General features: G+C 45.3%; 41 protein-coding genes and 1 pseudogene. 33 read left to right on the forward strand and 9 right to left on the reverse strand.

The window, feature by feature from the left end; translation table 11 throughout:
- Positions 1-298 precede the first annotated feature (298 nt).
- The 4 genes from HRU42_RS11555 to HRU42_RS11570 all read right to left on the reverse strand — a co-directional run bounded on the left by HRU42_RS11555 (position 299) and on the right by HRU42_RS11570 (position 3,558).
- The gene (locus HRU42_RS11555) at positions 299-1,717 is read right to left on the reverse strand and encodes an AmpG family muropeptide MFS transporter (protein ID WP_295031281.1); all 1,419 of its coding nucleotides are present in this window, start codon (positions 1,715-1,717) and stop codon (positions 299-301) included.
- Positions 1,718-1,855: 138 nt separating this feature from the next.
- Positions 1,856-2,182, reverse strand: coding sequence for a hypothetical protein (locus HRU42_RS11560; RefSeq protein WP_295031283.1), 327 nt, complete (start codon positions 2,180-2,182; stop codon positions 1,856-1,858).
- A gap of 162 nt (positions 2,183-2,344) precedes the next feature.
- A complete protein-coding gene (locus HRU42_RS11565; protein ID WP_295031285.1) occupies positions 2,345-2,941 on the reverse strand; it encodes a peptidylprolyl isomerase in 597 nt (198 codons plus the stop codon).
- Positions 2,942-2,991: 50 nt separating this feature from the next.
- Complete coding sequence (locus HRU42_RS11570) at positions 2,992-3,558, reverse strand: YajG family lipoprotein (protein ID WP_295031287.1); 567 nt, start codon at positions 3,556-3,558, stop codon at positions 2,992-2,994.
- 185 nt (positions 3,559-3,743) lie between these two features.
- Between HRU42_RS11570 and HRU42_RS11575 the strand changes: the two genes are divergently transcribed.
- The 3 genes from HRU42_RS11575 (at position 3,744) to HRU42_RS11585 (ending at position 6,625) form a co-directional block, all read left to right on the forward strand.
- A complete protein-coding gene (locus tag HRU42_RS11575; RefSeq protein ID WP_295031289.1) occupies positions 3,744-4,820 on the forward strand; it encodes a DUF2804 domain-containing protein in 1,077 nt (358 codons plus the stop codon).
- 155 nt (positions 4,821-4,975) lie between these two features.
- Positions 4,976-5,821 (forward strand): sterol desaturase family protein, encoded by an 846-nt coding sequence (locus HRU42_RS11580; RefSeq protein WP_295031291.1) that lies wholly within the window; start codon positions 4,976-4,978, stop codon positions 5,819-5,821.
- A gap of 426 nt (positions 5,822-6,247) precedes the next feature.
- Positions 6,248-6,625: a response regulator gene (locus HRU42_RS11585; protein ID WP_295031293.1), complete on the forward strand. Its 378-nt coding sequence runs from the start codon at positions 6,248-6,250 to the stop codon at positions 6,623-6,625.
- Positions 6,626-6,910: 285 nt separating this feature from the next.
- Here the strand turns inward: HRU42_RS11585 and HRU42_RS11590 are convergent, their stop codons facing one another.
- Positions 6,911-7,609: a DUF1028 domain-containing protein gene (locus HRU42_RS11590; RefSeq protein WP_295031295.1), complete on the reverse strand. Its 699-nt coding sequence runs from the start codon at positions 7,607-7,609 to the stop codon at positions 6,911-6,913.
- A gap of 509 nt (positions 7,610-8,118) precedes the next feature.
- On the opposite strand from HRU42_RS11590, the gene HRU42_RS11595 reads away from it, so the two are divergent.
- Positions 8,119-8,316 carry a hypothetical protein gene (locus tag HRU42_RS11595; RefSeq protein WP_295031297.1) on the forward strand — a complete coding sequence of 66 codons (198 nt, stop codon included), beginning with the start codon at positions 8,119-8,121 and terminating at the stop codon, positions 8,314-8,316.
- A complete protein-coding gene (locus HRU42_RS11600; protein ID WP_295031299.1) occupies positions 8,292-8,681 on the forward strand; it encodes an outer membrane beta-barrel protein in 390 nt (129 codons plus the stop codon). Before HRU42_RS11595 ends, HRU42_RS11600 begins: the two co-directional genes overlap by 25 nt.
- A 65-nt stretch (positions 8,682-8,746) precedes the next feature.
- Here HRU42_RS11600 and HRU42_RS11605 read toward each other — a convergent pair whose 3' ends face one another.
- Together HRU42_RS11605 and HRU42_RS11610 are read right to left on the reverse strand one after the other, a co-directional pair.
- Positions 8,747-9,829, reverse strand: a complete 1,083-nt coding sequence (locus HRU42_RS11605; protein WP_295031301.1) for a phosphagen kinase — start codon at positions 9,827-9,829, stop codon at positions 8,747-8,749.
- Positions 9,830-10,048: 219 nt separating this feature from the next.
- Positions 10,049-11,911, reverse strand: coding sequence for a monovalent cation:proton antiporter-2 (CPA2) family protein (locus tag HRU42_RS11610; protein ID WP_295031302.1), 1,863 nt, complete (start codon positions 11,909-11,911; stop codon positions 10,049-10,051).
- 1,665 nt (positions 11,912-13,576) lie between these two features.
- On the opposite strand from HRU42_RS11610, the gene HRU42_RS11615 reads away from it, so the two are divergent.
- The 3 genes and pseudogenes from HRU42_RS11615 to rho all read left to right on the forward strand — a co-directional run bounded on the left by HRU42_RS11615 (position 13,577) and on the right by rho (position 18,169).
- A complete protein-coding gene (locus HRU42_RS11615; RefSeq protein WP_295031304.1) occupies positions 13,577-16,060 on the forward strand; it encodes an Ig-like domain-containing protein in 2,484 nt (827 codons plus the stop codon).
- 370 nt (positions 16,061-16,430) lie between these two features.
- Positions 16,431-16,825 (forward strand): annotated as a pseudogene (locus HRU42_RS11620) (transposase); the annotation flags it as partial.
- Positions 16,826-17,224: 399 nt separating this feature from the next.
- Positions 17,225-18,169, forward strand: a complete 945-nt coding sequence (gene rho / locus HRU42_RS11625) for a transcription termination factor Rho (RefSeq protein WP_295031306.1) — start codon at positions 17,225-17,227, stop codon at positions 18,167-18,169.
- 590 nt (positions 18,170-18,759) lie between these two features.
- Here the strand turns inward: rho and HRU42_RS11630 are convergent.
- Positions 18,760-20,037 carry a methyltransferase gene (locus HRU42_RS11630; RefSeq protein ID WP_295031308.1) on the reverse strand — a complete coding sequence of 426 codons (1,278 nt, stop codon included), beginning with the start codon at positions 20,035-20,037 and terminating at the stop codon, positions 18,760-18,762.
- Between the two features lie 157 nt (positions 20,038-20,194).
- On the opposite strand from HRU42_RS11630, the gene HRU42_RS11635 reads away from it, so the two are divergent.
- The 21 genes from HRU42_RS11635 (at position 20,195) to HRU42_RS11735 (ending at position 40,427) form a co-directional block, all read left to right on the forward strand.
- Positions 20,195-20,845 (forward strand): alpha-ketoglutarate-dependent dioxygenase AlkB, encoded by a 651-nt coding sequence (locus tag HRU42_RS11635; protein ID WP_295031309.1) that lies wholly within the window; start codon positions 20,195-20,197, stop codon positions 20,843-20,845.
- 486 nt (positions 20,846-21,331) lie between these two features.
- Complete coding sequence (locus HRU42_RS11640) at positions 21,332-22,066, forward strand: hypothetical protein (protein WP_295031311.1); 735 nt, start codon at positions 21,332-21,334, stop codon at positions 22,064-22,066.
- 234 nt (positions 22,067-22,300) lie between these two features.
- Entirely contained in the window at positions 22,301-22,600 is a 300-nt protein-coding gene (locus tag HRU42_RS11645; protein WP_295031312.1) for a BolA family transcriptional regulator, read from the forward strand.
- 211 nt (positions 22,601-22,811) lie between these two features.
- Positions 22,812-22,934 carry a hypothetical protein gene (locus HRU42_RS11650; protein ID WP_295031313.1) on the forward strand — a complete coding sequence of 41 codons (123 nt, stop codon included), beginning with the start codon at positions 22,812-22,814 and terminating at the stop codon, positions 22,932-22,934.
- Between the two features lie 451 nt (positions 22,935-23,385).
- On the forward strand, positions 23,386-23,895 hold the full coding sequence (gene luxS / locus HRU42_RS11655; RefSeq protein WP_295031315.1) for an S-ribosylhomocysteine lyase: 510 nt from the start codon (positions 23,386-23,388) through the stop codon (positions 23,893-23,895).
- Between the two features lie 471 nt (positions 23,896-24,366).
- Entirely contained in the window at positions 24,367-25,701 is a 1,335-nt protein-coding gene (locus HRU42_RS11660) for a Na(+)-translocating NADH-quinone reductase subunit A (RefSeq protein WP_295031316.1), read from the forward strand.
- Positions 25,701-26,900 (forward strand): NADH:ubiquinone reductase (Na(+)-transporting) subunit B, encoded by a 1,200-nt coding sequence (locus tag HRU42_RS11665; protein WP_295031318.1) that lies wholly within the window; start codon positions 25,701-25,703, stop codon positions 26,898-26,900. Before HRU42_RS11660 ends, HRU42_RS11665 begins: the two co-directional genes overlap by 1 nt.
- The gene (locus HRU42_RS11670; protein WP_295031320.1) at positions 26,893-27,687 is read left to right on the forward strand and encodes a Na(+)-translocating NADH-quinone reductase subunit C; all 795 of its coding nucleotides are present in this window, start codon (positions 26,893-26,895) and stop codon (positions 27,685-27,687) included. The genes HRU42_RS11665 and HRU42_RS11670 overlap by 8 nt, the downstream gene beginning before the upstream one ends.
- Positions 27,687-28,319, forward strand: a complete 633-nt coding sequence (locus tag HRU42_RS11675) for an NADH:ubiquinone reductase (Na(+)-transporting) subunit D (protein ID WP_144045339.1) — start codon at positions 27,687-27,689, stop codon at positions 28,317-28,319. The genes HRU42_RS11670 and HRU42_RS11675 overlap by 1 nt, the downstream gene beginning before the upstream one ends.
- Positions 28,320-28,324: 5 nt before the next feature.
- The gene (gene nqrE / locus HRU42_RS11680) at positions 28,325-28,933 is read left to right on the forward strand and encodes an NADH:ubiquinone reductase (Na(+)-transporting) subunit E (protein ID WP_295031322.1); all 609 of its coding nucleotides are present in this window, start codon (positions 28,325-28,327) and stop codon (positions 28,931-28,933) included.
- A 45-nt stretch (positions 28,934-28,978) separates the two neighbouring features.
- Positions 28,979-30,226: an NADH:ubiquinone reductase (Na(+)-transporting) subunit F gene (gene nqrF, locus HRU42_RS11685; RefSeq protein WP_295031324.1), complete on the forward strand. Its 1,248-nt coding sequence runs from the start codon at positions 28,979-28,981 to the stop codon at positions 30,224-30,226.
- A 134-nt stretch (positions 30,227-30,360) separates the two neighbouring features.
- Positions 30,361-31,377: an FAD:protein FMN transferase gene (locus HRU42_RS11690; RefSeq protein WP_295031326.1), complete on the forward strand. Its 1,017-nt coding sequence runs from the start codon at positions 30,361-30,363 to the stop codon at positions 31,375-31,377.
- A 124-nt stretch (positions 31,378-31,501) separates the two neighbouring features.
- Positions 31,502-31,726 carry a (Na+)-NQR maturation NqrM gene (gene nqrM / locus HRU42_RS11695; protein ID WP_295031328.1) on the forward strand — a complete coding sequence of 75 codons (225 nt, stop codon included), beginning with the start codon at positions 31,502-31,504 and terminating at the stop codon, positions 31,724-31,726.
- 235 nt (positions 31,727-31,961) lie between these two features.
- Entirely contained in the window at positions 31,962-32,432 is a 471-nt protein-coding gene (gene bfr / locus HRU42_RS11700) for a bacterioferritin (RefSeq protein ID WP_295031331.1), read from the forward strand.
- Between the two features lie 11 nt (positions 32,433-32,443).
- Complete coding sequence (gene bfr, locus HRU42_RS11705; RefSeq protein WP_295031333.1) at positions 32,444-32,911, forward strand: bacterioferritin; 468 nt, start codon at positions 32,444-32,446, stop codon at positions 32,909-32,911.
- A 153-nt stretch (positions 32,912-33,064) separates the two neighbouring features.
- Positions 33,065-33,271 carry a hypothetical protein gene (locus tag HRU42_RS11710; protein WP_295031334.1) on the forward strand — a complete coding sequence of 69 codons (207 nt, stop codon included), beginning with the start codon at positions 33,065-33,067 and terminating at the stop codon, positions 33,269-33,271.
- A 184-nt stretch (positions 33,272-33,455) separates the two neighbouring features.
- Positions 33,456-35,456 (forward strand): methyl-accepting chemotaxis protein, encoded by a 2,001-nt coding sequence (locus tag HRU42_RS11715; protein ID WP_295031336.1) that lies wholly within the window; start codon positions 33,456-33,458, stop codon positions 35,454-35,456.
- Between the two features lie 326 nt (positions 35,457-35,782).
- On the forward strand, positions 35,783-36,913 hold the full coding sequence (locus HRU42_RS11720; RefSeq protein WP_295031338.1) for an S-(hydroxymethyl)glutathione dehydrogenase/class III alcohol dehydrogenase: 1,131 nt from the start codon (positions 35,783-35,785) through the stop codon (positions 36,911-36,913).
- 143 nt (positions 36,914-37,056) lie between these two features.
- Positions 37,057-37,914, forward strand: a complete 858-nt coding sequence (fghA, locus tag HRU42_RS11725; RefSeq protein ID WP_295031340.1) for an S-formylglutathione hydrolase — start codon at positions 37,057-37,059, stop codon at positions 37,912-37,914.
- A gap of 314 nt (positions 37,915-38,228) precedes the next feature.
- Entirely contained in the window at positions 38,229-39,314 is a 1,086-nt protein-coding gene (gene dinB / locus HRU42_RS11730; protein ID WP_295031342.1) for a DNA polymerase IV, read from the forward strand.
- 132 nt (positions 39,315-39,446) lie between these two features.
- A complete protein-coding gene (locus tag HRU42_RS11735; RefSeq protein ID WP_295031344.1) occupies positions 39,447-40,427 on the forward strand; it encodes a transposase in 981 nt (326 codons plus the stop codon).
- A 395-nt stretch (positions 40,428-40,822) separates the two neighbouring features.
- On the opposite strand, the gene HRU42_RS11740 is transcribed toward HRU42_RS11735, so the two are convergent.
- A complete protein-coding gene (locus HRU42_RS11740; protein ID WP_295031346.1) occupies positions 40,823-42,283 on the reverse strand; it encodes an aminoacyl-histidine dipeptidase in 1,461 nt (486 codons plus the stop codon).
- A 301-nt stretch (positions 42,284-42,584) separates the two neighbouring features.
- Between HRU42_RS11740 and HRU42_RS11745 the strand changes: the two genes are divergently transcribed.
- The 4 genes from HRU42_RS11745 to HRU42_RS11760 all read left to right on the forward strand — a co-directional run bounded on the left by HRU42_RS11745 (position 42,585) and on the right by HRU42_RS11760 (position 49,025).
- Positions 42,585-44,132 carry a leucyl aminopeptidase family protein gene (locus HRU42_RS11745; RefSeq protein WP_295031348.1) on the forward strand — a complete coding sequence of 516 codons (1,548 nt, stop codon included), beginning with the start codon at positions 42,585-42,587 and terminating at the stop codon, positions 44,130-44,132.
- Positions 44,133-45,095: 963 nt separating this feature from the next.
- Positions 45,096-46,385, forward strand: a complete 1,290-nt coding sequence (locus HRU42_RS11750; protein WP_295031350.1) for an NCS2 family permease — start codon at positions 45,096-45,098, stop codon at positions 46,383-46,385.
- Between the two features lie 190 nt (positions 46,386-46,575).
- Complete coding sequence (gene proB / locus HRU42_RS11755; protein WP_295031353.1) at positions 46,576-47,694, forward strand: glutamate 5-kinase; 1,119 nt, start codon at positions 46,576-46,578, stop codon at positions 47,692-47,694.
- A gap of 56 nt (positions 47,695-47,750) precedes the next feature.
- Positions 47,751-49,025 carry a glutamate-5-semialdehyde dehydrogenase gene (locus HRU42_RS11760; protein ID WP_295031351.1) on the forward strand — a complete coding sequence of 425 codons (1,275 nt, stop codon included), beginning with the start codon at positions 47,751-47,753 and terminating at the stop codon, positions 49,023-49,025.
- Positions 49,026-49,550: the final 525 nt, after the last annotated feature.

Here is a 49,550-nt window from a genome sequence, read left to right on the forward strand (position 1 = left end):
TATCTAGCGCTCGATAGACCAGTAAACCCCGCACCGACTAGCGTGATGTTCAGGCCATAAAGAACCGCACTTTAAGCGTCTTTTTTTATGAAAGTGAAGTGCCAACAGCAACAGCAGCAAAGGCTATGGCTATGGATTCGTGATCGACGTTTCATTTGATGTGGCTGCCTAATCTAGCGCTCGATAGACCAGTAAACCCCGCACCGACTAGCGTGATGTTCAGGCCATAAAGAACCGCACTTTAAGCGTCTTTTTGTTTTTATGAGAATAAAATTCCAAGTGCCTTTTACTGTAAGAGCTAAATTTCAGTCTTTGATATTTCACGGGGCGAGCCTGTATGTTCATCTTCGTTATGGCGGGTGCGCTTATCGACAATATACACGAGCACTAGCACAGGAAAGCCGATAAGGCTGGCGGCGATGAAGAAGTTCACATAACCGAAGCTATCGACATAGACTCCGGAGAATCCGGCGATGAACTTAGGGAAAAGTAACATGATGGATGAGAGCAGGGCGTATTGAGTCGCGCTGTATCCCGTGCTCGTTAAACTGGATAGATAGGCTATGAAGGCGGCTGTGGCAATGCCGGCACTGAAATTATCGATGGAAATTGCCAAGGTTAAAAATGGCACGTTATAGCCTATGACTGCTTGCCAGGCGAAGAGTAAGTTAGTCACAGCCACCAACAAGGCGCCGATGAAGAGTATCTTCATGGTGCCATATCTGGCGATCAATAAACCGCCAAACCCAGCACCGACTAGAGTCATGATCAGGCCATAAACTTTACTGATTGTCGCTATCTCTGTCTTAGTGAAGCCCATATCGACATAGAATACATTGGCCATGATCCCCATGACGATATCTGAGATGCGATAACAAGATATCAGCAATAAGATCAGTATGGCGTTGCGCCCATAGCGCTTGAAAAAATCCATAAATGGCAACACGCTGGCAGTGTATAGCCAAGATAAGGTATTGGCGATGACCTTAGGGTAGCGCTGCTTCAACTCTTGCATGATGCGCTGTTCTTGCTCGTTGGCCTGCTTAACCTCGACGTCTGGCTCCTTACAAAATAGTGTGGTCAAAATGCCGACGGACATCAGGCCTGCCATGATCATATAAGCCATCTGCCAGGACAATAGATTGTATTCATCGTTACCCGGGGTGACCCAAGCTGCAATGGTCAATGCGCCCGCGGTGGCAATGATCATCGCACTGCGATAGCCCACTTGATATGCCGCCGCGAGCGCGGCCTGCATCTTCTCTGGTGCAGACTCTATTCTAAAGGCATCGATGACGATATCTTGGGTGGCAGAAGCAAAGGCGACCATGAGGGCAAACAGTGCCAGCCTCTGAAGATCCTTGACGGGATCGCTGAAAGACATGCCTAAAATGGCTCCCACCAAGAGTATCTGAGCGAATAGCATCCAGCCTCGTCTGCGACCAAGTAGCCTGGTGAAGATGGGCAGAGAGAGTCTGTCTACCAAGGGGGACCAGGCCCACTTGAAGCCGTAGGCTAGGGCAATCCAGCTGAAATATCCGATGGCAGTTCTGTCTATGCCCGATTCTCTTAACCAGAATGAGAGTGTCGAAAACACCAACATCAAGGGAAGACCGGCGGAAAAACCGAGTAAAAGCAGGACTAAGACACGTTTGTGGCAGTAAATCGAGAAAGCGTCTTTGACTTGCTCAAGCTTGGAAGAGACTGAAGGTGACATAGGCCGACTTAAGAGATACTAATCGACCTAGCTTAATACCAAATAGTTCAAATGACTAGCTTAAGTCGGCACAAAAAAGCCCAAACGCTCAGGCTTAGGCTTAGGTTTGTTCTGCTCTTAGAATAAAGATAAAGAGCGTTAGGAGCTAGGTCTGATACCAATGCAGTTATTTGGCACTTGGCCACCAAGATTAAGATAATCACAACATTCATCAATTTGCTTACGCAGGTATTGATTGCCGCGGATCACCCAATCGGGCCATTTGTCAAAGGCATGTACTAGATGCCAGAACACTCTCTCCATATCTGACTGCGCGTCACCCTGATGATTGAACTGTTGCCATTCTTCTAGGGTGTCCCATAGATATAACTGGACCTCATGAAAATCGAGCTGATCACTCAGAAACGCTTTTCCATATTGGGCCAGTTGGGGCGCTTTATTATCGATGAACTCATTTGGGGTCATCAAATCGCCTCCTTATTACAACTTAATCAGTATAGGACTAAAAATTAAACCTAGAACAATATTGGTGAAAAATATTGAACATTTTTGAATTTTATACATGTTTGGCTATATTTTTTAGTTACTTATTTCGATAATAATTTAAGTGGAATATCAATTTACGCACTATTTTCGAGGTAACAGCGTCGCTTTCTTTAACATGATGTCTTCTACAGGAAAGTCAGGCCAGTCTAGCTTATTGTTGTGTTCTGTCGCTACGGCAGCCATTGCAGCAAGCACCTCTTCACCTTGGGTGACTTCACCAAAGACGGCATATCCCCAACGTCTCGATGACGGGTCTAGGCGCTCATTATCTGCTACATTGAAATAGAATTGGCTGGTGGCCGAGTGTGGGTCATTTTCCCTTGCCATGGCGATAGTGCCGAAGCTGTTCGATAAGCCATTACCCGATTCGTTAACGATCGGGGCATCATAGGGCTTCTCTTCTTGCTTAAGGTCGAGTCCACCACCTTGAACCACAAAGTCATTGATGACACGATGGAACAGGGTGTTGTTGTAATGACCCTTAACCACATAAGTGAGAAAGTTATCCACTGTGATAGGGGCTCGGGTTCTGTCCAGCTCTATCACAATTTTTCCCATACTAGTATCGAGTTCAACTTGAGGGTAAAGAGTGTTGGGTTGAATATCTATGGCCGAGGCCATTGAGCTTAGACTCATGCTCAAGCCGAGCATCAATAATGTGCATATTCTACGAAACATAGGGCTTCCCTGTTTAATTCCAAATTATTCTGGAACTGGCTTAGCGCCGATTATTGTTGGATAAATTGATTGAGCTCAGGGTCGTTGAGAATCTCGCCGCTGAGTTGGCCGAGTAATTTATTCATCTCAAGCTCTAAAGTGGCAAAATCTGCATTGAAGGGACCCGATAATGTGCCCCGAGCCGAGTAACGCTTGGTCAACTCCTGGCTGCTATTTTTGACGATAACATTAATGATGATATTGCTCTTGGCCTCGAAACCGAAGGTTGATTCAGTCACATCGGTGAGCAGCTGTTCTAACTGTATCTGCATATGCTTGACTGAGCTTGGATCTATTTGATAACCCGCTTGGGTAAATCCAGTACGAAAGACACTGTCAATCTGCTTTCTGGGAGCCTCTGAGGGACTGACTAATTTGGCCGCATCGTCACCATTGTTAAATCTCACTATGTAATTGGCCGAGCGAGTATCTATTGTCTCGATGGCAAGTGTCTGATGAGAATTAGTTTGTTTTTGGACCTCAGGCACTTGTGGATTCAAGGCGATATGACTCGGAGTTTGGTTGGCACAGGCCGAGAGTAAAACTGATGCGCTGAACAATAGAATGAGACGTTTCATGTGCTGATTTTCTTATTTGAGTAATATCAAAAACTAGGTGGTGCCAGCATACCAGAAATGGTATTGGTTTCCACAGCTAGTCTGCTTAGTGAGTTTGTTAAACCTAAATGAATCTAAGATTTGACTTTAATCTCGAATCCCATCAGGTTAGAGTAAATGTTCAAATTCTATACAGGATGTGTTTAATGGGATTAGCGCAGACTAGCTCCGCTTGGCAAGCTAATAAAATATCGACAATGGCAGCACCGAAGGAACTCATGGATGGTCAAGGTAAGCCTATTTTTGGTTATTTTGATGGGCCAGTAGCAGACTTAACGCTAGACAAGTTCGCCTATTTCAATGAGATGGATAAGCCGGTTTCATCCTTGAAGAAGCACTTTCATTTCAAACAGTTTCAATTTGTTAGCCTGGTGACTCCCAGATACATCATAGGTGTCGCCATTGCCGATATTCGCTATGTCGGCAGTGCATTTTGCTACCTCTATGACATAGGCAAGAATAAAATAACGGCAACATCTTGGCTCAAACCACCGGGAGTGGGCTATCAGATGGAGCCTTCTCCTCTGTCGGGCAGCGCTAAGATAAGCAGCAAAAAGGGCAACATTGAGTTTAACTTGCGCGAGGGGGTGTGGCATCTGGCTATCTCAACTGAGTCTATCGAGGCCGAACTCGAACTCGAATCACCTCCCTTGAGTCTGCCCATCTCACTCTGTACCCCGACGGGATACAGCGGTTGGACCTATACCCAGAAACATAATGGCTTAAAACCCAAGGGAAGCTTGAGCATTCACGACGAGCCTCAACCACTCAACCAGGCATTGGCGGGATACGATTTTTCTGCCGGATATATGCGTCGTGACACGAGCTGGCGTTGGGCGAGCATCAATGCTCATACACAAGATGGGGTGATAGGCTTGAACCTCGCCGCCGGTGTGAATGAGACTGGCGGCAGTGAAAATGTGTTTTGGGTCAATGGCGAGCGGCACTTGCTGGGGCCGGTACATTTCGAGTTTAGCCGAGATGCTGGCAGTGCAGAATCTAAGCCTGCCGCGAGTTGGCGCATCTATTCCGATAATGGCCAAATAGAACTGAGTTTTCAGCCCCAAAATTGCCGCTCAGAGAAACTAAACCTCTGGCTGTTAAAGAGTAACTTTAGGCAGTATGTAGGCCACTATTCTGGCCAGATAATAGATAACTTAGGCAACAAGCATACCTTGCACAATGTAATGGGCCTCACCGAAGACCATTTTGCCCGCTGGTAGAACCGAGTTTAGCTTAGGCATCACTGAGTGCACTCGCACTCGGATGCTGAGAGCCTGACTGAATTCATTGCTATTATTCATAAACCGCTAGAAGAGTCAGTATTAACAATCAGTTTTAGAGAAAATAACAATAAAAATTACAGCAAGGAAGTCTGATGGAATTTAGTACACTGATCGCTCACCCCGAGATGCTACTTATCGTGCTGGCACCTATCTTTTTTATCTGCATCTTGCTGGAGTGGTATCTGGGCGACAGGCGCAAGAAATTACCCCATAGCGCCCGTTATCATCTTCCCGAGGTCTTGTGTAATTTCGGTCTGGCCGGAATGCATCAAGGGGCGGATATTTTAACGGGCCTGCTAATCGCTAAACTCTATCTGATGTTTTTTGGTTGGCGCTTGTTCGATATCGAGATGAATGCCATTAACTTTGTGTTGCTCATGATAGCCCAAGATTTTTGTTATTACTGGTTCCATCGTGGCAGTCACAGAATACGTTGGATGTGGGCTGCCCATGTTGCCCATCACAGTTCGGAAAGTATGAATTTTAGCACCGCATTCAGACAATCTCTGATGTACCCATTAGCGGGAATGTGGCTATTCTGGTTGCCGCTGGTGGTGGTCGGCTTCGATCCAAATTGGGTGGTATTCGTGGTCTTGCTCAACTTGGGATTACAGTTTTTCGTTCATACCCAGGCAGTCAAAACCTTAGGTCCAATCGAGTGGATATTCAATACGCCGTCACATCATAGAGTGCATCACGGTCGTAATCCTCAATATATAGATAAGAACTATGCTGGCGTGTTGATCATCTGGGATCGTATGTTTGGTACCTATGTCAAAGAGGAGGAGACTGTGGAGTATGGCATCACTAAGCCCATTAACAGCTTTAATCCGCTCGTTGTTACTTTCAGTGAATGGAGGTCTATGTTCAGCGAAGCGTTTTCACCGGGACTAACGCTAAAGCAAAGGGCAAGGTTACTTTTCTCTCCACCAGACTAAGGTTACGCTTTTTATAAAGCGCTTACGGAAAACGGTACGCTGCGCTCACGGGGAAGAGATTGGCAAGACGAATGTTAGACCCTTTGTTAATTTATTTGACCACGACATAAATGCCCCCGTTGCACTATACTTTGCAGAGTGAGAAAGGTGATATATGAAGGTTTATTAATTACTAATAGAAGTAATAAATATGAATATTAAATATTTTAAAACAATGGTATTAGACACTGTTGAAGTGATCGGGACCTTCATAGTGGAGCGTAGGGAGCCAATAGAGCGTCGGAAGCATCAAAGTTTGGTGCTGACTTACTATACAAGACGGTTTATAGAACGAAGAAAAAGTACACTCGATTTTCAAGTCTAGACTGACTGCCAAAGAAAGGATGCAAATAGATGACGTCAGCTCTGCTGTCAAAGGGAGTTTAAATGGAAAAAATTCACGTACTCATTGTAGATGACGATCCTGTTTGTTCAGGATTATTGCTCGCTATCTTAGCAGATGACTATCATGTTACGACGGTAAATTCAGCTGTTGGGGTACTAGCCTTGTCAAAATCACTCCTACCGAATATTATCTTCCTCGATGTGATGATGTCCGGGGTAAATGGTTATAAAGTTTTAAAATCTATTAAAAATAATGTTTTCACATTAAATATACCGGTAATAGTTATAACGACACTAACCGGAGTGTCGGATAAAAAATTATTCAAACAGTTAGGGGCTGATGGATATCTATGTAAACCCATAACACTTAGGTCAGTTTCAGGCATAATGAACGAATATAAACTGTGGCCTCCGCTGTGATTTATTATTAGATATTCTGAATGTTAAATTTAAATCTTTTAAATCCATATTAGGTAGCAAGTGCTAGACGAGGCTTGTATAACATTTAACGTCCATATTTCATGCTGTAATATGGCCTGGGGATAGCTGCTAGCCAGTAATAGAAGATAGAGCCGAACATGAGCTGCTGGCTCTATTAATGCAATCAAAACATTGTTGTTGGTCATTACTAGCTATCGCTAAAATCTAGATGCAATGCTAATTCTGTCTTGATTGTATTCCCCGCATGGGTAATAAAAAACGCGCTTACCAGGAGCTAGCAACACCGATTAATCCATCAATCGCATCAACAGTATCACTCTGTGAATTATAGTAGACACTCTCATTACCAACTTTAATAAAAGCAGAATGTGAGGTTACGCCATGCTGAGTACATCTCTTATCACCCAGACCACTATTCTTAACACTCACTAAAGTCGCCAATAGTTTACTTTTAAGATCACCATCAGCCTGTGTAAAAGCCGATTCCATCCTTGCCACTACCCCATCTTCAAGTTCATTTCCTGCTATAACATAATTCACACCAGCAGAACTGCCGACTTGTTCTGAAATTGCTGAACCTGAGTATGCTTCACCAACAGAATATCCAGGTGATGATATTGTCAATACTAGGTTTTGCCTCATGTGCGGAGTATGATCTTGGTCATTGAGAATTAAATGTTCGATGATTTCACCTGGATTTTTCCCTTCAGTGATTAAACCTGCTGCCGCTAACAAATTAGAGTTAGGGAACGGGACCTCAGCCTGAGTAATAACAACCCCTTTTCCAGCTACTATTTCAGTGAGGAAAAATGTGGGGTCCATATAATCGGGTAAGCTCACACAGCTAGCAAGTGCCGAACCTAATTGTCCCGTGCTGGGGTCATAAGCAATAATAGAAAATGTTGCCTGACTTTGTAATGACACCATGGATAAAGCAAGCAATATAGATTTAATCTTCTTCAAGTTAAACATCCTTATTTTAATTATAAAAGAACCTGTGCTCATTTATTACGACGCAAGGTATCACAATAACTTAACCTATGTTGATTTATCTGCATAAACTTTAATTGTCGTTTATATAAATGGTCATGCTAAATCTAGCTGTAACATCTGAAGCTTGAGTGTTACAAATAAATAATCATTGTGTCAATTGTGTGTATTAATATTTCTTTATTAATAAGTGTTAAACCTGGTATCAGTTATTCTGCTGGCTAAAAATCACGTGTCAAAGTTGATTTAATAAATGCAAGGGTTAATTTCAATGTTGATGCTGGTTATTTACATCTTCATAAATTGTATGATTGTATGATGTGTTATTTTCATATGGATTCGTTAGTCATAGGTACGATTTTGGCATGCCTAGCATGGTGAGATGCATGTTTTACGTTATTTATTTATTTATTCATTGATTCATTGATTTAGCTCGCGTCATTTTATGTGGGGGCATGGCTATTTTTAGGGTAAGGATTTGTATGAAATTATTATCGGTACTGATTGCATCCATGTTGAGTTTTGGGGCTGTGGCTGGCGAGTATAAACATATTGTTGGTGGCAATATTGGCATGGTAGCCAATAATTTCAAGCCGGCGATGGTAATAAATTCGCTGGCGGTGATGGCGGTGGAATTGATGCTTATTATCGATATATGCTTAATGATAAATTTGGGCTAGAAGGCAGTGTTTTTAGTGGTAGTGGTGGTATTATAAGTGCCTTGACTGGCATGTTCACTACGGTCGATAATATCAGTTACAAAGGTGTGCGAGCGGCAATATATGGCCAATACTTACTGTCTGAAAGTAATAGCCTGTACGCCAAGTTAGGTGCCAGTGCCAAACAGCTTAACTATGATGTTTCAGGTGTTTTCGGGAGTGGCACTACTGAGAGTATTGAAACAGACGGAACCGATTTCTATGGTGTGCTAGGCTGGGGAATACGTTTTCAATCCGGGCTAGGCCTTAACCTGGAATACCAGTATGTGCCAATCCAAGAGGTCATAGTGCAAAATTTCAGTATCGGGTTTAGCTACCCATTCTAATTTAGCCTTCCAATGAAGATTATTGATATTTTCTATGTGTGGCTGGTTGATGCATTGGTGTAAGTTTAAGTTGTTGAAGGTCTGCCTCTGTCATGCTCAACCTCACTTGTTGCTAATTGCTCGAGTACTTTTTCTTGCGCAATTAATGCAACCACACCATCATATAAATCTTGGACACATTCTACCTCGGTGACACCTAAACGACGACGATTACTGATGTCATATACATGTCCTTCACTGGCGGAATGTTCACCATGAATACCACGTATTTGTAAGTTAAATGCTTGGGTAATGGTGCTAAATGCTGCCATGTCTTGGCCTAAACAAGGTAATTTAATATGCACACTCGCACGCATTGCGGTACCAAGATTAGTTGGACAGCTGCTGATATAGCCGAGATGTGGTGTGAACGCAAAGTTTAAATGTTGCTCAAGTTCTGCAAGTGCCCGCGTCAAACGCGTAAACACCTGTGTGATGTTGCCACCCGCCTGCATCGAAATAATACGTAAATGATCTTCTTCATTTACCCAGACTAAAAAAGTCTTATCATGATTATGATAAATACCACGACCAGCAGGCCAGTCTCGATTTAATCCCGCCGCTTCAAAAAAACGATCGCCTGCTTTGAATAAGAAGTGGTCATCGATGAGTTGCGCCTTAATCTCGTCACTCATGGCTGATAACGCAAAATAATGACCCGATAACGAACCTGAGACCTTGGTTAATGCCGCAACAGTTTGTGCTTCTACGTCATCACGTTGAGATTGCGTGATTGCTGGCCCTAATGGCATTTCAGCCAGATTACGTCCTACCCGAATGCGTGTCGATACAATGTACTTATTACTTGGATCTGGGTCATTAATATCAATATCTTCAGGGTTTAGGTTGGTTATATGTACGCTATTTTCATCAAATCCATGGTACTGGCTAATGATTGGATCGAATAAAGGCGCAAAGCACTGGTATGACTCGGTATCACAAGCATAGACACCGATATCGCTGTCAGGGTTCACTAATCCGGAGTTAACTAGGTCAAGGAGTGTGAAGCCGTTTGTCGTTACTACATCTTGCAGTTGAGTGAACAAGGCTGGCGTTAGATTACGTGCCATGAGTGATTGATGTTGTTCTGTAAAATCTGGATATTTCATAACGCCCTGCTCAATAACGGTGTAATACTGATAGCTACAAACTATAGCTAAACTAGACTTAATACTACAGACAATCACCATAGCAAGGCGAATAAGCACCTGATGTGAACGTGATGAAACCTTCCCTTAGCATCTGGCTAACATAGCTTGCTATATTGGTCAGATATTAAGGGGGTTTCCTAAGCCCACGAGGATTGTTACCAGTGCTAAAAGCTTGCATTAGCGTTCAGTCATTGTGCTAGCCTCTTCTTTACAATCGCCTCCTTGGCAGGTATTTAATTTATTTTGTTCTTCTTTATCTTTAACTAATATTTGATGTATATCTTCTATCCGTTGTTTGACTGCTACCCCATAGCGTGTTTCATCTCCCCATAACCTAGCAAGCATTTTCATTGATTCATTATCATGTTCAGCAAATAATTTACCCGCTCTCTCGGCCCTTTCTTGGCTATTGCCTAACAAGGTTAGGGCTTCAACGCCTAGATTTAAGGCCGAATCGAACGTCTCTCGCTTAAAAGACGTGACACCAAGATTCATTAATTCATAGGCATGTCTACGATCGATGGCACGTGCGACTATTGCCAGATTGGGATAGTGTTTTTTAGCCATAGCAGCGATTTCTAGTATTTTATCTGGGTCGTCTATGGCAATAACCAATAATTGTGCCTCCTCAGCTCCAGAAGCTTCTAATAAGCTTTGCCGTGCAGCATCGCCATAAAATACTTTTTTTCCGAAGCGCTTAAACAGAAATTCTATTTGGCTAGGGCTGTGGTCAAGAATGGATAAGTGATAGCCTTGTGCCGTCAATAATCGGCCAATGATCTGTCCAAAACGTCCGTAACCGGCAATAATTACATTTTTGGTTGGCTCGATTTTCGCTGTCTGGTCAACATTGTCTTCTTGCTTATGGCCTTGATTAAGTACCTTGTCATAAATCATTATCAGTAGAGGCGCCATTAACATAGAGATGGCCACCACTAAGGTTGTCAGCTTTGTTTGGTCGTGATCGAGTATTTGCAGTGAAGAAGTTAGTGACAAGAGCACAAAGGCAAATTCCCCCCCTTGAGCGAGCGCTAGGGTGAAGAGTAACTTTTGCTTACTCTGCATCTTAAAAATGACCGCCAATACGTACAAGACCAAGGCCTTGATCGCTATCAAGGCTGCGACTAACAAAATCACAGTAGTAAACTGATCGAATAATAAAGGAAAGTCGATAGAGGCGCCTACGGCAATGAAGAACAAGCCAAGTAGCAAGCCTTTAAATGGTTCAATATCTACTTCCAATTCGTGCCTAAACTCACTGTCCGCCAAGACGACTCCCGCCAAAAATGTACCTAATGCGGGTGAAAGGCCAATTTTTTGCATGATAACGGCGATCACTATGACCAAAAACAGAGCGAAAAGCGTAAATAACTCACGCAAACGCGTTTCTGCTATGTATCTAAACAAGGGGGCCGAGACATATTTTCCTGCAAGTATGATGGACACAATCACGGCTATCGAAATACTCACCTGCAAATAAACGGGGTAGTGCTCAATCAGATTACCATGATCTGCGACTAGCTTACTTGTGTCACTAAAAGCCAATAAAGGCAGCAAGGCCAAAATGGGGATCACCGCAATGTCCTGAAACAACAACACCGAAAAGGCATTTTGTCCCGCTTCTTGCTTTACCCAGCCCTTTTCATTCAGGGTTTGCAACACGATAGCCGTAGATGATAGTGCTAACATCAAACCTATGGCCAAGGCGGTCTGCCACTTGAGGGAAAAGACAGTGACAGCGATGGCAAAAATTAACAAGGAGGTAATGATGACCTGAAGTCCTCCGAGACCTATGATCGAGCGTCTGAGTTTCCACAACCGAGACGGTTGCAATTCCAGGCCGATCAAGAATAACATCATCACCACACCAAACTCGGCAAAATGCATCACATCGGTTTGATCGCCAACTAAGCCCAATAAAAAAGGACCAATCAGAATTCCCGCCAGTAAATAACCCAGTACCGAGCCGAGGCCTAAACGTTTAGCCACAGGCACAGCTATGATAGCGGCAGCTAGATAAACAACAGCCAGTTCCAACATTTTACTCTCCATTTAAATTGTTATGATCACCAGAGCCTATATTGACTCGGTCTTTTAGCGCTAAGAAAAATAACGGTGCCTTATTTATTGGCTTATCCGTTAATGTTGTCGATGACTTTTTCCACCGTCATAGCAGGTGTATTTGGCCAACCCTCTGGTTTCTGAATAACGTTTTTCTAACCTCGTTGTCGTAACAATCAATCAATTCGGTTCGCTGGTAACATTGAGTTCCTCTTGCTCGACAAGGCAAAAAACCAGCCATTATCAAGCAAAAACTCATACCGAGTTAAATGATGAGACTCAAGATTGGTAAGTTGTGAATATTGCAACGCACTTGTATCACATAAGCTGGCCCATGGTTGGCAATAATAGCGTGGAAATTTATTATTTTTCGATAAAATTAAGATTTGACGTAATGTCTGGACCCTGTTTCTGGGTCTGAGCATGATCATGAGGCAGAGAAATATATCGAACTCCATTTTATACATGAGCTTATACACTGACATATTGAATGCCAAAACATCCTTGTTTGGACGCTCGCAGCCGCATCTACACTGGAATTTTTACGAGCAGCTTGTCTCTTCGATTTAGGTTTTCTAATTGTAGATAGTTTCTATACGGCTTGTCATTCCCGCAATTCTATACTCGTCATTCCCGCAATTATATACTCGTCATTCCCGCAATGCTTGTGGGCGGGAATCCAGTCGCTTTGGCTAGCCTTCGAATGAAGACTGATCACATTTTCTATTTTAGCTTTTGGCTGAGTTGGTATTGGGTGATTTTTTGAAGGTCGACCCTTCTTGGTAACCTATAGCTTCCCAGCGGGGGGGGGATGTGCACTCTTTACTTTGAGAAGGTTCTGCGAGACGCCGGCTCTTGATTTTATAAGAGTCATCCGTGTGGGCTCTACGATTCCAATAAGCTCCTTGTTAAAATGCCAGTTCGATAAAATATGTCCATATACAAATGCCAGTTCAGCCAATTATATCCCTATAAAAAGGCCAGTTCAGCATCCATGCTTCTCGTTCATGAGATTATGGCTATACCATATTCACCATGCTTCTCGTTCATGAGATTATGGCTATGCCATATTCACCATGCTTCTCGTTCATGAGATTATGGCTATGCCATATTCACCCAGCCTCTCGCTCGGAGAGTTTCACCTTGTGAAACCTCGCCATGTCATCGAAGCTCGCAGCCGAATCTACACCTGCTGATTTACAACATAAGTCGTCTCTTCGATTTTAGAGTGTGTGTTATTGCTAATTTGAGAGGTTTAATCATGACTGGCACCATGCATTCGCTACGTTGAACTTGAGGGAAGCTAACGTATCAAAAATCTTATGGGTGTCCACTTATCTTAGTTGTATATTACTCACTAACTTTATGTTGTAATTCAATGTAAATCATTATATTACAGGCTTTCGAACGCTTAATCTGTTAGATGTGGAATTCGGCGAACGACCTCCTATTTATCGTGGGTGGCTTGATAAATGTTCTTGATAAATGTTCAAGTTAACTACTCTAGAGGATGAGCAAAAGGACAAAAATATGTCCTCTTTTATTTCTGTTGATATGTTGTGATTATGTAATTATTATGGTGTCGTGCTCCTATGTTGTTGGGGGGGTAGGAAAGGAATCTAAAATACTACAAAAGGAATTAAAATGAGAAAAATTTTTTCATTCTCGCTACTCGCTGCTGGAATTTTATCTGGATGTGGTGGTAGTGACTCATCTTCAGAAACGTCAAAAAACCCCGTTGTTAACAGTGCTCCGCAGGCCATAGCTGATAGCGTGTTAGTTCAAAATAATGTTGCAGCATCAATCGATGTGTTAGCAAATGATACTGATAGTAATGGCGATGCGTTAACTATTACATCAATTATTAGCCAGCCCGAGAGTGGTACTGTTGAAATTGTTAATAATCAATTGCTGTACACTCCTGAAAATAATGTAGCGACAACTGATTCGTTTAGTTATGAGATTAGTGATGGTGAGCTCACTGCCGTTGCAGAGGTTGTGGTTACTGTTAATCATACATTAACGATATCAGGACTTGTTACTGACTCACCTATTTCTAATGCGTTGGTTTCTATTGCTATCGGTGACGAGTTGTTTGAAGTAGAGGCTGACACTGACGGCAATTATTCGCTGCCAATCACAATTAATGATATGTCTGCGCTTGTATTTATAAATGCTAAAGGCAGTGCTGACCAAAATCAAGAAGACATTGAATTGATTGCAGTTGCAGGACAGACAAGCACATTGTTAGCGGCTGCAGGTGGAGAACACCATTTAAGTCATGAGGACAATAATCAAACTAACGTTACTCATGTATCAACAGCTAATTACTTGCTGGTTGAGGACCGTACTGAGAGTGGTGAAATTACAAGTGAACTAGAATTTAATCAGTTAGCAAGCGAGGTATCACCGGAAGAGCTGATTCAAACGGCTGGATTTATCAAATTGTTGGTTGATAATGATAACTTCGATATCCCAGAAGGGGAAACGGTTTTATCTTTGCTAGATACTGAAGCGGCTGGAGGTAGCGGAGAAAAAACACGTGAAGCAATTCAAGCGTATTTAGTCGCAAACAATCATGTTGATGCAGATGGAAAGTTAACAGAAGCGTATTCCGCTGCACTAGATGAAGCAATTGACCAAACCGTAACTGATGCTAATGTTATTGAGCAATTCAGGGTTGAGCATATTGCTAGTCAAACTATGCTTTCTTTATATGGCGCTAAGCAAGGGTGGAATCAACACTCTGGCAGCGGAATGAACTATGGTGCGGATGGTTCTGGTGAATTATATAATAATCTGAATAGTTATGATAACAGCGATGAAATTCAATTTTCTTGGTCTGTAGTGGATGGTAGTTTGGATGTTGAATATCATAATTATTCATCTAAAAGTTATCAGTACTTTTCTTATCCATATGAGCGGTTGGTCATTGACTATGGTTTTTCACAAACAGTAGTTGATGAATTAGTTGCGGCTGCTGATGCCGGCCTAATTAATGTGTCTCAATTGGATATGGAGTTTGGTACTCGTAGAACGAGCACTACCTTGTTAAAAAGTACCCCGTCGAGTTATCAAGTTATTGTAAAGGCTGAAGATTATATTAAGCTAACATTGCCGACGTCTATAACAACTTGGACAAACTCGACTCCGAGTGTCACTAAAGAGCATTTCTATAATCAAACGCTTATACACACTCCAGAAAGTGCCTTTAACGGGAAAACACTTGCCGATATTGAAGGTGACTGGGTTCTGAATCTTGAAGCTACAGTAACTCAGAGTCATAGGTTAGAGGATTATACCGGTTTGATGGCTGATTTTGTTACTATCTCAGGAACATCAGCAACTGCAAAATTTGCTAATCAGCAGTTTACAGTATCATTAACTGATGGTGTGTTGGCACTAGCTAACGGTAGTACAGTATATAAATTTATTCCTGTTAAAACAGAAGGGAAAGGCCATCTAGCTCAGGTAGAAAAATGGGTAGATAACAATCTAGAGCTTGTTTTAGCGCGACAAATTGCTAAGTTTGATGCTAGTTATGAGCAATATACCGATAATTTAGTGACGGCATTACCAAAGGCTCAAATATCTTATATTAACGGTAGCATTCAAGAGCAGTGGAATGGTGAGAAGCTTAAGTTAGAAAACGTCTGGGGTTATGCATTTAATGCTGATGGTAGTTTAAATCGTGGGGTCAAGGGCGTGACACCTGAAGATGACTGGGAAGGTGCCGGGAATGGAACTGGCTATTTCCGCTTAGGTGATAACAGCTGGACTTGGGATAAATCTGGGCGACAGGTGAATATGTATTTCTCATCTGATTGGGCTGAAAGACATCGTACCTGGGAGGTTATTTCGGTTGATGACGAAGGTAGAGCTCTAGTTTTAGAGCATTCAGTTTATGGCTGGGATATAGATTATAATGGTATTATCGAGGCTGATGAGTTTGGTCAATTTGTCATGCCACGCATAAACGTAATTAAAGTGACGGATTTGAATGAATGGAAAAAAGAATGGCAAAACACCATTGATATTGGCATGTTTCCGGCTGTAGCCATAGAGCAAAAAGCATCGACATTATCGATTCAATCGAGCAAAAATAACGATGCGGTTGTTCTGAATTAAGTAATAAATAGAGCCATATATGGACGCTCTACCCCCGTCAAGACAATACCTCTCTAACTAAGGTATTTTTACCTTAGTTAGCCTTTGATTATTAACTAATCAAATTGCTACTTGGTGTAAAATAAATCAGACCAGTCATTGTTAATAGCACATCTTCTTTCTCCTACTAAGCTTTAGTTACTGGTCGATGTAGGAGATTGTAATGCCCCGCCCAAGAAGCACTCAGATAAGTATTGAACTTCTAATTTAACCATAAGTATCTTAATACCACACAACCTCAAGGTGTGTGAGAAAAGCATGGCTAACAGGAGTCGATGAAGATACGGGTCACTCGTATGAACATCGACGAGGGTGGGTTGAATCTAGGCTCATTTAACTCGCAGGAACATTTGCTATAGACATAGCGGCTTATGCGGTGATGAGCAATTATCTACATGTGGTGTTGAGAATTGATATTGAGTCAACAAACCGCTGGACAGATAGAGAAGTAGTGGAGGAGCGAAACCTCGCATAACTTAAGCATACGATAGCCCAATATTGAAGTAGATTAAGTGACATATCTTGCTCATACTTCCAAAACAGTTGCGCTGCTTTTCTGAGCCTATAGCCAGAAAAGCTAATATTGAGGATAACTGCACAGGCCGTTTCTGGGAACGGTGATTTAAAAGCCAAACTTTACTCGATGAAGCGGCGGTAGTGGCCTGTATGGCTTATGTAGAGCTCAATCCAATATGCGAAAAAATGGCTATTACACCAGAAACTTCAGCCCTGCCTGAAAATCGTTATTTAAGTGAGAAATCCCCAGTTCGACGATTGTAATGGACTGAAGTTGCACTTGTATCGGTAATCACTGTACTTTGTTGTACGTTGAACTGAAAGCTCGTTACAGCAGCGTTATGTTGTTGATTTATTATGAGTGGCCTGATTAAAAGTTGCCAAAATCTGACATTATTCGCTCTGACCTCTTTAATCATAAAATAAGCCCAAAATATTTTGATAAATAAGTCTAAAATTTATCAATACTTTTTCTAATACGTTACTATCTCTTACTCACGCCTAGTAACATGTAACTTTGCTCAGTCAATATAATAAGCACTTAGCTAGGGTAGACTAGAGTAAAGACATCAAAAAACACTTAATTCTCTAGAGCGATAAACCGATATTATGACAAGAAAAATATTAACGTTGAATGTGAAAAGAAAAAAAGTCACCAAACAAGTCGAGCAAGTGGCCAAGGTTGTCCCTCAGGTTGACCCACAAGAGCGTTTTATAAATGGCGTAGCCATCAATCCTCATCAGTGTATTCGCCTAGAATTAGGCTCTGAGCAACTTTCCACCCGAGCCATGGATCTGTTCACGCCAATAGGAATGGGGCAGCGAGGGTTAATTGTTGCTCCACCAGGCTCCGGAAAAACCACCCTGTTAAAACATATTTGTCAGTCGGTGGGGAAGGCTTATCCAGAGATAAAGCTTTATGCGTTACTCATTGATGAGCGTCCCGAAGAGGTGACGGATTTTAAGCGCAGCGTACCGGCACAAGTATACGCCTCATCCACGGATGAAAACTATGACCAACACGTTCGTGTCGCGAATGACCTGCTTAAAATCGCTCGCCAGCAAGCTGGTGAAGGTCATGATGTAATGATTGTCATCGATTCTCTGACAAGACTGACACGAGTACATAATGCCAATCAAAGGAGCAGCGGTCGTACCCTATCGGGCGGGCTTGACGCTAGAGCGATGGAAATACCACGAAAATTGTTTGGCGCAGCGAGAAAAATTGAGAATGGTGGTTCGCTTACCATTCTAGCGACCATACTGGTTGATACTGGTAGCAGAATGGATCAGGTGATATTTGAGGAGTTTAAAGGTACGGGTAATATGGAAGTCGTTTTATCGCGTGAGGCTGCCAGTCAACGAATTTTTCCCGCACTGGATATTGCTAAAAGCAGCACGCGTCGTGAGGAACTGCTGCTCAATTCGAAAGAACTCGAAAAGGTAACCGTGTTGCGCAGGGCGCTTACTGGTCTTAAACCTGTAGAAGGTGCTAGGACACTGGTTGAGTTACTTAAGACATACCCAACCAATGCCGAACTGTTGAATCGTTAGTTAGCTAAATTTATTCAATCTAAACAAGTGCGTCAGTATAAACTTTATGCTATATCCTTAACTTTACCAGTTAAAAAAGTTTCGAGATAAAGGGGGCCGTAGCGAATTAGGGCTTGCGAATAAACTAAGATATTTTTTCTAATCAATGTCAGGTTAACTAGACCCAATGCTGTAACCCACGGTTGTCCAGCAACGAGTTACTAGCCAGTAAAATTCAAATCGAAGAGATGACTTTCTCGACATAATAGCAGGTGTGAACGCGGCTGCGAGCTTCCGAAACAGGGCCGAAAATGTTCCCTACATTTATTCGGCATTTCCCACATCCTTGTGGGTCAGATGTTTTGGTAGAGCCCACAGGGACGACGCTGATGAAATCAACAGCCGGCGTCGCGTAGAAGTGGCTGCACTTAAGGTCGTTCATTCACATCAATGTGATCACGACATTCGTACATCCTTTACAGCACCTACGGCAGGTGATAGATAACTATAAGGTTATGATATTCAGCACAAAACCAAATTCAAATTTAGCTCAATGAACCCAACCAAAAAGATACTTAACCACTTGTTAGCGGACAAGTGGCTAGGATTTGTTATCTGGCAAGTGACTTCTTGCCACCATAAAGCCCACTCTGTGGGTGTGGCTCGCTCGGTTGAGAGTTCTCAGCCTCGGCACTGCTTGGCGCTAAGTACTCATCCTCATGGTTTTCGGCTTTCTTGCTGATCTTCTGCGCCTGCAAGATCACAAACTTGCCGTTGGACTCCACAGTGGTGCAGTTTTTAAAGATGCGTTGCAGTTTGACGTGATAAGCCAGATGACGGTTACCTACTACATGCAAGATCCCGCCATTCTTAAGTGCGCGCCAGGACTGGAGAAACATCTGCCAGGCGATATGGTCGGTAATGGCTTCGCCTTGATGGAAAGGGGGGTTACACAGAATTAAGTCCGGACGCACGCCTTCGTTTAGGTGGGTCAAGCAGTCATCCCAGCTGAAGCTGGCTTGCTCGCCCACTAGACCTTCAGTGTCTAAGTTATTGAGGGCCCAGTTTTGTCTGGCCGATTCGACAGCCATCTCTGAGTCATCGATAAAATGAATATAGGCTTTGGGGAAGACTTGTTTAGCATGCAAGCCCAGTACGCCATTGCCGCAGCCCAGATCTATGATAGAGGTGAACTCGCCCTTAGGCATGTTATCCAGCATGATGCGGGCGCCAATATCCAGCTTGTTGGCGGCGAACACATTACTTAGATTGCTGATTTCTAAGTTAAACTCAGGAATAGACCAATTGACACCTTGGGGCAGGGAGCGCACCTTGCCATCACTGACGCAGGTTATTACTCGGGTTTTCTTCCAGGTGAGGCTGGCACTTGCCGGGCCTAAATTTTTGGCAAACACTTCGAGTAGTGACTTGTTGATGGATTTTGCTTTGGCGCCAATGAGTATCTGAGTTCCCTGAGGTAAGATCTGCGATAATCGGTTAAGCTGGTGGGCGAAATAAGTCAGATTCTTAGGCAACTTCATCAATACCAGTTCAACTGAACTGGGTAGTGCTTCACGACTATTAAGCCACTGAATATTCTCGCTACTGAGTTTATTCTTGGCTAAGTTTTGCAAGGTTCCTAACTGGCTGGTCTTGGCGTCAGTTTCTAACAGCAGTGGCCACTGACTGTCGATAGCGAGAAGGCTAGCCGTTAGCGCGCCGAAATTATCATTGATGACCGCCGTGGTGACCGCTGTCTGCTCAATATCAGTCAGATGCTTGATCAGGTGTTCATCCGCAGCATCCCATGCCTGTAGGTTAGATTCCTGTTCACTTGGATAACGATGTAATTCAAGTTCGATATCTGCTACTGAAAATTGAGTTGTCATAAGTCAAACTGTACCAATAAAATGAGGGCGCGCATTATCGCAGATTTAACGGTTGAGGTATATATGGTCGATGGCTCTTGATAACTGTCGACAACTCTTGATATTAGCCGATAGCGAGTCGAATGTGCCATTATCCGCTTAAGGTTTATAATAAGTGATGAAACAACAAAGTTTAGACTTAAATAGACTCCTCGGCGCTGAAACAGAAGTTGATTCGGAGCCGCAATTGGACAGGCTATCAGAGCTTCCGGTGACTTGGATCAAAGGCTATCTCGCACCTGCTCAGCAGATGGCCTTGCTAAGAGAGGTTCAAGGCTATCCATTCGAGTCTCCCGAAATCCAAGTCTATGGTAAGCGGCATCGCATACCCAGATCTCAAGTCTGGTTCGGTGATGCGGGCTGCGATACCAAGTATTCTGGCTTACTGGTCGAGGTGCTTCCTTGGCCTAAATATGCCGACAGACTGAGGCAAAAACTCAAACGGGACTTTAGTCTCGAATCCAACGGCGTCTTGGTTAACCGCTACGTCGATGGCAAGGAGTCCATGGGCTGGCATTGTGATAATGAGCCGGAATTTGCAGTAGGCAGTGATATTGCGTCTATTACACTGGGCGCGACCCGAGATTTTATCATCAGAGACAAGGTCACTCATGAGCAGCAAACTTTTGCGCTGCAATCGGGTGACCTCTTGATCATGCATTGGCCGATGCAAGACAGGTGGGAGCATGCCTTACCTAAGCGCATGAAAGCTACCGAACCGAGAATTAATTATACCTTCAGGCAAGTAACCCCTCATTATTTTGACTAGCATGCTTATCACATGGCTCATATCCCAGCGCTAGACAATGCGTGAGGGCATGAGTTTCCAGACGCTAGGGACTCTCTCCACTCGGCGTCCGCAGCATGCCCTCCTTGTGCTTATCGTACCCATCTAAGACTCATGAAAACAGCTTCATAATCACCGTGTTACCGTTAATTATTTTGTCACCTGTCTGCTGACTTACTATTTCATAGAGAGCCGCATCGTCACACACATAAAGTAATTTGCTCTTTTTTTATACAGAAAAGAAAGCTGAATGCTTGCTTAATGGCGCCGAGTTAAGGGTGATATTTAAGCAAGCGTTAAGAAAAGTTGCACATTATGCGACCTATAAAGACAAGGGGAGACAAGAGTCAGATAAGACTATGCATAGACCCTGTCTTAACTCATTAACTTGATTGAGTGGAGTAATCAAGAGCAGATAGAAAGGATTCAGTTAACTAACAGCAGCAAACTAACTGAACTGGAGTTCAAATGAAAAAAAGAATCATAGCTACTGCGGCATTCGCAGCCTTCGCATCATCTTCTGTACTCGCTAGCTACGAGATAGCCCCGGCAGAGATATCTGTCTCAACTAACTTTGATAACACATTAATTTACGCTGAGAGTAATACGCGTGCTGATTACATTGAGTTAGGTTTGAGTCATGTTTTCGATATTGGTGGTAATTTTTCATTGATCCCTCATCTAGCCTCTGTCGCTCGTGATGGTGGTGATAATAGCTTTCGTCTACAACTCGGGCTGACCTATGATTTCAACGAAGCCACTAAGCTAGTCGCTGAGTATCGATACACATGGGGCATGGATAATTACTACACTCCCAACTATCAGATTGATAATGGCTTACCCGCTACACCGCCCACTGAGGGGAATGGCATCGACAATCCAATTCACTTCCCTATAGACGACATCACACCTCCACAGAATTACCATTCGGGTCAGTCTGAGATCAGCCGGGTGTCGCTAGGGTTTGATCAGAGACTGGACATGTTTCTCGTGAAGTACCGTTTCCGTCACTATGAGCAGTACGGTGATGTATACAGCTTCGAGACTGGTATGGCTCGGGATACTTGGCAGGAGCACGAACTTCAGCTTGACCTTTCTACGTCAAGTTCATGGACTCCCTTCGTAAGAATAGTTGCTACTAGCGACAATGGTTACGGCGTGGAAGATAAGTACACACTCCTGGGGATTAACTACCACTTTTAAATTAAGCCCGAGCTAGCTTGAGATTAGGCAGAGATAAAGCGTATGGATCGTATCATTGAGATCCATTCTTGTTTTCTCTGTCTGTCTCGTCTTCGAATGAATTTACCCATGTTGACGGAACACTAGGCTCCATTAGCTGTTCAATTTATGGCTAGAGCCTATGGCAAAGATTGATCTTTTGTGGCTAAGGTATTAACCTGCCGCCATCGCTTTTTCTTGTTTGAGAATATCCCTATGTCAGTAGAGCAACTTATAACCGAAAAACTCACCGCGGCCCTGTCGCCTAGTCATCTGGAAGTGATCAACGAGAGTAATAATCACCATGTGCCGCCGAATTCAGAGACACATTTTAAGGTCATTATTACCAGTGCGGCTTTCGAGGGTAAACGCCTACTTGGCAGGCATAGATCGGTGAATGAGGCGTTAGCCGATGAGTTTGCTAATGGCTTACATGCCTTATCTATGCACACCTTCACTCCCGAAGAGTGGCTCGTAGAGTCAAATGTCCCCGACTCTCCAAAGTGTAAAGGCTAGAAGCTAAGCCCTAGACAATAAAGCCTAGAAGCTAAATTTGGGACTCTGATTGGATTGAGTCCCACAAGCTAAATCACGCTTATCTTTACCGTCCACCGTCTAGCGTCTACCGTCCGTCCACCGCTTCCCTTACTTCAGCACAAGATTTTGTTTATCTATCGCGGTAATAGTGTTATCAATATGTTAATTACATTTTTAATGTTGAGAAGGGATGAATCAACTAGAGAAGATAACCGAGCTGATGGGGAGCTGGTGTCCCCTGTTTATCGTATTGATGACACTCGCGGTAGTGATATTGCGCGATGCCTTCAATACCTGGGCTACGGCGCTGTAGAGTCTGCGTTATACCTGCATGGCGCCGTATTGACTTTAGCCGCTGGCTATACACTGAAACATGATGGCCATGTCAGGATCGATATCTTCTAGCGTATCGATATCTTCTAGCGTAATTTTAGCGTTCGTACCCGCATTGGGTGGACTTTCTCGGTACGCTACTGCTGTTGATGCCTGTTTGTCTCTTTATCCTCTATTCAAGTTGCGATTATGTTTTAGCATCCAGGAAGGTCGGGGAAAGCTCGGTCGAAGCCAGCGGCTTAGGTTAGTTCTATTTCAGCAGAATCAGACTTATCAAGGCACTAGTCTTGTTCAGACTCATATATGTTTTTTGGTACTATCGAGACGGCTCATAGCGCCATTTGCTTATGCTAGAATGAAAAAAAACAAATAAGGCGAATGCTTTTAAGTTGTTAAGCCTTACCCATGCCCTACAAATTTGGAGAGTAGAGATGCCATTATTAGATAGCTTTACCGTCGATCATACTCGCATGCATGCCCCTGCGGTGCGTGTGGCGAAAACCATGAAGACGCCTAGCGGTGATTCCATCACAGTATTCGATCTGCGTTTTTGTGTACCGAACCAAGACATCTTGAGTGAGCGGGGCATACATACCTTAGAGCATCTTTATGCCGGATTTATGCGTGACCACCTCAATGGTGATGCTGTTGAAATTATCGATATCTCTCCCATGGGCTGTCGTACCGGCTTCTATATGAGTTTGATTGGTACGCCAGGCGAGGCGGAAGTGGCCGAGGCTTGGTTAGCGGCGATGAATGATGTGCTCAAGGTCGCCGATCAATCTGAGATCCCTGAGCTAAACGAATTTCAATGTGGTACTTATGACATGCACTCTCTGGATCAGGCCAAGGGTATCGCCCGGTCGATCATTGCTGCTGGGATAAGCGTTAACAAGAATGACGAGCTAAAGCTCAGTGATGACATCTTGAAAGGTTTGTGATTCAGCAATAGACATAAAAAAGCGGCTAAGCCGCTTTTTTTATGCCTAAAATTATTTTTACGGGTTAATGTTAACTTGCTTATTTCATTGTGTGCGCTCAAATAGTCAGCGGTTAGAATGCACTAATCATTGGCAAAAAAAATATTAATTAGGCTTCATTTGACTATTTGACAAAGACGATACCCTTGCTAGGTAAAGGGCTTATTAAAGTTAGTCGGCGCTGAATCAAAATAATTCACTAATCATGCGGGCTAAAGCCGAGTTTAAAAATCCACGTTACCATTAAAACACCCACATTTTTCATGGCGATACCTCGGTATTTACTGTAAAATGCGCGCGAACAGCGTGATTGCGATCGCATTTTCGCGATAAGTCTGCGCTAGCTCATCGAGGTGAGCTTTGTTTTAAACCTGTCGTATTAAGCAGGAACGCGGCGCATTATCTTTCCTTCATAACGTAGTGCTTGTGGATATGATTACAATAAAGAAAGGATTGGACCTGCCTATAGCAGGCGGACCAGAGCAAGTAGTCCATGATGGCCCAGCCATTAAACGTGTAGCTACTTTGGGTGAAGAGTATATTGGCTTACGCCCCACGATGAAAATCAAAGTGGGTGATAAAGTTAAAAAGGGCCAGGTGATCTTCGAAGATAAGAAGAACCTTGGTGTCAAATATACGGCTTTAGCAAGTGGCACAATTTCAGAAGTCAACCGGGGCGCACAACGCGTTCTGCAGTCAGTCGTCATAGATATCGAAGGGGAAGAGTGTGTCGCCTTTGCTAAATATAGTGCAGCAGAATTAGCGTCGTTGGATTCGCAGCTAGTTAGAGACAACCTTATTGAATCAGGGTTGTGGACAGCGTTGCGAACTCGTCCTTTCAGTAAAGCCCCAGCAGTAGATTCTACCGCTGCCGGCATCTTCGTTACCGCGATAGATACTCAACCCCTTGCAGCCGACCCTGAAGTGGTTATCGGTACGCAAAAAGATGATTTTGAGAATGGACTTAAGGTTCTGTCAAGATTGACTGAAGGTAAAGTATTTGTGTGTAAAGCGCCTGGAGCCGATATTCCAGCCGCCAACGCTCAAGTCGAAGAGTTTGCAGGTAAACATCCTGCGGGTCTGGTCGGTACACATATACATTTCCTACTTCCTGCATCGGTTAACAGAACGGTCTGGCATGTGGGTTATCAAGATGTCATTGCCATTGGTCAGCTATTTATTACCGGTGAATTAAACACTCAACGCGTTATAGCTATAGCGGGACCTAAGGCGAGTAAGCCAAGATTAGTGCGTACTCAACTTGGTGCTTCCTCTGCCGAATTAACTGCAAATGAAACCTTAGACGGTGAAGTTCGTGTCGTATCTGGCTCAGTTTTGAGCGGAAGGACTGCGACTGGGCCTCACGCTTATTTGGGTCGTTTCCATCTGCAGCTATCTATGCTCGAAGAAGGCAGGGAGCAGGAATTTATCGGTTGGGCTATGCCTGGCAGTGATAAGTTCTCAATCACTCGTTCTTTCTTAGGTCACCTCTCACCTTCTCGTCTGTTTAATATGACGACGAGTACCGGTGGTTCTGACCGAGCTATGGTGCCGATCGGTAACTATGAGCGTGTGATGCCTCTGGATATTCTTCCTACTATGTTATTGCGTGACCTAGTGTCAGGCGATACCGATGGTGCCGTTACCTTGGGCGCCTTGGAGTTGGATGAAGAAGATTTGGCATTGTGTACTGTCGTATGTCCGGGTAAGTATGACTATGCGACCTACCTACGTGACTGTCTAGATACGATCGTGAGGGAAGGCTAATGGGTTTGAAAGAGTTTTTTAAGGGTATCGAACCTCAGTTTGAAAAGGGCGGTAAATACGAAAAGTTTTACGCCGTTTTCGAAGCTGCATATACGGTTTTTTATACCCCAGGTCATGTGAACAAGGGCGCAACCCATGTTCGCGATAATTTAGACCTGAAACGTATGATGATCTTGGTGTGGGCATGTACATTCCCAGCCATGTTCGTCGGTATGTATAACGTAGGTTTACAAGCTCAAGATGCGCTTATTGCCGGTTTCTCTACACCAGATGTTTGGCAGGTTAGCCTGTTCGGTATGTTTGGTACTGAGCTCAATGAAAATTCAGGTATTTCGGCCCTGCTGTGGTACGGCGCCTGTTTCTTCGTGCCTATCTATGCGGTGACATTCGCCGTCGGTGGTATCTGGGAAGTGTTATTTGCCGCGGTCCGTGGTCATGAGGTTAACGAAGGTTTCTTCGTTACTTCGGTGCTGTTTGCATTGACTCTGCCGGCGACGATTCCTCTGTGGATGGTTGCGCTGGGTATCACGTTCGGTGTGGTTGTAGCCAAAGAGATCTTCGGTGGTACGGGACGTAACTTCCTTAACCCCGCACTGGCTGGTCGTGCCTTCTTATTCTTCGCTTACCCGCTAAGCATGTCTGGTGATACCTCTTGGGTTGCTGCAGACGGTTTCTCTGGTGCTACGGCACTGAGTCAAGCGGCTCAAGGCACATTAGAATATAGCTTCAACCAAAATTGGTGGGATGCCTTCCTAGGCTTCATTCCTGGCTCTGTCGGTGAGGTGTCTACCCTGGCTCTCTTACTGGGTGGCGCGGTGATCATATACGCACGTATCGCATCATGGCGCATCGTTGCCGGTGTGATGCTGGGTATGATTGCGGTTTCTTACCTGTTGAACTTTATCGGTAGTGACACGAATCCTATGTTCGCTATGCCTTGGTACTGGCACCTTGTTTTAGGTGGTTTTGCCTTCGGTATGATGTTTATGGCGACCGATCCTGTATCGGCTTCATTTACGAACTCGGCGAAATGGGGATACGGGATCTTGATTGGTGCGATGGCGGTGTTTATCCGTGTCGTTAACCCAGCGTTCCCTGAAGGCATGATGTTGGCCATCTTATTCGCCAACCTGTTTGCACCACTATTTGACCATTTTGTCGTCCAGGCAAATATCAAGCGGAGGATTGCACGTGGCTAGTAACAAAGATTCCTTTGGCAGAACCCTCTTTGTGGTGGTTGGTTTATGTTTCATCTGTTCAGTCTTCGTATCGACTGCAGCTGTAGTGTTAAGGCCAATCCAGATTGAGAATAAACTGCTGGATAAGCAAAAATACATTCTTGAAGCCGCCGGTCTCACTGCTAATAGTGAGGCACCTTTAACTAAAGACGAAGTACTTGCAACATACGACAAGTATGTTGTGGCTAGGCTTGTCGACTTAAAGACGGGTAACTGGGTTGAAGGTGATGCCGATTTATTCGACGCCGATAAGGTGTCGCGTGATCTGGCTAATTCATTTAAGCCCGAGCACGATGTCGCCTCGGTTAAGCGTGTAGCCAATACTGCGGTTGTCTATATCGTCAATGATGACGAAGGCCAACTAAAGACACTGATTTTACCGATTAAAGGCTACGGTCTTTGGTCGACCATGTATGCATTCCTGGCCATAGAGCCAGATATGAATACCATTCAGAGTCTGGTTTACTACGCATTTACCGGTTCGGGGGAGACTCCGGGTCTAGGTGGTGAAGTTCAAAACCCAATCTGGATGGCGAAATGGCATGGTAAGAAGCTTTATGATGAACAAGGTAACTTAGCGATTAAGGTCACTAAGAACCCGGTTGTTGCGGCTTCTGTCCACGGTGTTGATGCTCTGTCGGGTGCGACCTTGACGGGTAACGGTGTTCAATACTCACTTGATTTTTGGTTAGGTGAGGAAGGTTTTGCTCACTTTATCGAGAAACTTCGTAATGGAGGACTGAGCTAATGGCTAACGCTAAAGAACTTAAGCAGGTTCTATCGGGACCAATTGTTAATAACAACCCGATCGCCCTGCAAGTACTAGGTGTATGTAGTGCACTGGCAGTAACCAGTAAGATGGAAACTGCACTGGTGATGACCATTGCTTTGACTGCCGTAACGGCGTGTTCAAACTTGTTTATCTCTATGTTGCGTAATCACATCCCAAGCAGTGTACGTATCATAGTGCAGATGACCATCATTGCCTCCTTGGTGATCGTGGTTGATCAGGTGCTGCAGGCATATGCCTACGACGTGTCTAAGCAATTGTCGGTTTTCGTTGGTCTTATCATTACTAACTGTATTGTGATGGGCCGAGCCGAAGCTTATGCGATGAAGACACCGCCTATGATGAGCTTTATGGATGGTATAGGTAACGGCTTAGGCTATGGTGCTATTCTGCTATCTGTAAGTTTTGTCCGTGAACTCTTTGGTAATGGTTCGCTATTTGGTGTTGAGATATTGAGCAAGATTTCAGACGGTGGTTGGTATCAGCCGAACGGTCTGTTATTGCTACCACCTAGTGCGTTCTTCTTAATCGGTACCTTGATCTGGATCATTCGTACTGTTAAGCCAGAGCAAGTAGAAGCAAAAGGGTAAGCGCGATGGAACATTATATAAGTCTATTAATTCGTTCTATTTTTATTGAGAACATGGCTCTCTCTTTCTTCTTGGGAATGTGTACATTCCTAGCGGTATCGAAGAAAGTGACCACGGCGATGGGACTCGGTGTTGCCGTTATTGTGGTGCTGGCGATTTCAGTTCCCGTTAACCAGATCATCTATCAGGGGCTTTTGGCTCCAGGTGCTCTGGCTTGGGCTGGCGCACCGGATGCTGACTTGAGCTTCTTGAAGTTCATTACCTTCATCGGTGTTATCGCGGCGCTCGTACAGATCCTAGAGATGGTGTTGGATAAGTTCTTCCCGCCGCTCTATAACGCTCTGGGCATCTTCCTACCACTGATCACAGTAAACTGTGCCATCTTTGGTGCTGTCTCTTTCATGGTTGAGCGTGATTACAACCTAGTTGAGAGTATGGTGTTTGGTGTGGGTTCAGGAGTGGGCTTCGCATTAGCTATCGTCTTGTTAGCAGGTATCCGTGAAAAGCTGAAATATGCTGATGTGCCTGAAGGACTGCGTGGCTTAGGTATTACCTTTGTGACCGCGGGTCTAATGGCGCTTGGATTCATGTCGTTTTCTGGAGTGTCCCTATAAGCGGGACCCATAGGGTTCCTGTTTCGGACTGTTAAGGATAAGTTAATGGATATTCTTAAATCTACTCCACTCGAGGTTTACCTCGGTGTGAGTATGTTTACTGCTATCGTCTTAGGTTTGGTACTGATCATCTTGTTTGCCAAGTCAAAGTTGGTCAATAGCGGTGACATTACAATTAGTATCAATGATGATCCTGAGAAAGGCATCAAACTGCCTGCAGGTGGCAAATTACTAGGTGCATTGGCCGAGAGCGGTATTTTCGTCTCTAGTGCATGTGGTGGTGGTGGTACTTGTGGTCAGTGTAAAGTACACATTAAATCAGGTGGCGGTGATATTTTGCCAACTGAGTTGGATCATATCAGTAAAGGTGAGGCTCGTGAGGGCTGTCGTTTATCTTGTCAGGTAAGCGTTAAAACCGATATGGATATCGTCCTCGAAGATGAGATTTTTGGGGTTAAGAAGTGGGAGTGTACTGTTATCTCTAACGATAACAAGGCCACTTTCATCAAAGAGCTTAAGCTTCAAATACCAGGTGGTGATTCGGTTCCGTTCCGCGCCGGTGGTTATATTCAAATTGAAGCGCCTGTACATCATGTTAAATATGCAGATTTCGACATTCCTGCACAATACCGTGGTGACTGGGAGCACTTTGGCTTCTTCAAGCTAGAGTCTCAAGTAGAAGATGAAACAATCCGTGCATACTCAATGGCGAACTATCCTGAAGAGGCTGGTATCATCATGTTGAACGTGCGTATTGCAACACCTCCGCCACGCAATCTAACTCTGCCTTGCGGTAAGATGTCTTCGTACATCTTCAGCTTGAAAGAGGGTGATAAGGTCACTATTTCTGGTCCGTTTGGTGAGTTCTTCGCTAAAGAAACCAACAATGAGATGATCTTTGTCGGTGGTGGTGCTGGTATGGCACCTATGCGCTCTCATATCTTCGATCAGCTTAAGCGTCTTAAGACGGATCGTAAGATAAGCTTCTGGTACGGCGCGCGCTCTAAGCGTGAGATGTTCTATGTCGAAGACTTCGATGGCCTAGCGTCTGAGAACGAGAACTTCGATTGGCATGTTGCACTGTCGGATCCTCAACCTGAGGATAACTGGGAAGGCAAGACTGGCTTCATTCATAATGTTCTGTATGAAAGCTACTTGCGTGACCATGAAGCGCCGGAAGATTGTGAATTCTACATGTGTGGTCCTCCAATGATGAACGCGGCCGTTATCGGTATGCTCAAAGATCTTGGTGTCGAAGATGAAAACATCCTTCTGGATGACTTCGGTGGCTAATCACATCTGATACGCTTGAATCTTGAGATACTCGTATTCGAGTCTGAGACAGACAGTGAGGAGACATTCCTCACTGTCTTTAATCAAGCATCGAATAGCGCTTAAGTTTTATAGTGATAAGGATTTAGGTCAAAATGAACAAGACCTTAGTAAACTGGTTAGCCCTCCTATGGCTAGCCTTTTTGGTTTCTGGGTGCAGTAAATCAGCACCCGTTATTTCACTTTCCGGCAACACCATGGGCACGACTTATCACATTAAAGTGGTGTCGAGTCAGCAGCTTCCGGAAGCAAATCTACTGCAAGCTGAAATTGATCTCGCCCTAGAGAAGGTCAATGATCAGATGTCTACCTATCGGTCTGAGTCTGAGCTGTCACGCTTTAATTCCATGAATACTGAACAGACGGCGACGGTATCTAATGACACGGCTTTTGTTATTGCCGAGGGTATACATCTCTATGATGTGACGGACGGCGCACTGGATATCACCCTAGGACCTTTAGTGAACTTATGGGGGTTTGGACCCGATAAAAGGCCGATTAGCATGCCTTCCCATGAGGTTGTCGCCGCAGCTAAGGCGAAAACAGGTATGCAATACCTTCACCTCGATGGCAATAAGTTAACTAAGACTAACCCAGACTTATATGTGGACCTCTCATCGATAGCTAAGGGGTTCGGCGTCGATGTTGTGGCTGCAATACTGGATAGATATCATGTGTCTGGTTATTTGGTTGAAATCGGCGGTGAGCTCAGTGTATTTGGTAACAAGCTAGATGGCTCGCCTTGGCGCGTCGCTATCGAGCAGCCTGATGTTGACGACCGTGAGATCCAGCAGGTGATTGCCCCAGGTGACATGGCAATTGCGACGTCCGGTGATTACCGTAATTACTATGAAGAAGAGGGGCGTCGGTTCTCTCATCTTATCGACCCACGAGATGGCTATCCAATCGATCATAGATTAGCCTCTGTGACCGTGCTTCATAAGCAATCTATGGTGGCCGATGGCTACGCGACGGCCATGATGGTATTAGGTACCCAGAAGTCTCTAGCGCTCGCTAAGCAAGAAAACTTAGCCATCATGCTGATTGAGAAGCAAGACAGCGGCTTTAAAGTATTTTACAGTGATGCGTTTAAACCTTATGTGGATCAGTAGACTGTTACATCTTCTGGTTTAGTTTAAGACTGTTGTAGGCGTTAGATCCGCTCTCGCGTTATACCCTTAGGTTTGACAAGAGATCTGATGATATAATCGGCTCACGCTACAGTTGGAGTATATGATGAGTACATTTATTGCGGCATTTGTTGTTTTATTGCTGTTTTTTCTTTTGATGTCTATTGGCTATATCGTTAAGCGAACTGCCGTTGCGGGAAGTTGTGGTGGTTTAGGGGTATTAGGGATAGATAAGGCGTGCGATTGCGATGATCCTTGTGACAATCGTAAAGCCAAGATGGCCGCCGAAGACGAGAGACGTGAAAAACTCGCCAAAAATCGCATCATCTAGCCAAATTTAGCTATTAAACAACTCAAAGGTATCTTGAACTCAAGATGCCTTTTTTTATGCCTGTCATGATTTAGTTTACCTTTACCCTCGAATTTCACCTTCGCTAAAAAGAATGTAAATAAGAATGATTCTCATTATTAAGATGTTGAAATATAACGGTAATTGCATTTTTTTGGTTTATGTAATAGTCTCTCGAACTTGATTGGATCAAGTTTCATTATTAAGGGACGCAGAGATGAAAGGTCAACCTCAGGTACTCGCTCAGTTTAATAACATACTCACCTTCGAACTGACCGCCATAAATCAGTATTTTCTCCATGCCCGCATGTATAAAAACTGGGGCTTCGAAGAGCTGAATCATAAGTCATATAAGAAATCTATTCAGGATATGAAGCATGCCGATAAGTTAATTGAGCGTGTATTGTTCCTCGAAGGCTTACCGAATCTGCAGCAGCTGCAAAAACTCAGGATCGGTGAGCACTGCGAAGAGATGCTAACTTGTGATAAGGCCATGATTGAGGAGCAAATCTTGGCGCTTAGAGCTGCTATCGAGATTTGTGAGTCACTAAGAGATTATGTCAGTCGTGATCTACTCGCAGAGCTGCTCGAAGATGAAGAGGAGCACCTAGACTGGATCGAATCCCAGCAAGAGTTGATCTCATTAACCGGTACGCAGAATTACCTTCAGTCAAAAATTAATAAGTAAGAGGCTAGCAGATGAAAGGCAACCAAGAGGTTATCGATACACTCAACCAGCTGTTGACTGGCGAGCTGTCGGCAATGGATCAGTATTTCGTTCACGGTTTAATGTATGAAGACTGGGGGCTAAATGAGCTGCATACACGGATCTCCCATGAGTCAGATGATGAGAGAGTTCATGCTGGTAAGCTAGTGCAGCGTATTTTATTTCTAGAGGGCACTCCCGACGTCGCCAGTCGCGAGCGGTTAAATATTGGTAAGAATACTCAGGAGATGCTGCAAAACGATCTCAATTATGAGTATCAAGTCGCCGATAATCTGCGTCAGGCCATTGCCTTATGTGAACAGAAGCAAGACTATCAGACGCGTGAGATCTTAGCAGTCTTGTTAGAGGAGACGGAATCGGATCATATGTATTGGCTAGAGAAGCAGCTAGGACTGATAGGCAGAGTCGGTCTGCAAAACTATCTTCAGTCTATGATGTAATCTCGACGTCAGCCTAGAATAAACAGTATTGGACACTTAAGCAGAGGCGTTTGAGTGTCTTTTTCTTTTTGCCTTTAGTCCTCCAGCCCTTCTATACAGCTTGTATTCAGTAAAATTGGTTATCCTGATGCTATAGAAGCGAGAGGAAAGAAAATGACCAGGCAAAGAGACATCAGTTATACGCTAGCCCCAGCTAGCTGTCAGTTAAGAGAATCGTATACTGCGGTGGTTAACGCTCAGCTGCTGAAGATTGCTAGCCTAGAGCTGCAATTGTCACAGGTCAAAGCTGAGCGTCCACGTATAGGCGTCACCCCTTTGCTCAGTGACGAAGAAAGAAAGATGCTAAGTGAGCTGTTCTGATCCCGAACATTGGGTTAAGCAACCAAGGCCACTTTTATTTCCCTTAACATGTTTTGCCATTGTTTAGTTTTGATTTGCAACATGTAAAAAACACTTTTCACTATTTTGTCCCGCTTAACACTTCACACTTAGCGCAGTTCTGCTAGATTGAGGGTTAAGAATAAAAATAAATGAAAGGTATTCCATGAAGCAGCTAAAAAGCTCCCTCAGTCTCCAGCTTGTCTTTGCCATTGTCGGCGCATTAGCTATTTTACTCGCCATCGTTTCCGCCTTCCTTGTCAATGGTGAAAGTAACCGAACCCGTCAACAGATCGATGCCGATCTCTCCGCCTTAGTACAATTTAAATCTAACGAAGTGACCAGCTACTTTGTTGCCAAGGCAAAGGTGATAGACTCTGTGTTTGCCTCACCTCAAGTATTGAATTGGTTCAGTCAGTACCATAAGCGACTCAGTAACTTAGATCGCGATCTCGAGTATCAAAGTGTTATCCAATACTTCAAACATTTCTCCGATAGCGACAGTGATATTAAGTCGGTGTTCTTTGGCTCGGCGAATACTTTCGAGTATTTCGATCTCAATGGCCGATACAATGATGTGGACTATTACACCAACAAACGTCCCTGGTGGCAGGAAGGCATAGACAAGAATGTCATGTATGTGACCGATCCTGCGGTTGATGCCAACGATGGCTCTATCTCGGCGACGGTTAAATCTGTAATAAAGAATGCCAATGGCGAGTTTATCGGTATCGGTGGCATGGATATCTTGATCGATACCATAGGTACCGAGCTGTTAGCCAAGATGAAGTACCATGGTCAGGGTCAGGCATTCTTGATGACTCAAAGCGGGCAACTGGTGTACTTCCCAGGATTTACCCAGCAGTTCCAGCCTGGCTCTCAAGCGAGCAAGGTCGATAGCAATTTTAATGATACCCAAGGTTTTGGACAGCTGAGCCGCTTGATGAATTCGCAGGAGCGGGGCGTCGCCGAGGTGACTTTCAAGGGCGTACAACAAAGAGTCAGCTATGTCAGCGTAGGCGGTGATTTCCCGCTGCAAAAATGGCACCTAGCTTTCATGTTACCTAATGCTGTGATAGAAGCGCCAGTCAACGAGGCTATGGTCCATGCTAGTTTGCTTGCTGTGGTCATCATGCTCTTGGTAGGGGCAACAGTTTGGATGATGCTGTTACCCTTTAGGCGTCAGATCAATCGTTTACTCGAGGCGATGGAAGATATTGCTCAAGGTGATAGCGATCTGTCTAAACGCATTCATATGGACAGAGAAGATGAGCTGGGCAAACTAGGTGATGCATTCAACCGTTTCGCGGCTAAGGTGCAGGGGATGCTGGAGCAGACCCGCGCACTGACACAGAGAGTCGATTCCGGGGTAAGCGGTGCAGTCGCTATATGTGATGAGGCATTGCATTCGGTGTCGCGGCAGAAGCAGGAGATATCCAGCGTGGCAACGGCGGCCACTGAGATGGCCCATACCTCTCAGGAGATGGCCAAGAGTGCTCAACGCGCCAGTGAATATGCCGAGAAAGCCCAGCAGGAGTCTCGTGATGGGATGAAAATTGTCGCTAGGGCCACTCAAGGCATGCAGTCACTCTCCTCTCAGGTCATCGAGGCCGCTAAGGTCGTTCGTCATTTGAGAACCAGTTCGGAGCAGATTGGCGAGGTGCTCAGCGTGATCCGTGGTATCGCAGAGCAGACTAACCTGTTAGCACTCAACGCCGCCATCGAAGCGGCCCGCGCAGGTGAGCAGGGCCGTGGATTCGCCGTCGTCGCCGATGAGGTGAGAACTTTAGCCTCGCGGACACAAGACTCGACCGCTAATATTCAGGAGATTATCCTGTCCCTGCAACAAAATGCACACCAGGCAGAGCAAGTCATGGAGGAGGGGGTCGAACAGGCGAATCTGGGTCAGGAGCTGACCATACAGGTCGAAGAAGCCCTAACCGGGATAACCAGTGCCATCACGGCGATTCAGCAGCAGACGATAGAGATCACCTCTGCCATAGGCCAGCAGGCTGTGGTTGCCGAAGAGGTAGCCTGTAATGTGGAGAATGTTCGAGGCCTGTCCGATGATTCATTGGCATCGAGTGAAGCCCTGTCGGTGAGTCTGGCCGAGTTCCAAGGTGTGACTGAGGAACTGTCGAAGAATATACAGCAATTTAAGATCTAGCTGTGTGAATCTGGATGCCAGGCTCAGGCATAAGCATAAGAAGTTAACCCAAGTGGCAATCATCCTAATGCCAGTCATATATTGACTGGCATTTTGCTTTATTGTGCTTATTTAGGCTTTTCTGTCAGGTAATGCTCAACATACACACCTCCCAGTTAAACATTGTTACCTTGTGGCAAAAGTAATTTACTCATAAATAGGATTATCATTTTAATTTTGCGGGATATACTTATCCCATATTGACGAGGCTCGATGTCAGACAGTCGGTCTAGTATCTTTCTCTGGGATCGCTCCCATGATTTAACCTATTATATTTTGGAGCTAAAATGACAGCACAAACAATCAAATCTAAAGCGGCCGTAGCTTGGGCCGTTGGCCAACCTTTGTCTATGGAAATTGTCGATGTTATGCCACCACAAAAAGGTGAAGTGCGCATCAAGATAGTTGCCACTGGCGTATGTCATACCGATGCATTCACACTATCGGGTGATGATCCTGAGGGGATTTTCCCTTGTATTCTAGGTCACGAAGGTGGCGGCATCGTCGAGTCTATCGGTGAAGGCGTGACCAGCGTACAGGTCGGTGACCATGTTATTCCACTTTACACCCCTGAGTGTGGTGAGTGTAAGTTCTGTAAATCCGGTAAGACAAACCTGTGTCAGAAAATCCGTGAGACTCAAGGTAAAGGCTTGATGCCAGACGGCACCACTCGTTTTTCCAAAGACGGGAAAGATATCTTCCATTACATGGGCACCTCCACCTTCTCTGAATACACAGTTCTGCCTGAGATTTCGTTAGCTAAGGTCAATCCTGAGGCGCCGTTAGAAGAAGTGTGTTTGTTAGGCTGCGGCGTAACAACCGGCATAGGCGCGGTGATGAATACGGCTAAGGTCGAAGAGGGCGCAAGCGTTGCTATTTTCGGTATAGGCGGTATTGGCCTGTCTGCTGTTATTGGTGCGACTATGGCCAAAGCTGGCCGCATCATAGTTATCGATATCAACGAGAGTAAGTTTGCCCTGGCTCGTAAGCTTGGTGCTACCGATTTTATCAACCCTAAAGATTATGATAAGCCAATACAGGATGTCATCGTTGAGCTTACAGATGGTGGCGTCGACTACTCCTTCGAGTGTATCGGTAATGTGGATGTCATGCGCTCGGCGCTCGAGTGCTGTCATAAGGGATGGGGCGAGTCTGTGGTTATCGGTGTCGCTGGTGCAGGTCAAGAGATCTCAACCCGACCATTCCAGCTTGTGACTGGTCGGGTGTGGAAAGGTTCTGCGTTTGGCGGTGTTAAGGGGCGCTCTGAGTTACCTGACTACGTTGAGCGTTACATGGCTGGTGAGTTTAACTTAAGTGACTTTATCACCCATACTATGGGTCTTGAACAGGTCAATGAAGCGTTCGAGCTTATGCATGCAGGCAAGAGCATTCGTAGTGTGATCCACTTCGATAAATAGTCACTTTGACAAATCGTCACTTGGATAAATGCTCTCGAAGCGGATAACACAGCTTCGCCCTAGATTAATCAATCGTCCTACTGCTGTAATATTCTGCAAACCCGCTGTTTACAGCGATATTGCAGCAGTAATAAGGATAAATAATGACAGTAGAAAATCTCAGTAGTAATAAGATCTTTGGTGGCTGGAACACGCAATATAGTCACCAATCCACAAGCTTAAATTGTGCCATGCGTTTCGCCATCTACCTGCCACCTCAAGCATCGAATGGCCAGAAGGTGCCGGTACTTTATTGGTTATCTGGTTTAACTTGTAGCGATGAAAACTTTATGCACAAAGCGGGTGCCCAGCGATTGGCTGCTGAGCTCGGCATCGCTATCGTTGCGCCGGATACCAGTCCCCGTGGCAGCGACGTTGCCGACGATGAGGGCTACGATTTAGGTCAAGGTGCTGGTTTTTATGTCAATGCGACTCAGGCTCCGTGGAACAAGCACTACCAGATGTATGACTACATAGTCCATGAGTTACCCGCCTTGGTCGAGTCCATGTTCCCGGTGACCAATAAGCGTTCTATTGCCGGGCACTCAATGGGCGGACATGGCGCCTTAGTCATCGCCCTGAGAAACAGCGCTGCTTATCAGTCCGTTTCGGCTTTTAGTCCCATCAGCAATCCGATAAATTGCCCTTGGGGCAAGAAAGCCTTTAGCGCTTACTTGGGCCGGGACACATCGACTTGGTCCGACTATGATGCCAGCACCCTAATGCGTAACGCCTCTGAGGTGGATGGAGCATCATTTGTGCCTGCCCTCGTCAGCCAAGGAGAAGCGGATAATTTCTTAACCGAGCAGTTAAAACCTGAGACGCTGCAAGCTGCGGCTAAGGCGAGTGGCTATCCCCTGGTGCTTGACCGTCATGAGGGTTACGATCATAGCTACTTCTTTATCGCCAGCTTCATAGAGCAGCATCTGAGATTCCATGCTAAGCACTTGAATGTTATCTGAAGTGAAAGACTGTTGATTTGAGAACCTTGGATCATGCAGATATGTTCTTTATCGCCAGCTTCATAGAGCAGCATCTGAGATTCCATGCTAAGCACTTGAATGTTATCTGAAGTGAAAGACTGTTGATTTGATAATGCCACCGGGTTAACGACTCGATGGCATTGTTGTTTGTTTCTCGTTCCCTTGTCGTTCATTTCTAGTACAAATCCTCTCCTTTGGTCTCATTCTTATTGGATACTGTTTTTATATACAGTATAGTGGTGTGAGAGGGCTTCTGTTTAGAGAGTGTTTTGAAAGCTGCTTTGAAAACTAATTTGAAGAAAATTATTCATATCGATATGGACTGCTATTTCGCCGCAGTCGAGATGCGCGACTTTCCAGAGTTGAGGGGCAAGCCTATAGCTGTGGGTGGGCGCAGTGATCGCCGCGGGGTGATTAGCACCTGTAACTATGAGGCGCGGGTCTTCGGTGTCCGTTCGGCCATGGCCTCTGGCTATGCGTTAAAACTCTGTCCCGATTTGGTACTGGTACCTGGTCGCATGTCAGTTTACAAAGAGATCTCGTTGCAGATCCGTGAAGTCCTTGCTCACTATACCGACCTGATTGAACCCCTCTCTCTGGATGAAGCTTATCTGGATGTCACCGACTGCACTCAATGTCAGGGCTCGGCAACCTTGATAGCAGCAGCCATCAGGCAAGAGATCTTCGAGGTAACAGGTCTCACTGCGTCTGCCGGGATCGCGCCAGTTAAATTTCTTGCCAAGGTCGCCTCAGATCTAAATAAACCCAACGGGCAATATGTGATCACCCCGGATATGATCTCCCCTTTCGTGAAAAGCTTACCCCTGACTAAGATCCCTGGTGTGGGTAAGGTGACGGGCAAGAAGCTTGAGGATATAGGCCTTAAAACCTGCGGCGATCTGCAGGACTATCCACAGTCGGCCCTGATTGAGCGTTTCGGCAAGTTTGGCGCTGTCTTGATTGAACGATCTCATGGGATAGATGATCGCAGTATCTCGCCACACAGGGAGCGTAAATCTGTGGGGGTCGAGACCACGCTGGCGAAGGATATCTATACCCTGGAGCAGTGCCATGGTGTGATGCCTCAGCTTATTCAGGAGTTAGCGGCGCGCATGACACGCAGCGCCAAAGATCGCAGCATCAATAAACAAGTGGTTAAGCTTAAATTTAGTGATTTTAAACAGACCACCATAGAGCATAGGGCCGATGAAATGTCGGTGAAGCTCTTTTATGATCTGCTCGCACAAGCCCTGGAGCGTCAGCAGGGGAGAGGCATTCGTTTATTAGGCGTGTCGGTCGGCTTAGCGAGTCAGTCGGCGATTAACACCAGAGCGGCTGACAATGAAGTGAGAGAGTCGCAGATGGACCTAGAATTTTAAGATGTGACTAGGTACTAGGACAGAAATAGAGACAGGCATAGTTAATTGGAAATAGAGACAGGCATAGTTAATTGATGGATCAAGTGTCACCTACTAAGCTTTAGGTATTACTTGATATAGGAGGCTACTACTATGCCCCGTCCCCGAAATACTCAAATTAGTATTGAAGACACTTTATTCTACCATTGCTGCAGCCGAACAGTTCGTCAAGCCTTCATAGCGGGAGTCGATGATTTTACAGGGAAATCTTATGAACATCGACGAGGCTGGATTGAAACTCAGATACTCAATTTAGCTGGCGTGTTTGCTATTGATGTAGCGGCTTATGCGGTCATGAGTAATCATCTTCACCTGGTGCTGCGTATTGATATCGAACTTGCCAATAGGTGGAGTGACAGAGAGGTAGTAGAGCAGTGGCATCAAATATTTAAGGGCACAGAGCTAAGCCAGCAATTTGCCAAAGGTGAGGTGATCGAAGCCTATCAAGTCTCTCAATTGAAACACTTAATCGCCCAGTACCGGAGTCGATTAAGTGACATAAGCTGGTTTATGCGCTGTCTCAATGAGCCTATTGCCAGAAAAGCCAATCTAGAAGATAACTGCACTGGGCATTTCTGGGAAGGGCGGTTCAAAAGCCAAGCGTTACTCGACGAAACCGCGGTGCTGGCTTGTATGGCATATGTAGAGCTCAATCCCATACGGGCAAAGATGGCCAATACACCAGAAACTTCAGACTACACCAGCCTTAAAATGAGAGTAAAGGCAGCATTAAAAGGCCAACAGCCGGCAAAGCTACTGCCTTTTATTGGGGATGAACGACTCAATCAATCTAAAGGCATTAACTTTTCACTCGGAGATTATCTAGAACTTGTAGATGCAACGGGCAGGATTATTCGAGATGACAAGCGTGGTGCAATACCTTTAAGTGCATCTAAGGTATTGACTAGACTGAACATTTCAGCAGATAGCTGGATAAAACTGACTTCTGAATTTGGTAAATTATTTCATGGCCCTGTAGGAACTTTGCAAGAGCTCACTAGCTATTGTGAACATTTAGATAAGAGACGGCGGCACTTTGCTAAGTGTTGTCAATATCTAGAACCTAGCAGATAACTAGATACAATCAATTCACTTCCCCCCTTTTTTCCTCCTCAATCATTTGTGGTAACAGGTTATGCCTGAAAATCGCTATTTTGTCTTAAATATCCCCATTGTTTGAGTTTTACAGATTTAATATATGATGTTATCGGCAATAGCCAACGTTTAATCAAGTCGAGTTGAAACCTGATGCCATTGCTTGTTGAATTCGAGTTATATGATTGATTTATAATGGCTGGCTTGATTTTATTAGGCTTGATTTTATTGGCTTAGTGAGTCGGTCGGCGGTTAACACCAGAGCGGCAGACAATTGAAGTGAGAGAGTCGCAGATAGACCTAGAGTTTTAAGATGTAACTAGGTACTAGATTTGAGTTCCTAGGTACTAGCACCTAAGAACTCGACACCTTGTTTAGCCTTTCTCTGGAATGCGTTCCAGAACTGCTAATAGCAGCTTGTAGTACTGGCCTACAGTCTCTATGAGTACCTTCTCATCAGGACTATGTGGGTAGCGGATAGTTGGACCAATCGAGACCATGTCCATTTCAGGGTAAGGTTTCTTAAACAGTCCACACTCAAGACCGGCATGGATCACCATGATCACCGGCTTCTTGTTGTAGATGTCGTCATAGGTTTCACGCACCAGGGCCATCACGGGTGAGCTGTTGTCTGGCTTCCATCCCGGGTAAGCACCGCTGAACTCTATTTCGACGCCGGCTAAGTTTGTCAGTGAGGTTAATACGCTCTCAACTTCTTCACGACCTGAATCTATCAGTGAGCGAATTAAGCATAGGATCTCAACGCTCTGTGTTTCTGTGCTGATGACGCCGACATTTAATGAAGTCTCAGTAACACCTTCAACCTCATCACTCATGCGAACTACGCCATTTGGACAAGCATTGAGTAGGTCAACCAGCATATTCTGAGTATCTTCACTCATGACTTGCTTGGCCGCAGATACTTCGGCGAGTTCGAGTACCATATGGGGATCGGCAATGGCGAGCTCAGCCCTTATAAGCGCCTGAAACTCTTGGATCTGAGTCTCAAGTTTAGCGATATTTTCAGCGGGTAGCATAAAGCTGACACTGGCTTCACGGGGGATAGCGTTACGCAGAGAGCCACCGGTGAAGTTAGTTAACTCCAACGCCAAGTCATCGGCATGGTTAAACAGGAAACGGGCCAGCAACTTGTTAGCATTACCCCGTCCAAGATGTATGTTCACACCCGAATGGCCGCCTTTTAAACCCGATAGGGTCAAGGTGTATGTCGAGTTACTCGATTCTGGGGCTTGCCACACCATAGGCACACTGATCTGGGCATCCACACCACCGGCACAACCCATGTAGATCTCGCCCTCTTGCTCAGAATCTGTGTTAATTAGGATCTCGGCATCCAGATAACCGGCTTCCAGGCCAAAAGCGCCTGTCATACCCGCTTCTTCATCGATAGTTAACAGGACTTCCAATGGGCCGTGGGGGATATCATCTGAGCCTAAAACGGCTAATGCCGACGCCATGCCTATGCCATTGTCAGAACCCAGAGTCGTGCCCTGAGCCTTAACCCAATCACCATCCACGTAGGGAATGATAGGATCTTTCTCAAAGTCATGAACCTTATCTGAGTTCTTCTGTGGCACCATGTCGATATGGGCCTGTAGGACCACAGTCTTACGGTTTTCCATGCCCGGCGTGGCAGGTTTCTTGATGATGAGGTTACCGACTTTATCTTCAACAACTTCAAGTTGCTTATCTCGCGCCCAAGCTTGAATGTGCTCGCTGAGCGCTTGTTCATGCTTAGAAGGATGTGGGATCGCACAGATTTGATCGAACCACTGCCAGAGTGCTTGAGGTTGTAATTGGCTTATTGCTGTCACAGATAATTCCCCTGTTAAAAACGACTTGGAGGCTAAGTTTAACCGCATTCTATCACAGCTAAACGCCAAGATTATCAGACGAACTGTTTGCCTATGTAAAGACTGAGATACAAAGTTTCCAGCAATATTTTATCGGCACTTGGCATCGGCCTCACTTAAGTGAATAATGACTTTTAATGAATGCATTATTAAAGTGCGTAAAATTATAAAATATGTGTTCTGTAATGACGCATTTAAAACAGTATTTTATCTGCAACTTATAGAATCTAATGATACGATCTCACAAGCAGAAGGATGGTTCATGGCTCAGGTTAATTTTGTTGATGTACTCGATGATGACGCGATCTTCGAAGGCAGTGGTTGGGATGCTCTGGTGGTCGTGGCCACAGATATTAGTCAATCTGGTTTTGACGAGGTGACATTACTGGCGGAGCATGGCGCTAAGGTCGACAAACGCGTAGGACAATCGCCGACCCTGTTGTTTGCCCCTGGACTGGCTGGTGGTCGTTTGATCATCTCACCGGTGAAGAACAGTCAGGATGATTTTGAAGACGTGCGTATCTTTGCCGATGCAACGAGAGCGGGCATTAAGCTAGCCAAAGATGCCGGTGCTATTCGGCCTTTACTGGTTGTCGCCAGCGACAGTGATGAGCGCTATCAATTTTCTACCCAAGTCGCCGCCCTATCTTGTGGTCAGGAGTTGTGGCAATCCCTTGAGCGAAGAGAGAGCAGCGGTGATACTGCAGCATTCGAGGCTATAGGCCTGTTTAATTCGACCCAAGCCAGCCAGAGTCTGAATGCCATAGAGGCGGGCAGAAACTTAGCCAGAGACTTGTGTGGTACTGAGCCTGAGCGCATGTCTGCAGCGGCCTTTGCCGATTACTGTGTTGCTGCCTATCAAGATTCAGGTCTCAAGGTTTGTGTCGTTGAAGACCGAGATGTATTGGAGCGGGATTACCCCCTGCTCAGCGCCGTAGGCCGCTCCTCATTTGCAGTTTCCAGACATCAACCCCGTGTGGTTAAGCTTGAGTATGTTGGCGAGGGCGAGATAGAACATACCTACTTCTATGCGGGAAAAGGCGTTATTTATGATACTGGCGGCGCCGATATCAAGGTTGCCGGTGGCATGGCTGGCATGAGCCGAGACAAGGGCGGGGCTGCGGCAGTCGCCGGGTTGATGAAGACACTCTCCATGCTTAAGCCAAAGGGGATCCGTGTGGTTGCAGAACTTGGCTTGGTGCGTAACAGTATAGGCAGCGAAGCCTTCGTTACCGACGAGATCATCACGAGTCATGCGGGCGTTAGAGTCAGAATTGGCAATACCGATGCAGAGGGCCGTCTGGTGCTGGCAGATCTGCTGTCACATCTGAGGATCAAGGCAGAAAAATCTGTTAAGCCAGAGTTGTTTTCGGTGGCGACATTAACCGGCCATGTGGTGCGCTGCTTCGGCGGCTATACTGCCACCGTAGAAAATGCGGTGGCCAAGCAGGCGGGCGTGGCGGCTCGTATGGCGAACTTAGCTCTGTCCTGGGGCGAGCCTATCGAGCAGTCTGTGCTGCGTCGTGAAGATTTTGCCATGATAGTCGACCCATCGGGCGCGGCGGATATACTCTCATCCAATAATGGGCCGTCATCGATAACGGCTCGAGGTCATCAGTATCCGGCCGCTTTCCTCCTAGAAGCATCGGGTTTGAATGCTCATGGCCTGCAATCTGATAAGCCAATGGCCTTCACTCATATAGATATCGCGGGCAGTGCTACGGTCGGCCATCCGCTTTATGGTAGCCCGACGGCCACGCCACTGGTCGGTCTGTTTCAATACATGACCAATCACATGATCAGAAGATGATTGAGGAATATGTGATGGTTTATGGCTACCCGCAGCCATAAACCTATTTATTAATACTTACCGTCGAGTGGCTTATTTTTGTCATAAGTTTTCATTATGTCGCCAAAAATAGACTTATAGATTTAAAACTCACGACTCTGTTGTAAAATTACGCGTTTTAGCGTCGATACGGCCTGATTTTTACGTTTTATTAATCTAGATCAAATAATGGTTGTAATAAAACTACATATATCTATAATGACGGCATTGATTAGGCAGACAGCCTCTTTCAATAACGTCTATCCAGGAAGGATAATTCTCCAAGGAATCGAGCGACAAGTTGACTCTAGCGTGTTTTTTGTCTTTTAGAGGCCTTATCCGCTGACAATTAAGCATGAATGGTTAGAGTAATTTAATTACAACTTTGTTAGGAGTATTAACGATGTCTTATACTGGAATGCAGTACGTTTATTGGCAAAATACCTGGTTATGTCCCCAGACTTTGCGTGGCGGCTTGTACCCGATGAGCTTCAAGGGCTAACCCTCCTTGTTGTATCAGTTTCAAGGGCTAACTACCCTGTTATCTACTTCACTATCTTGAATATTGATTGATAACCATCCAGTTACCATCCATCAACCTTAATCCCTTTTTGGGGTCTTTAGACTCAAGAGGTTTGTTGTTAAGTTATTCAATTAAATGTTGAATATCTGAATGATTAGCCGGTGTAACTGTTAGCGCGGAAACTCTTTCCTTTCGGAACGCTTGAAATTAGTCGTTGCCTGCTCATTGAGCAGGCTTTTTTTTGCCTTTTATCCTGCATTTTATGGCGCAAGATGGCGGATCCAATCTAGCTGAATTCAGTTTGAAGACTTGCTGTCTTGCTGTGTTTGCCTTTCAGTGTTTGTTATTTAGATGGATTTCACTGACTATAGACATATTCAGATCACATGTTTCAAAATACTCATATTCAGGGATTGAACGTCATGTTAGAGAAACTATTTAAACTCAAAGACAACCATACATCGTTAAAACAGGAGGCGGTGGCTGGGTTAACCACATTTTTGACCATGGCCTATATTCTATTCGTTAATCCCATGATGCTTGCCGATGCGGGCATGGATCATGGCGCCGTGTTTGTGGCGACATGTCTGGCCGCGGCAATTGGTTGTTTGATCATGGGCATAGTGGCTAATTATCCCATCGCCTTGGCTCCGGGCATGGGTCTCAATGCCTTCTTCACTTATACCGTGGTTGGCGAGATGGGTTACACCTGGGAGACGGCGCTTGGAGCGGTATTCTTATCGGGTATTTGTTTTCTGATCCTCTCTTTGGTGAGAATACGAGAGTGGATAGTCAACAGTATTCCTATGTCTTTGAGGCTTGGCATCGCCGCAGGAATAGGCTTATTCCTCGCTCTGATTGGTTTGAAAAGTGCCGGGATAGTGGTGGCGAGCCCTGTGACTCTAGTGACCATGGGAGATATCACCGCGTTTCCTGCCGTGATGGCGGCGCTGGGCTTCTTCTTGATCATCGCCATGGTGCAACGGGGGATGAAATCGGCTGTGGTGGTGAGTATTCTGTCCATTACCATTCTTGGATTGCTGTTTGGCGACGTGCAATATACCGGGGTGCTTGCTATGCCTCCCTCCATCATGCCGACTTTTATGAAGATGGATCTTGCCAGTGTGCTAGATATCAGCATGTTATCGGTTGTATTTGCCTTCTTGTTTGTCGACCTGTTCGATACCTCAGGTACCTTAGTCGCCGTGGCGCAGCGAGGCGGATTCCTGGATGATAAGGGCCGTCTGCCCAGGCTTAAACGCGCATTAACAGCCGACAGCACGGCCACCATAGCCGGTGCCATGTTAGGTACTTCGACAACGACCAGCTATATCGAGTCAACTGCGGGTGTCAGTGCTGGTGGCCGTACGGGCTTAACCGCTGTGGTGGTTGGTTTTCTTTTCTTACTCTCGCTATTTATCTCACCACTGGCTGGCATGGTGCCTGCCTACGCTACGGCGGGGACTCTGTTTTATGTGGCGATTCTGATGATGTCAGGCCTGATCCATGTGGAGTGGGAAGACTTGACCGAAGCCGCACCCGTTGTCGTGGTCTGTATCTTGATGCCACTGACATTTTCTATTGCGACTGGGATAGCCATGGGGTTTATTTCCTACGCGGTGATCAAGTTGATTAGTGGTCGTTATAAAGATCTCAGTGTCGGCGTAGTGGTGTTGGCCGCACTCTTTATCGCGAAATTTATCTATGGCTAACAGGGAGTCAAAGTCGAAACTAAAGTGAATATTGATGATTAAAATTAATTGAAGATCATACAGTGTATGGCCTTTATTTATGATTTTTATTCACAATGGCATGGTTTTAACGCTTCTTTTACCCAGCTGACTACCATTTGTCCTCAGGATTGGGTATAACGCTAAGTTCGGCTCTTTTTTTATAATGATAATGAATTTAAGTGAGATTGGTTACCGCCGCGTAGTGGTAAAATTGGGCACGAGTGTACTGACATCCGGCAGTAAGCAGCTAGATAAGGCACACATGGTCGAGTTAGCAAGGCAGATGGCGACGCTGATGAAAGCGGGCGTCGAAGTCGTCTTGTGTACTTCGGGGGCGATAGCGGCAGGGCGAGAACACTTAGGTTTCCCTGAACTTGCCGATACGCTAGCCAATAAACAACTATTGGCGGCCGTTGGTCAGAGTCAGCTTATTCTAGCCTGGTCACAACTTTTCAGCATCTATGGCTTACACGTGGGCCAGATGCTGCTCACTCGCGCCGATCTTCACGATCGGGAGCGCTACCTCAACGCCAGAGATACACTCAATGCACTGCTCGCTCATGGCATTATACCCATCATCAATGAGAATGATGCGGTGGCGACCAATGAGATTAAGGTGGGGGATAACGATAACCTCTCGGCTAGAGCGGCGCTGCTTTGTGATGCAGACCTGCTTATCTTGTTAACGGATCAGCAGGGCTTATTCGATGCCGACCCTCGCTCAAATCCCGATGCCAAGCTTATCAAGCAAGTGGTCAATATCGATGACAGCCTGCGCATGTTAGCCGGCGGCGCCGTGTCTGGTCTGGGAACCGGTGGCATGGCGACCAAGCTACAAGCGGCGGATATTGCCCGCCGGGCAGGCGTCGAGGTGGTTATTGCCTCGGGTCATCATCCCCAGGTGATACAAAAATCTGTCTGTAAGGAGCCCGTAGGCACTCATTTCACCGCGTTGGAAAACCCGCTGGAGAGCCGTAAACAGTGGATTTTAGCGGGCCAAGCCACTAAAGGTAAACTGGTGCTCGATCGAGGTGCGGTATTGGCAGTGACGCACAAAGGACGAAGCTTACTCTCTAAAGGCATTATTGAAGTGCAGGGAGAGTTCGAACGCGGGGCGACTCTGCAGCTTATTGACCGTGACGGTAAAGAATATGCCAGAGGCATGAGCCGTTATAGCGCTAAAGATCTTATCAAGATAGCGGGGGAGCATTCAGACGATATCGAGTCTCTGCTCGGCTATGACTATGGCGATGCCATCGTGCATCGCAACGATATGGTCGTTCTTTAAAACGAAAGTGAATGGATCTAAGCGACGGATCCTTCGGCAATTTAGGATGAAGAGACGTGATAGAGAATAATCTAGTAGATATACAGGCACTCGGTCAGCAAGCCAAACAGGCTAGTTATGCACTTGCGGCTCTAAATGGACTTCAAAAAAAGGCTTTGCTTGAAGCCATTGCGGCTAAGTTGCATGAAAAACGTGATGTTATTGTCGCTGCTAACGCAAAAGATGTGGCGGCCGCGAAAGAGAATGGCCTCAATGATGCTATGGTCGATCGTTTGTTGCTGGATGAGCCCCGCCTCAAAGTCGTGATTGCAGATATCGATAACGTGATAAACCTGAGCGATCCCGTCGGCACCGAGCTCGAGAGCCAGCTACTGGACAATGGTCTGCGTCTATCCCGTCGTCGGGTGCCGCTCGGGGTCATCGGCGTGATCTACGAAGCGCGTCCCAATGTTACCGTCGATATCGCCGTCTTAGCGCTTAAGACGGGCAATGCCGTGATATTGCGCGGCGGCAAGGAAACCTTGCAGTCGAATCTGGCCTTGAGTGACGCCATTCGCGAGGCTGTGGTCGAGCAGGGATTACCCGCCGATGCGGTGCAGCTGATTAAAAGTCCGGATCGTAGCCTGGTTTCGGCGTTGCTTAAGCTGGATAAATATGTCGACATGATAGTGCCTCGCGGTGGTCCAAATCTGCAACGTTTATGTGCAGAACAGGCGACGATACCGGTGATTTTGGGCGGCGTTGGCATCTGCCATCTCTACGCCGATAAAGATGCCGATATTGACAAGTCTATTCAAGTCATTGCCAATGCTAAGGTCCAGCGTCCTACCGTGTGTAATGCGCTGGATACGGCATTAATCCATCGAGATATCGCTGCTGAGATGTTACCTCAGCTGTATCAGACGCTTGCAGCATTAGGTGTGAGCTTTTATGGCTGCGACAAGGCCATGGCTATTGCAGAAAAGCAAGGGCTGATAATCGAGACCGCAACCGAAGAAACTTATGCCCAAGAGTGGTTATCTCTGAGGTTAGGCATCAAGGTTGTCGATGATATGGATGGGGCGATAAGTCATATCAGAACCTATTCCAGTGGGCACTCGGAAGGGATATTAACCGATAACATTCACGCCTCGGCTGAGTTTATCAATCAGGTGGACTCGGCAGCTGTTTATGTCAATGCCAGCACCCGCTTCACCGATGGCGGCCAGTTTGGCCTTGGCGCCGAGGTGGCGGTAAGCACCCAGAAACTCCATGCTCGTGGTCCCATGGGGCTGGAAGCCTTGACCACTTACAAGTGGATCGGCGTCGGTGAATATACCTCACGGAGCTAATTTCGTAGTGAGAAGCTGCTTGGAGTGAAGCTGGATTACATTTTTGTTTTAGCTTCTGGCTGAGTTGGTATTGGGAAATGAGTTTTAACTTTTACCTTCATGGTTATCTAACGCTTCCAAGCGGGGGATGTGCACTCTTTACTTTGAGAAGGTTCTGCGAGTCGGTGAATATGGCGTAGCCATGTGCCTCTCGTTCGAAGAGTATCACTTGGTGATACCTCACCCTGTTTTGGAAGCTCGCTGCCGCATCTACACCTGCTGATTTACAAGATAAGTTGTCGCTTCGATTTTAGAGTGTGTGTTATTGCTAGTGTGAGAGGCTTAATCATGGCTCGCACCATGCATTCGCTACTTTGAACTTGGGGGCATTAAAAGTATCAACAATCTTATGGGTGTCCACTTATCACGCTTGCATCAAAATCATCACCTTGATACTTTAAGTTAAAATAAATCATCGCCTTATATGCCATTTATCACTCACAATGTCAGCACTGGTATGTGGTCAATGGCTTCATTTTTATGATG

This window comes from Shewanella sp., assembly GCF_013214165.1.
Taxonomy (GTDB): domain Bacteria; phylum Pseudomonadota; class Gammaproteobacteria; order Enterobacterales; family Shewanellaceae; genus Shewanella.

What these genes read in the sequence shown, in the direction of transcription:
- HRU42_RS11565 (WP_295031285.1), bottom strand. Translation starts at nt 2,941, where the DNA reads ATGTTTCGTAGAATATGCACATTATTGATGCTCGGCTTGAGCATGAGT.
- HRU42_RS11660 (WP_295031316.1), top strand. Translation starts at nt 24,367, where the DNA reads ATGATTACAATAAAGAAAGGATTGGACCTGCCTATAGCAGGCGGACCA.
- HRU42_RS11605 (WP_295031301.1), bottom strand. Translation starts at nt 9,829, where the DNA reads ATGAAATATCCAGATTTTACAGAACAACATCAATCACTCATGGCACGT.
- nqrE (WP_295031322.1), top strand. Translation starts at nt 28,325, where the DNA reads ATGGAACATTATATAAGTCTATTAATTCGTTCTATTTTTATTGAGAAC.
- HRU42_RS11665 (WP_295031318.1), top strand. Translation starts at nt 25,701, where the DNA reads ATGGGTTTGAAAGAGTTTTTTAAGGGTATCGAACCTCAGTTTGAAAAG.
- HRU42_RS11690 (WP_295031326.1), top strand. Translation starts at nt 30,361, where the DNA reads ATGAACAAGACCTTAGTAAACTGGTTAGCCCTCCTATGGCTAGCCTTT.
- HRU42_RS11745 (WP_295031348.1), top strand. Translation starts at nt 42,585, where the DNA reads ATGGCTCAGGTTAATTTTGTTGATGTACTCGATGATGACGCGATCTTC.
- HRU42_RS11735 (WP_295031344.1), top strand. Translation starts at nt 39,447, where the DNA reads ATGCCCCGTCCCCGAAATACTCAAATTAGTATTGAAGACACTTTATTC.
- HRU42_RS11585 (WP_295031293.1), top strand. Translation starts at nt 6,248, where the DNA reads ATGGAAAAAATTCACGTACTCATTGTAGATGACGATCCTGTTTGTTCA.
- HRU42_RS11570 (WP_295031287.1), bottom strand. Translation starts at nt 3,558, where the DNA reads ATGAAACGTCTCATTCTATTGTTCAGCGCATCAGTTTTACTCTCGGCC.
- nqrF (WP_295031324.1), top strand. Translation starts at nt 28,979, where the DNA reads ATGGATATTCTTAAATCTACTCCACTCGAGGTTTACCTCGGTGTGAGT.
- HRU42_RS11640 (WP_295031311.1), top strand. Translation starts at nt 21,332, where the DNA reads ATGAAAAAAAGAATCATAGCTACTGCGGCATTCGCAGCCTTCGCATCA.
- fghA (WP_295031340.1), top strand. Translation starts at nt 37,057, where the DNA reads ATGACAGTAGAAAATCTCAGTAGTAATAAGATCTTTGGTGGCTGGAAC.
- HRU42_RS11600 (WP_295031299.1), top strand. Translation starts at nt 8,292, where the DNA reads ATGCTTAATGATAAATTTGGGCTAGAAGGCAGTGTTTTTAGTGGTAGT.
- HRU42_RS11750 (WP_295031350.1), top strand. Translation starts at nt 45,096, where the DNA reads ATGTTAGAGAAACTATTTAAACTCAAAGACAACCATACATCGTTAAAA.
- HRU42_RS11560 (WP_295031283.1), bottom strand. Translation starts at nt 2,182, where the DNA reads ATGACCCCAAATGAGTTCATCGATAATAAAGCGCCCCAACTGGCCCAA.
- proB (WP_295031353.1), top strand. Translation starts at nt 46,576, where the DNA reads ATGAATTTAAGTGAGATTGGTTACCGCCGCGTAGTGGTAAAATTGGGC.
- HRU42_RS11645 (WP_295031312.1), top strand. Translation starts at nt 22,301, where the DNA reads ATGTCAGTAGAGCAACTTATAACCGAAAAACTCACCGCGGCCCTGTCG.
- HRU42_RS11675 (WP_144045339.1), top strand. Translation starts at nt 27,687, where the DNA reads ATGGCTAACGCTAAAGAACTTAAGCAGGTTCTATCGGGACCAATTGTT.
- HRU42_RS11595 (WP_295031297.1), top strand. Translation starts at nt 8,119, where the DNA reads ATGAAATTATTATCGGTACTGATTGCATCCATGTTGAGTTTTGGGGCT.
- HRU42_RS11630 (WP_295031308.1), bottom strand. Translation starts at nt 20,037, where the DNA reads ATGACAACTCAATTTTCAGTAGCAGATATCGAACTTGAATTACATCGT.
- rho (WP_295031306.1), top strand. Translation starts at nt 17,225, where the DNA reads ATGACAAGAAAAATATTAACGTTGAATGTGAAAAGAAAAAAAGTCACC.
- HRU42_RS11635 (WP_295031309.1), top strand. Translation starts at nt 20,195, where the DNA reads ATGAAACAACAAAGTTTAGACTTAAATAGACTCCTCGGCGCTGAAACA.
- HRU42_RS11610 (WP_295031302.1), bottom strand. Translation starts at nt 11,911, where the DNA reads ATGTTGGAACTGGCTGTTGTTTATCTAGCTGCCGCTATCATAGCTGTG.
- HRU42_RS11580 (WP_295031291.1), top strand. Translation starts at nt 4,976, where the DNA reads ATGGAATTTAGTACACTGATCGCTCACCCCGAGATGCTACTTATCGTG.
- HRU42_RS11615 (WP_295031304.1), top strand. Translation starts at nt 13,577, where the DNA reads ATGAGAAAAATTTTTTCATTCTCGCTACTCGCTGCTGGAATTTTATCT.
- HRU42_RS11710 (WP_295031334.1), top strand. Translation starts at nt 33,065, where the DNA reads ATGACCAGGCAAAGAGACATCAGTTATACGCTAGCCCCAGCTAGCTGT.
- nqrM (WP_295031328.1), top strand. Translation starts at nt 31,502, where the DNA reads ATGAGTACATTTATTGCGGCATTTGTTGTTTTATTGCTGTTTTTTCTT.
- HRU42_RS11575 (WP_295031289.1), top strand. Translation starts at nt 3,744, where the DNA reads ATGGGATTAGCGCAGACTAGCTCCGCTTGGCAAGCTAATAAAATATCG.
- HRU42_RS11720 (WP_295031338.1), top strand. Translation starts at nt 35,783, where the DNA reads ATGACAGCACAAACAATCAAATCTAAAGCGGCCGTAGCTTGGGCCGTT.
- luxS (WP_295031315.1), top strand. Translation starts at nt 23,386, where the DNA reads ATGCCATTATTAGATAGCTTTACCGTCGATCATACTCGCATGCATGCC.
- HRU42_RS11555 (WP_295031281.1), bottom strand. Translation starts at nt 1,717, where the DNA reads ATGTCACCTTCAGTCTCTTCCAAGCTTGAGCAAGTCAAAGACGCTTTC.
- bfr (WP_295031333.1), top strand. Translation starts at nt 32,444, where the DNA reads ATGAAAGGCAACCAAGAGGTTATCGATACACTCAACCAGCTGTTGACT.
- bfr (WP_295031331.1), top strand. Translation starts at nt 31,962, where the DNA reads ATGAAAGGTCAACCTCAGGTACTCGCTCAGTTTAATAACATACTCACC.
- HRU42_RS11650 (WP_295031313.1), top strand. Translation starts at nt 22,812, where the DNA reads ATGAATCAACTAGAGAAGATAACCGAGCTGATGGGGAGCTGGTGTCCC.
- HRU42_RS11715 (WP_295031336.1), top strand. Translation starts at nt 33,456, where the DNA reads ATGAAGCAGCTAAAAAGCTCCCTCAGTCTCCAGCTTGTCTTTGCCATT.